The following is a 56,573-nucleotide window of genomic DNA, read 5'->3' as shown; positions in this document are numbered from 1 at the left end:
CAGCCGACCAGCGCGGGCATGCAGCCCGCGGCGCCGCCCCAGACCACGTTCTGCGAGGTGCGGCGCTTGAGCCCGAGGGTGTAGACGAAGACGTAGAACAGGATCGTCGCCACCACCAGCGCGCCGCTGAGCAGGTTGGCCTGCCACCAGAGCCAGGCGAACGAGCCGATGCCGAGCAGCACGCCGAAGACGAAGGCGTTCCTGGTCGGGACCGCGTCCCTGGCCAGCGGGCGCTTGGCGGTGCGCTTCATGACCTTGTCGATGTCGGCGTCGGCCACGCAGTTCAGCGTGTTGGCGCTGGCCGCGCCCATCCAGCCGCCGAACAGCGTGACCAGGATGAGCCGGATGTCGACGGTGCCGCGGTCGGCGAGCAGCATGGTCGGGATGGTCGCGACCAGCAGCAGCTCGATCACCCGCGGCTTGGTCAGCGCGATGTAGGCGAGCACCCGGCGCATCGCGCGCGAGGGGAGCCCCGCGCCGGAGAAGCGGTCGATCAGGGTGGTGCCGGAGGAGCCGTGCGCACCAAGGTCGTCCTGTCGTGGATCGATCGGCACTGTTTCTCCTCGCACGCTGTGCATCGCCTCCGGTCGGCTACTACTACAGAGGATGGTAGACCCCCGACACCCCAGGGTTAACGGGGGCGGTGGCCCGGGGCACCTCTAGGGTGGAGAGCACACCCCGCCGTCGACGCAACCATTACAGGAGAACCTCCGTCGTGTCAGTGACAGACGACATCCGCGCGCTCACTCAGCCGAACCACCCGGACGACTGGACGGACCTGGACACCAAGGCCGTCGACACCGTCCGCGTCCTCGCCGCCGACGCGGTGCAGAACGCGGGCAACGGCCACCCGGGCACCGCCATGAGCCTGGCGCCGCTCGCGTACACCCTCTTCCAGCGCACCATGCGGCACGACCCGTCCGACCCGGAGTGGGTCGGGCGCGACCGCTTCGTGCTGTCCTGCGGGCACTCCAGCCTGACCCTCTACATCCAGCTCTACCTGGCCGGCTTCGGCCTGGAGCTGGACGACCTGAAGAACCTGCGCAAGTGGGGCTCGCTCACCCCCGGCCACCCGGAGTACCGGCACACCAAGGGCGTCGAGATCACCACCGGCCCGCTGGGCCAGGGGCTGGCCTCCGCCGTCGGCATGGCCATGGCCGCCCGCCGCGAGCGCGGCCTGCTCGACCCCGACGCCCCGGTCGGCGAGAGCCCGTTCGACCACCACATCTACGTGGTCGCCTCGGACGGCGACATGGAGGAGGGCGTCACCGCGGAGGCGTCGTCGCTCGCGGGCACCCAGCAGCTGGGCAACCTGACGCTGATCTACGACGACAACAAGATCTCCATCGAGGACGACACCACCATCGCCTTCACCGAGGACGTGGCGAAGCGCTACGAGGCGTACGGCTGGCACGTGCAGGAGGTGAACGGCGGCGAGGACGTCGTCGCCATCGAGGCCGCGCTGGCGGCGGCGAAGGCGGAGACCGCCCGCCCGTCGATCATCGTGCTGCGCACCATCATCGGCTTCCCGGCGCCGAACAAGATGAACACCGGCTCCTCGCACGGCGCCGCGCTGGGCGCGGACGAGGTGGCCGCCACCAAGCGCGCGCTCGGCTTCGACCCGGAGCAGACCTTCGAGGTCGCCCCCGAGGTCATCGCGCACACCCGCAAGGCCGCCGAGCGCGGCGCGCGGGCGCACGCCGACTGGACCGTCGAGTTCGACGCGTGGGCGCAGCGCCTGCCCGAGGGCAAGAAGCTCTTCGACCGGCTCTTCAACGGCGAGCTGCCGGAGGGCTGGGCCGCCGGGCTGCCCACTTGGGAGCCGGACGCCAAGGGGCTCGCCACCCGCAAGGCCTCGGCCAAGGTGCTCGCCGCGCTCGGCCCGGAGCTGCCGGAGCTGTGGGGCGGCTCGGCCGACCTCGCGGAGTCCAACAACACCACCATCCCGGACTCGGCCAGCTTCGGCCCCGAGGAGATCAGCACCGGGATGTGGAAGGCCAACCCGTACGGCCGCACGCTGCACTTCGGCGTCCGCGAGCACGCCATGGGCGCGATCCTGAACGGCATCGTGCTGCACGGCCCCACCCGCCCGTACGGCGGCACCTTCCTGGTGTTCAGCGACTACATGCGCCCCGCGGTGCGGCTGGCCGCCATCATGCGGGCGCCGACCACCTACGTGTGGACGCACGACTCCATCGGCCTCGGCGAGGACGGCCCGACGCACCAGCCGATCGAGCACCTCGCGGTGCTGCGCGCCATCCCCGGGCTGAACGTGGTGCGCCCCGGCGACGCCAACGAGACCGCCCACGCCTGGCGCTCGGTCATCGAGAAGCACAGCGGCAAGCACAACTCGCCGTTCGTCTCGCACGAGCGAGCCGGGCTCGGCGGCCCCGCCGCGCTCGCGCTGACCAGGCAGGACCTGCCGGTGCTCGAGGGCACCAGCTACGAGGGCGTGAGCAAGGGCGGGTACATCCTGGCCGAGGCCTCCGGCGGCACCCCGCGGGTGATCCTGATCGCCACCGGCTCCGAGCTCCAGCTCGCCGTCGCCGCCCGCACTACCCTGGAGGAGCAGGGCATCGCGACCCGGGTGGTCTCGATGCCGTGCGTGGAGTGGTTCGACGCGCAGGACAAGGCCTACCGGGACGAGGTGCTGCCCCCCGGCGCCACCGCCAGGGTGATCGTCGAGGCCGGGATCGCCATGCCGTGGCACCGGTTCGCGGGCGACGCGGGCGAGATCGTGTCGATCGAGCACTTCGGCGCCTCCGCCGATTACAAGACCCTGTTCCGCGAGTTCGGTTTCACGGCGGAGGCCGTCGTCGACGCCGCACACCGCACGCTCGAGAACGTGAAGGGATAGCGCACATGGCACAGAACCCGAACCTCACCGCGCTGAGCGAGGCAGGCGTCTCGGTCTGGCTCGACGACCTCTCGCGGGACCGCATCCGCTCCGGCAACCTGGCCGAGCTGATCGAGACCCGCAGCGTGGTCGGGGTGACCACCAACCCGACCATCTTCCAGCAGGCGCTCAGCAAGGGCGACGCCTACAACGACCAGGTGCGCGAGCTCACCGAGCAGCGCGCCGACGCGGACGCCGCCATCCGCACCATCACCACCGACGACGTGCGCGCCGCGTGCGACGTCTTCGCCCCGGTCTTCGAGGCCTCCGGCGGGGTGGACGGCCGGGTCTCCATCGAGGTCGACCCGCGGCTCGCCTTCGACGCGGACAAGACCGCCGCGCAGGCCGTCGAGCTGTGGAAGATCGTGGACCGGCCCAACCTGTTCATCAAGATCCCGGCCACCGAGGCGGGGCTGCCCGCCATCACCGCGGTGATCGGCGAGGGCATCAGCGTCAACGTGACGCTGATCTTCTCGGTCGAGCGGTACCGCGCCGTCATGGGCGCGTACCTGGACGGGCTGCGCAAGGCCCGCACCGCCGGGCACGACCTGGCGAAGATCCACTCGGTCGCCTCGTTCTTCGTGTCCAGGGTGGACACCGAGATCGACAAGCGGCTGGAGGCGATCGGCACCGACGCGGCGCTCGCGCTGCGCGGCAAGGCCGCCGTCGCCAATGCCAGGCTCGCCTACGCCGAGTACGAGTCGGTCTTCGCCGGTGGCAGCCACGGCTCCACCTACGACCAGCTCGCCTCGGCGGGCGCGAACCGGCAGCGCCCGCTCTGGGCCTCCACCGGGGTCAAGAACACGGACTACCCGGACACCCTCTACGTCACCGAGCTGGTGGCGCCGAACACCGTGAACACGCTGCCCGAGGCCACCCTGCAGGCGGTCGCGGACCACGGCGAGATCCGCGGTGACACGGTGACCGGCACGGCGACGCAGGCGGCCGAGGTCTTCGAGCAGCTCGCCGCCGCCGGGATCGACCTGGACGACGTCTTCGCGGCGCTGGAGCGCGAGGGCGTGGACAAGTTCGAGAAGTCGTGGGAGGAGCTGCTCTCCGCGACCGCCGCCGAGCTCGGCGCGGCGGAGCACGGGGACCGCTGACCCGATGGCAGGCACAGTGCACGAGTGGACGAACCCGCTGCGTGACGAGCGGGACAAGCGCGTACCCAGGATCGCCGGGCCGTGCAGCATGGTGATCTTCGGCGTGACCGGCGATCTCTCCCGGAAGAAGCTGATGCCTGCCATCTACGACCTGGCGAACCGGGGGCTGCTTCCCCCCGGCTTCGCCCTGGTCGGGTTCGCCAGGCGCGACTACGCCGACGAGGACTTCGCCCAGGTGGTGCTGGAGGCGGTCAGGGCGCACGCCCGCACGCCGTTCCGGCAGGAGGTCTGGGACCACCTGGCCGATGGCATCCGGTTCGTGCAGGGCACCTTCGAGGACGACGCGGCCTTCGCCCAGCTCGCCGACACCTTGGCCACGCTGGACAAGGACCGCGGCACCGGCGGCAACCACGCCTTCTACCTCTCCATCCCACCGAACATGTTCCCGGTGGTGCTGGACAAGCTCTCCGCGCACGACCTGGCGCAGCCGCAGCAGACCGACGCCGAGGGCCGCAGGCCGTGGCGCCGGGTGGTGATCGAGAAGCCCTTCGGGCACGACCTGGACAGCGCCGTCGAGCTGAACGCCCTGGTGAACCGGGTCTTCCCGGAGGAGACGGTTTTCCGGATCGACCACTACCTCGGCAAGGAGACGGTGCAGAACCTGCTGGCGCTGCGCTTCGCCAACCAGCTCTTCGACCCGATCTGGAACGCCAACTACGTCGACCACGTCCAGATCACCATGGCCGAGGACATCGGGCTCGGCGGCCGGGCCGGGTACTACGACGGCATCGGCGCGGCCCGCGACGTCATCCAGAACCACCTGCTGCAGCTGCTCGCGCTCACCGCCATGGAGGAGCCGATCAGCTTCCAGCCGCGGCAGCTGCAGACCGAGAAGATCAAGGTGCTCTCGGCGACCAAGCTGGTCGAGCCGCTGGACGCCACCACCGCGCGCGGCCAGTACGCCGAGGGGTGGCAGGGCGGCGAGCACGTGGTCGGGCTGCTCGACGAGGAGGGCTTCGACCCCGAATCGCGCACCGAGACCTACGCCGCCATCACGCTGGAGGTGGACACCCGCCGCTGGGCGGGCGTGCCGTTCTACCTGCGCACCGGCAAGCGGCTCGGGCGCCGGGTCACCGAGATCGCGGTGGTCTTCAAGCGCGCCCCGCACCTGCCCTTCGACCAGACCATGACCGAGGAGCTCGGGCAGAACGCGCTGGTCATCCGGGTGCAGCCGGACGAGGGGATCACCATGCGGTTCGGCTCCAAGGTGCCAGGCTCCAGCATGGAGGTGCGCGACGTGAACATGGACTTCAGCTACGGCTCCGCCTTCACCGAGTCCTCGCCGGAGGCCTACGAGCGGCTCATCCTGGATGTGCTGCTCGGCGAGCCCTCGCTCTTCCCGGTGAACGCCGAGGTGGAGCTGTCCTGGCGGATCCTCGACCCGGTGATCGAGCACTGGGCGGCGCAGGGCAGACCGGAACCGTACGAGTCCGGGACGTGGGGCCCGGCGTCGGCGGACGAGATGCTGGCCCGCACCGGCCGGGAATGGCGGCGGCCGTGATCATCGACATGCCGGAGACCACCACCGGCGACGTGACCAAGCGGCTGGTGAAGCTGCGCGAGTCCAACGGCGTCATCACCCAGGGCCGGGTGCTGACGCTGGTGGTCTGCACCCTGGACAGCTCCGAGGCCGAGGACGCCATCGACGCCGCCAACGACGCCAGCCGGGAGCACCCGTGCCGGGTGGTCGTGCTGGCCCGCGGCGACCGCGAGGCGCCGACCAAGCTGGACGCGCAGATCCGGGTCGGCGGCGACGCCGGGGCCGCCGAGGTGATCGTGCTGCGGCTGCAGGGCGACCTGGTGAACCACGAGAGCAGCGTGGTGATCCCGTTCCTGCTGCCGGACACCCCCGTGGTGGCCTGGTGGCCGCGCGGTGCGCCGGAGTTCCCGTCCAAGGACTCGGTCGGGCGGCTCGCGGCCAGGCGGATCACCGACGCCACCTTCGCCCCCGACCCGCTGGAAGCGATCAAGCGCAGGCGCGCCTCCTACGCCAGCGGCGACACCGACCTGGCCTGGAGCCGGATCACCTACTGGCGCGCGCTGCTCGCCGCCGAGATGGACGAGCCGCCGCACGAGCCGGTGCAGTCGGTGGTGGTCTCCGGGCTGCGCGAGGAGCCCGCGCTGGACATGCTGGCGGGCTGGCTCGCCGCCAAGCTGGGCTGCCCGGTGCAGCGGAAGACCGGCGAGCTGCGGGTGGAGATCCGCCGCCCGACCGCGTCGATCGCCATCGCGCGGCCGCAGACCGGGGTCACCGCCACGCTCACCCGCACCGGCGACCCGGAGCAGCGGATCGCGCTGGCCCGCAGGGAGACCAGGGACTGCCTTGCCGAGGAGCTGCGCAGGCTGGACGCGGACGAGATCTACGCCGAGGCGCTGGCCGGAATCGAGAGGGTGAGCTATGACGGATAGCGTCCGGGTGGAGTTGGATGCCGACGCGCTGGTCGCGGCGGCCGCCGACCGCTTCGTGGAGATCGTGGTGGCGGCGCAGCGCGAGCGCGGGTCGGCGTCGGTGGTGCTCACCGGCGGCGGTACCGGGATCGGGCTGTTGAAGCTGGTCCGCGATACGCCCGGCGCCATCGACTGGGCGAAGCTCGACGTGTTCTGGGGTGACGAGCGGTTCGTGCCCGCCGGTGACCCGGAGCGCAACGAGCTGCAGGCGCGGGAGGCGCTGCTGGACCACGTGCCGGTCGATCCCGCGCGGGTGCACCCGGTCGCCACCTCGGACGGCGAGTACCCGGACCCGGTCGAGGCCGCCGCCGAGTACGCCGCCGCGGTGCGCGCGCACCTCGCCGAGCACGGCGCCTTCGACCTGCACCTGCTCGGCATGGGCGGGGAGGGGCACATCAACTCGCTCTTCCCGCACACCGACGCCGTGCGCGAGCAGCACGACCTGGTCGTCGCCGTCACGGCGTCGCCCAAGCCACCGCCGGTCCGCGTCACCCTCACGTTGCCCGCCATCCGCCGGGCCAGGAACGTGGTGCTCGTGGTCGGGGGCGCCGCCAAGGCCGATGCCGTCGCCGCCGCGCTCGCCGGTGCCGAGCCGGAGGAGATCCCCGCCGCCGGTGCCATCGGCGCCGAGTCCACCCTCTGGCTCCTCGACCGGGACGCGGCCGCGAAACTCGGCTGAGGATTTCCGGTGCCCACCCTCGCCGCCCAGCTCCGCAGTGAACTCACCAGGGTGGTGGGGGAAGTGGGTGCTGCGCACCCACACCCGCAGGCGCAGGTCCGCGGCGATCCCGCGCCCCCGGGATCGGATGTCGCGCCGCCGCGAACCGGTACGGCGTCCGCCGGGGGTGAGCGGACGGCGACGGCCGAGTGCCGGGCCGGGGATCCGTCGCTGCCGCGACGAGTCGAGGCGGCCGCTTGCGGCCCCGACACGGGCGACGTGCTGTCGGCGCTGTTCGAATCACAGCTCACGAGTAGGCATCTCGATTTCGCGGCGCGCGCGCTCGGGGTGGAGAAGCGGGGGTTCTACAGCATCGGCTCGGCGGGGCACGAGGGCAATGCGGTGCTGGCGGAGGCGACGAGGACGACCGATCCGGCTCTGCTGCACTACCGTTCGGGCGCGTTCTTCGTGCACCGCTGCCGGAGGGTGCCGGGGCTGGACCCGATCCGGGACGTCCTGCTCGGCGTGGTCGCGGCCGCGGCGGAGCCGATGGCGGGCGGCAGGCACAAGGTGTTCGGCCGGGCGGAGGCCGCGATCATCCCGCAGACCTCCACCATCGCCTCGCACCTGCCGCGCGCGGTGGGGCTGGCCTTCGCCCTGAACCGCCCCGGCGCGCAACCCGAGTGGCCCACCGATTCGGTGGTCCTCTGCACCTTCGGCGACGCCTCCGCCAACCACTCCACCGCGACGGGCGCGATCAGCACCGCCGTCCACACGGCGTACCAGGGCATTCCGCTGCCGATCCTCTTCGTCTGCGAGGACAACGGCATCGGCCTCAGCGTCCCCACCCCGCCGGGCTGGATCGCCGCCGCCTACGGCACCCGCCCCGGCCTGCGCTGGTTCGAGGCGGACGGCACCGACCTGCCCGCCGCGCTGGACACCGCGCGCACCGCCGTCGACTGGGTCCGCGACCACCGCAGCCCGGCCTTCCTCCGGCTCCGCACCGTGCGGCTCCTCGGCCACGCGGGCTCCGACGTGGAGTCCGCCTACCGCTCCCCCGCCGAGCTCGCCGCCGACGCCGCCCGCGACCCGCTCCTCGCCACCGCCCGGCTGCTCGCCGCCCGCGGGATCGACGTGCTCGCCGCGCACGACCGCGTGCACGCCGCGGTGACGAAGGCGGCGGGTTCCGTGCGCGCCGAACCCGGCCTGAGCGCGGCGGCCGAGATCGTCGCTCCGCTCGCCCCCGCCCATCCGGACGAGGTGCGCGCCGCCGTCGAGCGGGCACACCGCCGCCCGGACGCGACGCACCGCCCGCCGGGTGCGGCGCTGCGCCCGCCGGGCGAGCCCTCGGCTCCGGCCGGGCAACCGCTCACCCTCGCCGGGGCGATCAACCACGTCCTCGCCGAGGCACTCGCCGCCGACCCCACCGTCCTGGTCTTCGGCGAGGACGTCGCCCGCAAGGGCGGCGTCTACGGCGTCACCAAGAACCTGCGCACCCGCTTCGGCCCGCGCCGCGTCTTCGATACCCTGCTGGACGAGCAGAGCGTCCTCGGCACCGCGCTCGGCGCGGCGCTCGCGGGCCTCCTCCCGGTGCCGGAGATCCAGTACCTCGCCTACCTGCACAACGCCGCCGACCAGCTGCGCGGCGAGGCCGCGACGCTTCCGTTCTTCTCGCGGGGCCGCTACCGCAACGGCATGGTCGTGCGCATCGCGGGCTACGGCTACCAGCGCGGCTTCGGCGGCCACTTCCACAACGACAATGCGGTGGCGGCGCTGCGCGACATCCCGGGGCTGGTCCTCGCCTCCCCCGCCCGCGCCGACGACGCCGCCGCGCTCCTGCGCACCTGCCTGGCGGCGGCCCGCGTGGACGGCCGCGTCTGCCTCTTCCTCGAGCCCATCGCGCTCTACCACACCCGCGACCTGCACGAGCCCGGTGACGAGGGCTGGCTCGGCGCGCCCGGCGGGGAGCACGTGCCGATCGGCAGCGCCCGCGCGTACGGCGACGGCGCCGACCTGACCCTGGTCTGCTTCGCGAACACCGTCCCGATGTGCCTGCGGGTGGCCCGCCGCCTGGCCGCCGACGGCATCGACGCCGGGGTGCTCGACCTGCGCTGGCTCGCCCCGCTCCCGGTGACCGACCTGCTGCGCGCCGCCCGCGCCACCGGCCGGGTGCTGGTCGCCGACGAGACCAGGCGCAGCGGCGGCGTCTCCGAATCGGTGCTCACCGCGCTGATCGACGGCGGCTTCACCGGCCGGATGGCTCGGGTCACCAGCGCGGACAGCTTCGTCCCGCTCGGCCCCGCCGCCGCGCACGTCCTGCTGAACGAGGCGGCCATCGAGGCCGCGGCGCGCGCCCTGCTGCGGCGGTAGGCGCACCGCCGCACCCGACGCGGCGTGATCGACAACCCGGAATGCGATTCGGCGGCGACCACCCGGCAATACAGTTGGGGGAACTCCGGCAACCGAAAGGGATCGACCATGGCAACCGCACCGGCAGACACCGCGAACTCGGTACTCGGCGAGGTCCGGCCCGAGCACGGCGTCCCCGAGCGCGACCTGGTGGAGCTGCACTACCAGCGGTCCTTCGCGCAGCCGGTGCTCGCCGTGTGGGCGGCCATCACCGAGCCGCAGCGGGTGGCGGCCTGGCTCGGCAGCATCGAAGACGGGCAGCTGACGCCGTTCGACGGCCCGGTCGACGGCCCGATCGCGGTCCGGGTCGAGCACCGCGAGGCGCCGACCGCGCTCACCGTGCTGCTCGACGGCTCCGCGCTGGAGGTCAGGCTGCGGCACGTCGGCGTGGTCACCACCGTCGAGCTGAGCCGCAGGCGGGTGGGGCACGAGGAGGCGCGCGAGCTCGGCCCGCGCTGGCAGTTCCTGCTGGACCGGCTCTGCGCGCACCTCGAGGAGCGCGAGCTGCCCCGCTGGGAGCAGTACGCCACGCTCGCCGACGAATACCGCTAGAGCTCGGCCAGGTAGCGCAGCAACAGCGCGTTCACCTCCTCGGTGCGCTCCAGCTGCACCAGGTGCCCGGCGCCGGTGACCTCGTCCATCCGGCGCAGCCCCGGCACGTGTTTCCGCATGGTGCCGAAGGGGTCGCGCCCGCTGAACCCCTCGATGTCGGGATCCTTGTCCCCGTACAGGAAGTAGGTCGGCACGGTGATCGGCTTCCCGGCGAAATCCGCGGTGAGTTCCCAGTTCCGGTCGAGCGCGCGGTACCAGCCGAGTCCGCCGGTGAAGCCGGTGCGGGTGAACTCGGCAGCCATGGCATCCAGCTCCGCGGTCGAGAGCCAGCGCCACGGCAGCGGCGGCGCCGCAGGCAGCACGTCCAGGTAGCCGGTGTTCTCCGGCGGGAAGCGCCAGGTGTCGAAGTAGTGGTAGTCGGCGCTGAGCGCGAAGTACACCCGGGCCAGGAAGTCGCGGGGCGCGCTGTTCAGCTCGGCGTCGGCGGGGCCCTCGCGCTGGAAGTAGTCCAGGTGCAGGAAGTGCTTGCGGGCCGCGGCCGCCCACAGCTCGCTCGGCGGCTTCGGCGGCCGGGGCTGGAAGACGTTGTTCAGCACGATCAGCCCGCTGACCCGCTCCGGCGCCCGCCAGGCCAGCTCCCAGACCAGCGCGGCGCCGAAATCCAGCCCGGCGAAGACCGCGCGCTCCGCGCCGATGTCGTCGAGCAGCGCCAGTAGGTCGCCGATCACCTCGCGGTTCGCGCAGCCGGAGGGCGGGCAGGCGGTGCCGCCCGCGCCCCGCAGGTCGGGGGCGAGCGCGTGGTACCCGGCGTCCGCCAGCGCGCTCAGCTGCCGGTGCCAGATGTAGCCGGTGTGCGGGAAGCCGTGGCAGAAGACCACCGGCGGGCCGGAGCCCGCCTCGGTGACCCGCATGGTGACCTCGCCGGTCGTGAACTCCCGTCGGGTGAGCGTCAACGCCCACTCCCCTCTACTAGAACGTGTTCTCGTTCGACGGTAGTGTGCTGCAACCATGAGCGGAACACCCGACTTCACAGCAGTGGTCACCGGCGCGAGCCGGGGCATCGGCAAGGGCGTGGCCCTGGAGCTGGGCGCGGCGGGCGCGACCGTCTACCTGACCGGGCGCGGCGGCGGGAAGGGCCGGTTGCCCGGCACCCTGGAGGAGACCGCCGCGGAGGTCGACGCACTGGGCGGCACCGGGGTGCCGGTGGTCTGCGACCACCGCGACGACGCGGCGGTGGCCGCGCTCTTCGAGCGGGTCCGCGCCGCGCACGGCAGGCTCGACGTGCTGGTCAACAATGTCTACAACTCCCCCGCCGCGGCCAGGCACCTGGGCAGGCCGTTCTGGGAGGTGCCGCCCGCGGCCTGGGACGAGACCTTCGACGTCGGCGTCCGCTCGCACTACGCGGCCGCCCACTACGCCGCCGACCTGCTGCGCGCGGCCGGCGGGCTGATCGCGCAGATCTCCTCGCCGGGCTCGATCCGGTACATGCACAACGCCGTCTACGGGGTCGGCAAAACGGCGGTGGACCGGCTCACCGCGGACCTGGCGCACGACCTGACCGGCACCGGGGTGACAGTGGTGTCGCTGTGGCCAGGCATCGTCGACACCGAACTGCTGCAGCTGGTTCCGGCCGACGAGTCGGGGCGGCGGCTGGTGACGCTGCCCGGCGAGGCGACGGTGGACCTGGCCGAGGCGGAGACGCCGCGGTTCGCGGGCCGCGCGGTGGTGGCGCTGACGCGGGATCCGGCGCGCGCCGAGCTCACCGGGAAGGCGTGGCGGGTGGCCGATCTGGCCGAGCGCTACGGCTTCACCGACGTGGACGGGCGGATACCGCGCACCGGGTGAGCGCGGTCAGGAGAACTTGATCTCCAGGCCGATGCCGAGAATGGCGATGAGCCAGATGATGCCGGTGAAGATGGTGATGCGGTCGAGGTTCTTCTCCGCGACGGTCGAGCCGGAGAGGCTGGACTGCATACCGCCGCCGAACAGGCTGGACAGGCCTCCGCCCTTGGCGCGGTGCAGCAGCACCAGCAGCACCAGCAGCACGCTGGTGACGATCAGGAGGATATCCAGGAACATCCGCATGCCGGTCAGTCTATGGGAGCGCGCGCCGTGCTCCGAACCGGGTCAGCGCGGCTGCACCGCGACCAGGTGGGTGATCTCCTCCGCGCCGGTGGCGAAGCGCCGCACCTCCTGCTCGCGCAGCCGGTCCTGCGCGGTGAGCCGCACCTGGTGCTGGTGCATGTGCTCGGCCCACGACCGCACCACGAACGCCTCCACGTAGCGGTCCAGCACCCCGACGTCGCGGTAGAGCCGCCACTCCATGGCGCCGGTGCGCTGCCGGGAGCGGCCGACGAAGGCCATGGCGGCGAGGAAGTTCTCGCGCTCGGCGGGGTCGACGTCGTAGCTGGACAGCACCAGGACCGGGCCGTCCTCGGGGTCCGGCTCGACCACCAGCTGCGGCTCCGGCCAGAAGGCGGCCGGGGTGAGGTCGAGCGCCTCCGGATCGTGCCTGATGGGCAGCCACAGCGTGCTGAGGGCGCAGAGCCCGAGCAGCGCCGCCACCGCGACCAGGGTGGCGACCACGCCGACGGCGCCCGCCACCAGGCCCCACACCAGCGAGCCGACGGCCTGCCCGCCCATGAACACCAGCATGTAGACGGCGAGCCCGCGGGCCCGCACCCAGGCGGGCAGCAGCAGCTGCATGGTGGCGTTCAGCGTGGACATGGCGAGCAGCCAGGCCAGGCCGCCGAAGACCAGCAGCACCAGCACCGGCCAGAGCACCGGCAGCAGCGCCGTGCCGAGCGTGGCGGCGCCGAAGAGCACGGCGGCGACCGCCAGCCGGGCGGTGGGGTCGAGCCACCGGCGCAGCCTGCCGAGCCCGATCGCGCCTGCGACCGCGCCGAGGCCGAGCGCGCCGAGCATGAGGCCGTAGCCGGAGGAGGAGAGGCCGAGCTGGTCGGCCGCCACCACCGGGAGCAGCGCCCAGAGCGCGCTGGCCGGGGCCACGAAGAGCAGCGAGCGCATCAGCACCCGGCGGATGGCCGGGGCGGCGCGGATGAAGCGGGTGCCCGCCTGCAGCGCGGCCAGTGGGCGCTCGCTGGGCAGCTGCCGGTCGGTGCGCGGGCGGCGCCAGAGAAAGAGCACCGCGACGATGCCGACGAACGAGGCGGCGTTCAGCGCGAACACCAGGGTCGGGCCGGAGGCGGCGACCAGCACGCCCGCCACCGCGGGGCCGACCGCGCGGCCGATGTTCACGCTCATGCTGCCCAGCGCGGCGGCGGACGGGATCTGCGCGCGCGGCACCAGCTCCGGCTGAATGGCCTGCCAGGCCGGGGCGGTCATGGCCTGGCCGCAGCCCAGCAGGAAGAGCAGGGTGAGCAGGACGCCCGGGCTGGTGTGCCCGGTCGCGGTGGCGACGGTCAGCACCGCGGCCAGCAGCGCCATCGCCGACTGCGCGGCCAGCAGCAGGTTGCGGCGGTCCAGCAGGTCGGCAAGGACGCCGGAGGGGATGGAGAGCAGCATCACCGGCAGCGTGATCGCGGTCTGCACCAGCGAGACCAGGGTCGCCGCGTTCGGCTCGGCGACCAGCAGCCACTGGGCGCCGACCGTCTGCATCCAGGTCCCCAGATTCGACACCAGCTGCGCGATCCACAGCGCCCGGTACAGCGGTGAGCGCAATGGCGCCCAGGTGGACACCGGAGCGGTAGCGTCAGCAGTAGTCACAGTGTTGAATTGTCGCGCCTTCGGCGCGACGGGGTTCGCGCCCCCTGTGGCTCGCAGTCCGGCGGCCGCGACTCGCGCCTCCGGCGCATGCGCTGCGGCCACCGGACAGCGAGCCGGGCGCGAACCCGCGGTGGTGCGGAAACGTCGATCGATCATCCCCATGCGAGAATCACCCGCATGCCGGCCAACTTGCTGCGTTTCGGCGCGGTTGTGCTGTTCGCCCTGTGCTCGGCCGTCGCCTGTGCCGACGACGGCGGCTCCGACTCCCCCGCCCCCGGTGACACACCGATGGGCCGCACCTTCCTGTCCACGACCGTCGACGGCGCCCCCATTCCCGGCGGCGGCCCGCTGACGCTGCGCTTCGCCGACGGCCGGGTCTCGGCGAATGCAGGCTGCAACACCACCACGGGTCCGGTGAGCTTCGACGGCGGCGTACTGCGGGTGGGCGAGCTGGCGAGCACGCTCATGGGCTGCCCCGGCGAGCGCGCCGACGCCGACCAGTGGGTCGCGACGCTGCTGAACGCCACCCCGACCTGGCAGCTAGTTGACGGCACCCTGACCCTGCGCGCGGAGAACCAGACCGTCGAGCTGCTGGACAAGAAGATCGCGCAGCCGGACAGACCGGTCGAGGGCACCACGTGGACGGTGACCGAGCTGCTCACCCCGGAGTCCAGGATCCGCTCCGAGGCGATCGACGAGGCCGCCCCGACCCTGCTGATCGCCGAGGACGGCGCGGTCACCGGCTCGGCGGGCTGCAACCAGCTCACCGGCACCGCCGAGGTGGCCGACGGCTCGGCCACCTTCCGGGTGGCGACCACCCGCATGCTCTGCCCGCCCGCGGTGATGGAGATCGAGCAGTCGGTGCTGCGCGCCCTGGACGGCCGCGCCACCCTCACCGTCGACGCCGACCTGCTCACGCTGCGCAACGACAACGGCAGCGGGCTCACCCTGCGCGCGGGCTGAAAACGCGGAACGGCCCGGTCCGCCGAGCGAACCGGGCCGTGGTGCTTCCGCTCAGGGCAGCGGACCGCCCGCGGCGATCGCCGAGAGCTGGGCGAACTCGTCGCCCTTGAGCGACGCCCCGCCGACCAGCGCGCCGTCGACGTCGGGCTGGGCCACCAGCTCGCCGACGTTCTTGGCGTTCACCGAGCCGCCGTACAGGATGCGCACCTGCCCGGCGACCTCCGGCGAGGCCAGGGTGGTGAGCTCGGCGCGGATGGCGCCGCACACCTCCTGCGCGTCGGCCGGGGTGGCGACCTTGCCGGTGCCGATGGCCCACACCGGCTCGTAGGCGATCACCACCTTCGCGATCTCCTCGGCGGTCAGCCCCTTCAGCGAGCCCCGCAGCTGCTCCAGGTTGTACTCGACGTGGGTCTGCGCTTCGCGCACGCCGAGCCCCTCGCCGATGCACACGATCGGGGTGATCCCGTGCTTCAGCGCCTGCTTGGCCTTGGCGAGCACGGTGGCGTCGTCCTCGCTGTGGTACTGCCGCCGCTCCGAGTGCCCGACCACCGCCCAGGTGCAGCCCAGCTTGGCGAGCATCGCCCCGCTGATCTCCCCGGTGTAGGCGCCCGCGTCGTGCGTCGACACGTCCTGGGCGCCGTAGGTGAGCAGCAGCTTGTCGCCCTCGACCAGGTTCTGCACGCTGCGGATGTCGGTGAACGGCGGGACGACCGCCACGTCCACCCGGTCGAAGTACTTCTCCGGCAGGGCGAAGGCGATCTTCTGCACCAGGGTGATGGCCTCGAGGTGGTTGAGGTTCATCTTCCAGTTGCCCGCGATCAGCGGTTTGCGCGCCATCTCACGCCCCCTCGTCCAGCACGGCGATCCCGGGGAGCTCGTTGCCCTCCAGGTACTCCAGCGAGGCCCCGCCACCGGTGGAGATGTGCGAGAAGCCGTCCTCGGGCAGCCCGAGCGCGCGCACCGCCGCGGCCGAGTCGCCACCGCCGACGACGGTGAAGGCGCCCTTGCCGGTGGCGGTGCTGATCGCCTCGGCGACGCCGCGGGTGCCCGCCGCGAACGCCTCGAACTCGAAGACGCCCATCGGGCCGTTCCAGAAGACGGTCCGCGCCTCGGTGAGCAGCGCGGCGAAGCGCCGCGCCGACTCGGGGCCGATGTCGAGGCCGCTCCAGCCGTCCGGGATCTGCTCCGCCGGAACGACCTTCGTCTCGGCGTCGGCCGCGAAGCGGTCCGCCACCACGATGTCGCGCGGCAGGTGGATCACGTCGGCGTACCGGTCGAGCAGCTCCTTGCAGGTCTCGATCATCTCCTGCTGCAGCAGCGAGGAGCCGACCGGGAAACCCTGCGCGGCGAGGAAGGTGAAGCACATGCCGCCGCCGATGACCAGGGTGTCCACCTTGGGGGCGAGCGCCTCGATCACGGCCAGCTTGTCCGAGACCTTGGAGCCGCCGAGCACCACCGCGTACGGGCGGTCGGCGCCGTCCGCGGAGTCCTCGCCGGTGAGCCTGCGCAGCACCTCGACCTCGGCGGCCACCAGGGTGCCCGCGTAGTGCGGCAGCAGCTTCGCCACGTCGTAGACCGAGGCCTGCTCGCGGTGCACGACCCCGAAGCCGTCGGAGACGAACGCGCCGTCCTCGCCGACCAGCTCCACCAGCGCGGCGGCCAGCCTGCCGCGCTCGGCGGCGTCCTTGCTGGTCTCCCGCTTGTCGAAGCGGATGTTCTCCAGCAGCAGCACGTCGCCGTCGGTGAGCCCCTCGGAGCGGGCCAGCGCGTCCTGGCCGACCACGTCGCCGGCGAGCTGGACATTGCGGCCCAGCTCCTCGGCGAGCTTCGCGGCGACCGGCGCCAGCGAGAGCTTCGGGTCGGGCTCGCCCTTCGGCCTGCCGAGGTGCGCGGTGACGACCACCTTGGCGCCCGCCTCGACCAGCGCCTTCAGCGTCGGCACCGAGGCGGTGATCCGGCCGGGGTCGGTGATCTGCCCGTCGTCGCCGAGCGGGACGTTGAGGTCGGAGCGCACCAGCACGCCCCTGCCCTCGACGCCGTCGGCCAGGAGGTCCTGCAGTGTCCTGACAGCCATGCGGGTCAGAGCGACTTGCCGACGAGGCCGATGAGGTCGGCGAGGCGGTTGGAGTAGCCCCACTCGTTGTCGTACCAGGAGACGACCTTGACCTGGTCGTCGATCGCCTTGGTGAGCGGCGCGTCGAAGATCGACGAGTGCGGGTCGGTGACGATGTCGCTGGAGACGATCGGGTCGGTGTTGTACTTCAGGATGCCCTTCAGCCTGCCCTCCGCGGCCTCCTTCAGCGCGGCGTTGACCTCGTCCACCGAGGCGGGCTTGGCCAGCTGCGCGGTCAGGTCGGTGACCGAGCCGGTCGGGACCGGGACGCGCAGCGCGTAGCCGTCCAGCTTGCCCTGCAGCTCGGGCAGCACCAGGCCGATGGCCTTGGCGGCGCCGGTGCCGGTGGGCACGATGTTCAGCGCGGCGGCGCGGGCACGGCGCAGGTCGGCGTGCGGGGCGTCCTGCAGGTTCTGGTCCTGGGTGTAGGCGTGGATGGTGGTCATCAGCCCCTTGACGATGCCGAACTCGTCGTGCAGCACCTTGGCCAGCGGGCCGAGGCAGTTGGTGGTGCAGGAGGCGTTCGAGATGATGTTCTGGCTGCCGTCGTACTTGTCGTCGTTGACGCCGAGCACGATGGTGATGTCCTCGCCCTTGGCCGGCGCGGAGATGATGACCTTCTTGGCGCCGGCGGCCAGGTGGCCCTTGGCCTTGGTGGCGTCGGTGAAGATGCCGGTGGACTCGACGACGACGTCGACGCCGAGGTCGCCCCACGGCAGCGCCGCCGGGCCCTCCTTGATCGCGAGCGCCTTGATCCGCTGGTCACCGACGACGATGTCCTCGCCGTCGACCGACACGTCCTTCGGCAGCCTGCCGAGGATCGAGTCGTACTTCAGCAGCGTGGCCAGGGTCGCGTTGTCGGTGAGGTCGTTGACCGCGACGATCTCGATGTCGGTGGTGCCCAGCGCCTTCTGCGCCTCCACCGCACGGAAGAAGTTACGTCCGATACGACCGAAGCCGTTGATGCCTACCCGGACAGTCACGTTATCGCTCCTCAGCTTTCAGGCGGATACTCCGATGCCCTACTCACCCTAGTAGCAGGCCGTGACCTCACCGACATGCACCTGCCGCCGGTCAGGCGTCGTCCAGCAGTTCGGCGGTCACCGCCGACTCGGTGTCCGGGATGCCCAGCTCCTTGGCCCTGCGGTCCGCCATGGAGAGCAGCCGCCGGATCCGGCCCGCCACCGCGTCCTTGGTCATCGGCGGCTCGGCGAGCTGGCCGAGCTCCTCCAGCGAGGCCTGCCGGTGCTGCACCCGCAGCCTGCCCGCGGCGGCGAGGTGGTCCGGCACCTCGTCGGCGAGGATCTCCAGCGCCCGCTCCACCCTGGCCGCCGCGGCCACCGCGGCGCGCGCCGAGCGGCGCAGGTTGGCGTCGTCGAAGTTGGCCAGCCGGTTGGCGGTCGCCCGCACCTCGCGCCGCATCCGGCGCTCCTCCCAGGTGAGCCTGGTGTCCTGCGCGCCCATCCTGGTGAGCAGCGCGCCGATCGCCTCGCCGTCGCGCACCACCACCCGGTCGGTGCCGCGCACCTCGCGCGCCTTGGCCGCGATCCCGAGCCGCCGCGCCGCGCCGACCAGCGCCAGCGCCGCCTCCGGCCCGGGGCAGCTGACCTCGAGCGCCGACGAGCGCCCCGGCTCGGTGAGCGAGCCGTGCGCCAGGAAGGCGCCGCGCCACGCCGCCTCCGCGTCGCCGACGCTGCCGCCGACCACCTGCGCGGGCAGCCCGCGCACCGGCCTGCCGCGCACGTCGAGCAGCCCGGTCTGCCTGGCCAGCGCCTCGCCCTCCTTGGAGACCCGGACCACGTAGCGGCTGGTCTTGCGCAGCCCGCCCGCGCCGAGCACGTGCACGTCGGAGCCGTAGCCGTAGAGCTCGAAGATCTCCCGGCGCAGCCTGCGCGCGATCGACCCCATGTCGACCTCGGCCTCGACGATCACCCGGCCGCCGACGATGTGCAGCCCGCCCGCGAACCGGAGCAGCGCCGAGAGCTCCGCCTTCCTGGCGCTCACCTGCGCCACGCTGAGCCGGCTCAGCTCGTCCTTCACCTCGGCTGTCATCGCCACGAGACGCGCTCCTTTCCACCCAACCCGGACCGCACATCCGCGCCCGTGTGCCGTCCATCGACTCGAAGCTCTGCCAATTGCGGCCGAGGATTCCGGATCAGCTGATCCAGTGCGGCGGCGAGCTTTCCGGGGTGATGCCGGTCGGTCCCCGCCTCGGCGACATCGGAGAAGGTTACCCGGGCGCGCAACTGCCCCGCGGCCCTGGCCAGGTGTTCGCGCTCGCGCCCCTCCGGAACCGAGCCGGAGTCGACGAGGATGTCGTCCACCCCGAATCCCGGTGCGTGCTGCGACAATACGTGCAGGTGCCGCTCGGCGGAGAAGCCCGCCGTCTCGCCCGGCTCGGCGGCCAGGTTGAGCACGAGCACCTTCCGCGCCCTGGTCCGCGTCAGCGCGTCGTGCAGCTGCGGGACCAGCACGTGCGGGATGACGCTGGTGAACCAGGAGCCGGGGCCGAGCACCACCACGTCGGCATGCTCGATCGCGTCGACGGCGGCGGGCGCCGCGGGCGGGTCGGAGGGGATCAGCCGCACCCGGCGCACCGTGCCGGGGGTGGTGGCGACCGCCACCTGGCCGCGGATGCAGCGGCTCACCCGCGGGTCGGCCTCCAGCCCGGAGACGTCGGCCTCGATGTCGAGCGCGATCGGCGACATGGGCAGCACCCGGCCGACGACGCCGAGCAGCCGGGCCACCTCGTCCAGCGCGGCCACCGGGTCGCCGAGCACCTCGGTGAGCCCGGCCAGGATCAGGTTGCCGACCGAGTGCCCGGCCAGCGCGCCGGTGCCGCCGAAGCGGTGCTGCACCGCCCTGGTGAGCGTGCCGTCCGCGTCGGCGGCCAGCGCGGCCAGCGCCATCCGCAGGTCACCGGGGGGCAGCATGCCGAGCTCGGCGCGCAGCCTGCCGGACGAGCCGCCGTCGTCGGCGACGGTGACCACCGCGGTCACCCGGTCGGTCAGCCTGCGCACCGCGGAGAGCGTGGCGAACAGGCCGTGCCCGCCGCCGAGCGCCGCGACCGCGAGCTCGGCCGCGCCGTCGCCGCCCGCCGTCACTCGCGCCCCAGATCCCGGTGCACGATCCGCACCGTGTCGACGGCGCCGGACTCCTCGGCGCTGCCCGCGAGCGCGGCCAGCGCCTCCGCGATCGCCACGCTGCGGTGCCTGCCGCCGGTACAGCCGACTGCCACCGTCATGTATCGCTTCCCCTCCTGGCGGTAGCCGTTCGCGGTCAGGTTCACCAGGTGGTGACAGGTGCGCAGGTAGTCGTCGGCGCCGGGGCGCCCGAGCACGTAGTCGCTCACCATCCGCTCCTGGCCGGTGTGCTCGCGCAGCTCCGGGATCCAGTGCGGGTTCGGCAGAAAGCGCACGTCGAGCACCATGTCGGCGTCGAGCGGGACCCCGTGCTTGAAGCCGAAGGACTGCACGGTGAGCTGCAGCGCCGCGGCGGTGCCGCCGCCGTAGGCCTCCTCCAGCTTCCGGTGCAGCTGGTGGATGGAGAGCTCGGTGGTGTCGATCACCAGGTCGGCGGCGGCGCGCACGCCTGCCAGCCGGACCCGCTCGGCGGCGATGCCCGCCGAGAGCGTGCCGTCGACGCTCTCGCTCTGCAGCGGGTGCCTGCGCCTGGCGAAGCCGAACCGGCGGATCAGCACGTCGTCCGAGGCCTCCAGGAAGAGCACGCCGGTGGGCACGCCGAGCGCGTGCAGCGGCTCGGTGACGACGCCGAGGTCACCGGTGAAGAACCGGCTGCGCACATCCATCACCAGCGCGAGCTTGCGGATCGGCGGCTCGGCCGAGGCACCGAGCTCGACCATCCGGCCGATCAGCTCGGGCGGCAGGTTGTCGGTGACGTACCAGCCCAGGTCCTCCAGGACCTTCGCGGCGGTGCCGCGGCCCGCGCCGGAGAGCCCGGTCACGACCACGACCTCGACCTGCGGACGGGAGCCGCCGGAGCCGCGCTCCGGCGCCGGGTTCTCGGCATTGGGGTTGTCGACGCGTGTCATGTCCTACCGGTTCGTGTCCGTCCCGACCTCCGCGAGGTCGGGTTCGCTTGGCCTCTCCGATCCGCCCGGGCCGATTCCGGCCAGGGACACAGGGACAACGTACGCGAAAGCGGGCACGCATTCCCGGCACGGCGCAGCGCCGTCACCGCGCGTCCTGCTCGTTGAGCACCGCGAGCACCGCCTTCGCGGTGGCGACGCCGATGCCGGGCACCTCGGTGATCTGCTCCACCGTTGCCTCCCTGAGCTTGGCCACCGAGCCGAAGTGGGTGACCAGCGCGGTGCGCCTGGCGTCGCCGAGGCCGCGCACCGAGTCCAGCGCCGAGGCCGTCATCCGCCGGGAGCGCTTGCTCCGGTGGAAGGTGATGGCGAAGCGGTGCGCCTCGTCGCGCACCCGCTGCAGCAGGTACAGCGCCTCGCTGTTGCGCGGCAGGATCACCGGGTCCGGCTCGCCCGGCACCCAGACCTCCTCCAGCCGCTTGGCCAGCCCGATCACCGCGACGTCGGTGATGCCCATGTCGTCGAGGACCTCGGCGGCGGCCGCCACCTGCGGGGCGCCGCCGTCGACGACGTACAGGTTGGGCGGGTAGGCGAAGCGGCGCGGCCTGCCGGTGTTCGGGTCGATCCCCGGCCGCGAGGTCGGCGTCTCGTCGGCGGGCAGGCCGTTCCGGTCGAAGGCCGCCGCGCCGGGGTCGGCGTCCGGCGCGTCGGCGTCCGGCACCGGCTCGCCGTCGAACTCGCGCGCCTCCTCCCGGTCCCTGCGGAGCCGGTGGAAGCGGCGGCGGGTGACCTCGGCGATACTGCCGACGTCGTCGGAGCGCCCCTCCCCCGCCGCCTCCTTGATGGCGAAGTGCCGGTACTCGGACTTGCGCGCCAGCCCGTCCTCGAACACCACCAGCGAGGCGACCACGTCGGTGCCCTGCACGTGGCTGATGTCGACGCACTCGATGCGCAGCGGCGCGGAGTCCAGCTCCAGCGCGTCCTGGATGTCCTGCAGCGCCGCCGAGCGGGAGGTCAGGTCACCGGCGCGCTTGAGCTTGTGCTGGGCCAGCGCCTCGGCGGCGTTCCGCTGCACCGTCTCGGCCAGCGCCTTCTTGTCGCCGCGCTGCGGCACCCTGACCCGCACCGCGGCGCCGCGCAGCTTCCCGAGCCACTCCTGCACCTCCTCGACGTCGGTGGGCAGCTCGGGGACGAGCACCTCGCGCGGCACCGCCGAGCCGGACTGCTCGCCCGGCTCCTGCCCGGCGACGGCGGCCTCCTCGCCGTAGAACTGCGTGAGGAACTGCTCGACCAGGGCGGCCAGCTCGCCGCCCGCGCCCGCGGCGACGTCCACCGCGTCGCCGGACTTGTCCACCACCCAGCCGCGCTGCCCGCGCACCCGGCCGTCGCGCACGTGGAAGATCTGCACCGCGACCTCGAGTTCGTCGGTGGCGAAGGCGATCACGTCCGCGTCGGTGCCGGAGCCGAGCACCACCGCCTGCTTCTCCATGGCCCGGCGCAGCGCCCGCACGTCGTCGCGGAGCCGCGCGGCCAGCTCGAAGTCCAGGTCGTCGGAGGCGTCGTGCATGCGGCGCTCCAGCTGCTTGACCATCTTGTCGGTGCGGCCCGCCAGGAAGTCGCAGAAGTCGTCGACGATGTCGCGGTGCTGCCCCGCCGTGACCCGGCCGACGCACGGCGCCGAGCACTTGTCGATGTAGCCGAGCAGGCACGGGCGGCCGATCTGGCTGTGCCGCTTGAATACCCCGTTCGAGCAGGTGCGCGCCGGGAAGACCCGGAGCAGCAGGTCGAGCGTCTCCCGGATGGCCCAGGCGTGCGCGTACGGGCCGAAGTAGCGGACGCCCCTGCGCCGCGCGCCGCGGTAGACGAAGAGCCGCGGGAACTCCTCGTTCAGCGTGACCGCGAGCACCGGGTAGGACTTGTCGTCCCGGTACCTGACATTGAAGCGCGGGTCGAACTCCTTGATCCAGTTGTACTCCAGCTGCAGCGCCTCCACCTCGGTGGAGACGACGGTCCACTCCACGCTCGCGGCGGTGGTGACCATCTGCCTGGTGCGCGGGTGCAGCGAGGCGATGTCGGCGAAGTACGAGTTCAGCCGGGAGCGCAGGCTCTTGGCCTTGCCGACGTAGACCACCCGGCGGTGCGCGTCACGGAATTTGTAGACGCCGGGTTCCACCGGGATGGTGCCCGGCGCGGGCCGGTACGTCGCGGGATCTGCCACCGGACCAGCCTATCGACGGCGTCCGACAGGGAGCGCCGCGCGGGCGCCGAGCGCGGCGCGGTCACGCCCTCAGCGCGGTGCGGTGATGCCGTGCGCGGCCAGCGCGGCGAGCAGCGCCGCGGGCCGCTCGACGGTGGGCACCGGCTCGACCTCGGCGAAGGCGCAGCCCAGCGCGGTGGCGCCGCCGTCGGCGGCGGCGCTGTCGCCGATCATGAGGGTGCGCTCGGGCGCCGCGCCGAGCGCTGCCAGCGCGGCCTCGAAGATGCCCGCCGCCGGCTTCACCGCGCCGACCTCGTAGGAGAGCGTGAAGGCGCGCACCAGCCGGTCCCAGCCCCGCGTGGCGAAGGCCGGGCGCAGGTCGAAGGCGATATTGCTGACCACCGCGACTGGGATGTCGCGCGCGGCGAGCAGTTCCAGGGCGGCGCCGGTGTCCGGGTACGGCTCCCACTCGGCCGGGTCGATCAGCCGCTCGTAGAGCCGGGTGGCCTGCTCGGTGTCGGGCACGCCGCTGGCGAGCAGCACCTTCAGGTACGCCTCGCGGTGCAGCGCCGGGTCCAGGTCGCGGTGCGCCCAGGCGTGCTTCCCCGCCTCGTCCAGGTCGACGGTGCGGCCCACCGGCGCCGTCATCCTGCGCATGATCTCCGCCGTCTCGTGCACGTCGAACCGCGCGCCGTCCGGGCGCACCAGATCCGCGTACCAGGACTCGTCCTCCTCCAGCCGGAACAGCGTGCCGGAGAAGTCGATCATCACCGCCTCGATCGCCACCCGGCCAGGCTACCGAGGCGGGGCCGCCGCGGCTCTCCGGCCCGGCGTCGCCCCTCCCGCCCGTGGGCGGATCCCCGCCGGAACACCCGCCGCGGCGTTAGAGTCTTGCGGATGAGGCGCGAGTGGGGAACCTGGTCCGGCGCCGCGGCGGCGCTGCTGCTGACGGCGGGGCTGGTCGCCGGGTGCTCGTCCGGGGAGGACGCCGCGGGCGGCACCTGCGTGGCGGCTGCGAACGGCACACCGGTGACGGCGGCCGGGCCGACCGGCGGCGGCGACATCGCGACCAACCCGGAGATCGCGAGCGGCTACCGCTCGGACATGTCGATGGTGCGGACCGCGACCTACGCCGTCTCCACCGCCAACCCGGTCGCGACCGAGGCCGCCTGTGCCGTGCTGCGCGACGGCGGCACCGCGGCGGACGCCCTGGTCGCGGCGCAGGCGGTGCTCGGCCTGGTGGAGCCGCAGGCCTCCGGGATCGGCGGCGGCGCGTTCCTGCTCTATTACGACAGGGCGAGCAACACCCTGCGCGCCTACGACGGCCGGGAGACGGCGCCCGCCGCGGCGACCGAGAACTACCTGCGCTGGGTCAGCGACACCGAGCGCACCGAGCCCGCGCCGGACGCCAGGGCCAGCGGCCGCTCGATCGGCGTGCCCGGTGTGCTGCGCATGCTGGACCAGGTGCACGGCGCGCACGGCAGCACCGGCTGGCGCGAGCTCTTCGACCCGGCGATCGCGCTGGCCGACAGCGGTTTCCCGATCAGCGCCCGGCTGGCCGGGCAGATCGCCGAGTCGGCGCCGCAGCTGGCGCGGGACGAGAATGCCCGCGGCTACTTCCTGCAGCCGGACGGCGCGCCCAAGCCGGAGGGGACGGTCCTCACCAACCCCGCCTACAGCAAGACGCTGAGCAGCATCGCCACCGACGGCGCCGACGCCTTCTACACCGGCCCGCTGGCGCGGAACCTGGTCGACGCGGCGCGCGCGGGCTCCGGCGGCCGCACCCCGAGCCTGATCAGCACCGAGGACCTGGCGAACTACCGGGCGCTCGAGCGCGACCCGCTCTGCACCGACTACCGCGGCAACCGGATCTGCGGGATGCCCGCGCCCTCCTCCGGCGGCATCGCGGTCGCCGCCACGCTCGGCATCCTGGCCAATTTCGACCTCGCGGCGCTCGGGCCGGAGAACGTCGACGCCAACGGCGGCAGGCCGCGTGCCGAGGCGGTGCACCTGATCGCGGAGGCCGAGCGGCTCGCCTACGCCGACCGCAACAAGTACGTGGCCGACACCGACTTCGTTCCGCTGCCGGGCAATTCGGCGCAGACGCTGCTGAACCCGGAGTACCTGGAGCAGCGGGCCGGGCTGATCGACCAGGGCCGCAGCATGGGCACCGCGCAGCCCGGCGACTTCGGCCCGGTCCCGGCGGGCATCGGGCCGCAGCCGCGCGAGCACGGCACCAGCCACATCTCGGTGGTGGACCGGGACGGCAACGCCGCCGCCATGACCACGACGGTGGAGTCGGCCTTCGGCTCGTTCCACATGGTCGACGGGTATCTGCTGAACAACCAGCTCACCGACTTCTCCGCCGACCCGCTCGGCACCGACGGCGTGCCGGTGGCGAACCGGCTGGAGCCGGGCAAGCGGCCGCGCAGCTCCATGAGCCCGACCCTGGTGTTCGAGCCGGGCACCGGCGCCGCGCTCGGCGACCTGCGGCTGGTCACCGGCTCGCCCGGCGGCTCGGTGATCATCCAGTTCGTGGTGAAGACCCTGGTCGGGCTGCTGGACTGGGGGCTCGACCCGCAGCAGGCGATCTCCGCGGTCTCGTTCGGGGCCGGCAACACCCCGAGCACCGGGGTCGGCGGCGAGCACCCGGCGATCGACGCCGCCGACGACGGCAACCGCGACCCGCTGGTGCGCAGGCTGCGCGAGCTCGGGCACCAGGTGTCGGTGGCGCCGCAGACCAGCGGGCTCAGCGCGATCACGGTGGACGGCGACGGCCTCGCGGGCGGCGCCGACCCGCGCCGCGAGGGCGTGGTCCTCGGCGACCCCCGCTGATCAGGCGGCGTACTTCGCGCCGAGTTCGCGGATCCGGTCGAGTGCGGCGACGGCGTGCTGCCGGTCGTTGGCGCGCACCGCGAGCATGGGGGCGTACTCGTCGAGCGCGAGCTCCAGCCGGGCCCAGGCCTTGCGGTCCGGGAAGGAGACGCCGCGCACCTGGTCCCAGCCGAAGAGCCGGTCGCCCAGGATGTTCCGCACCGCGACCCCGCTCGGCCCGACCCGCACCCGGGGCCGGGTGAAGAGCAGCGCGGTGAGCGCGGCGAGCACGCCGATGGCGTACATGGCGAGCTGGTCGCCGAGCCGCAGGTTCACCCCGGTGTAGTCGCTGCGCATGCCGAACCCGGCCGTCACGAACGCGACCAGCAGCACCACCGCGATGATCCTGGCGTTGCGCACCGCCTTGCGCGGCCGCACCTCGAAGTCCCACTCCGGCCCCGGCACCGCCGCGGCCCTGCGGCGGATGCGCACCACCGGCACGGCTACGCCGACCCGCGCAGGGTACGCAGGGTGAGCGCGGCGTCCAGCGCGGCGGCCGCCGCCTGCTCGCCCTTGTTCTCCGCGGAGCCGGGCAGCCCGGCCCGGTCCAGCGCCTGCTCCTCGGTGTTCGTGGTGAGCACGCCGTTGGCCACCGGGGTGCCCGCGTCCAGCGAGACCCGGGTGAGCCCGGCGGTCACCGCGTCGCAGACGTACTCGAAGTGCGGGGTGCCGCCGCGGATGACGACGCCGAGCGCGACCACCGCGTCGTGCGTGCGCGCCAGCTCCTGCGCGACCACCGGCAGCTCCATCGCGCCCGCGCAGCGGACCACGGTCACCTGCCGCACCCCGGCCTCCTTCGCCACCCGCTCGGCATTCGCCACCAGGGTGTCGCAGATGGTCGTGTGCCAGCGCGAGGCCACGATGCCGAGCCTGAGGTCGGCGGAGTCGGCCAGCTCGAAGCTCGGAACGCCGGTGCCACTCATGTTCGGGTGTCCTTTCCTACTGCGCGGTCTCGCCGAGATCCAGGTCGTCCAGCCCGACCAGGTCGTGGCCCATGCGGTCGCGCTTGGTGCGCAGGTACCGCAGGTTCTCGGCGTTCGGCCGCACCGGCATCGGCACCCGCTCGCTCACGGTCAGGCCGTAGCCGTCCAGCCCGACCCGCTTGGCCGGGTTGTTGGTGAGCAGCCGCATCGAGCGGACCCCGAGGTCGACCAGGATCTGCGCGCCGATGCCGTAGTCGCGCGCGTCCGCGGGCAGCCCCAGCTCGATATTGGCGTCCACCGTGTCGCGGCCGGAGTCCTGCAGCTGGTAGGCCTGCAGCTTGTGCATCAGCCCGATGCCGCGGCCCTCGTGGCCGCGCATGTAGAGCACGACGCCGCGGCCCTCGGCGGCGACGATCTCCAGCGCGGCGTCCAGCTGCGGGCCGCAGTCGCAGCGCAGCGAGCCGAAGACGTCGCCGGTGAGGCACTCCGAGTGCACCCGGACCAGCACGTCGTTGCCGTCGCCGACCTCGCCGCGGACCAGCGCGACATGCTCGACCTCGTCGTAGATGCTCTGGTAGCCGACGGCCTGGAACGGGCCGTGCGCGGTCGGGATGCGGGCCTCGGCGACCCGGACGACCTGCTGCTCGTGGCGGCGCCGCCAGGCGATCATCTCGGCGATGGAGATCAGCGCGAGGTCGTGGTCGTCGGCGAAGACCCGCAGCTCCTCGGTGCGGGCCATGTGGCCCTCGTCCTTCTGGCTGACGATCTCGCAGATCACGCCGGCGGGGCGCAGCCCGGCCATCCTGGCCAGGTCGACCGCGGCCTCGGTGTGCCCGGGGCGGCGCAGCACGCCGCCCTCCTTGGCGCGCAGCGGGACCACGTGGCCGGGCCTGGTCAGGTCGTCGGCCTTGGCGTTCGGGTCGGCGAGCAGCCGGATGGTGGTGGCGCGGTCGGCGCCGGAGATGCCGGTGGTGATGCCCTCGCGCGCGTCCACCGAGACGGTGTACGCGGTGCCGTGCTTGTCCTGGTTCATCGCGTACATCGGCGGCAGCCCGAGTCGGTCGCAGTCCTCGCCGGTGAGCGGGACGCAGATGTAGCCGGAGGTGTAGCGGATCATGAACGCGACCAGTTCGGGCGTCGCCTTCTCCGCGGCGAAGATGAGGTCGCCCTCGTTCTCGCGATCCTCGTCGTCGACCACGACGACGGCCTTGCCCGCCGCCATGTCGGCGACGGCGCGCTCGATAGTGTCGAACCTGGTCACGTCTTTGCGCTCCATCGTGTTCGCCCCTGGGGGCTCGTTGCCTCACCACAGTACGGCCTGCGCGGGGAGGCGCTCCGCGCCGCCCGCTCAGCCGCGCTGCTGCAGCCGCTCCACGTACTTGGCGATGACGTCGACCTCGAGGTTCACCGTGGTGCCCGCGGGCGCGGAGCCGAGCGTGGTGAGCGCGAGCGTGGTCGGGATGAGCGAGACCTCGAACCAGTCGCCGTCGGCGGCCGAGCCGCCCAGCCCGGAGACGGTGAGCGAGGTGCCGTCCACGGTGATCGACCCCTTCTCGACCACGTACTTGGCGATCTCGGCGGGCAGCGAGACCCGCACGACCTCCCAGTTCTCCGACGGGGTGCGGGAGAGCACGGTGCCGGTGCCGTCCACGTGGCCCTGCACCAGGTGCCCGCCGAGCCTGCTGTTCAGCGCGGCCGCGCGCTCCAGGTTCACCCGGGAGCCGATGTCCAGCGCGCCGATGCTGGAGCGGTTCAGCGTCTCGGCCATCACGTCGACGGTGAAGGAGTCGCCGACCACCACGTCGTCGACGACGGTCAGGCAGACGCCGTTCACCGCGATCGAATCGCCGTGCGCGGCGTCCGAGGTCACCAGCTTGCCGCGGATCGTCAGCCGCGCCGCGTCGCTGAGCCGCTCGACCGCGACGATCTCGCCGAGCTCCTCCACGATCCCTGTGAACATGCGCTCCCCTTACTCCGGATTCATCCGGTGCGAACATCCCGCACCGGGTCGGGCATTCCCGCGGCTCAGCCCGCGGTGGCCGCGGCGGCCTCGGCCGCGCGGGCGCGCAGCGCGGCGACGGTGGCCGCCGGGTCCGCGGTGCCGTAGACAGCGGAGCCCGCGACGAAGCAGTCCACCCCCGCCTCGGCGGCCGCTTCGATGGTGTCGGCGTTGATGCCGCCGTCGATCTCCACCAGCAGCCGCAGCTCGCCGGAGTCGACCAGCCTGCGCACCGCCTTCGCCTTGGCCAGCACCTCGGGGATGAACGACTGGCCGCCGAAGCCCGGCTCCACGCTCATCACCAGCAGCGTGTCGAAGTCGCGCAGGATCTCCAGGTAGGGCTCGATCGGGGTGCCCGGCTTGACCGAGAGCCCGGCCTTGGCGCCCGCCGCGCGGATGTCCCTGGCGACGGCGACCGGGTCGTCGGTGGCCTCGGCGTGGAAGGTCACGTTGTGCGCGCCCGCCTCCGCGTACGGCGGCGCCCAGCGGCCGGGGTCCTCGATCATCAGGTGGCAGTCGAGCGGGATGTCGGTGGCCTTGAGCAGGCTCTGCACGATCGGCAGGCCGAGCGTCAGGTTCGGCACGAAGTGCGCGTCCATCACGTCCACGTGCAGCCAGTCCGCGCCTGCCACCGCCCTGGTCTCGGCGGCCAGGTTGGCGAAGTCGGCGGAGAGGATGGAGGGGGCGATCATCGGCCGGTCGGGGCGGGCGAAGGTGGGAGTGGACACAGCGCGGAGTGTATCGGCCGTGCCCAGGGGCGGTCCGCGCGGTTGTGCCGCGCCGCGGGTGGGTAACCTCTGGGCGTGATCAACATTTCGGCGGAGAAGGGGATCTACAGCACCCCGGTGGAGATCAGGGTGGCGGCCGCGGTCTCGCAGCTGCCCATCGTGCGCGGCCTCGCCGAAACCCTGGTGCTGCTCAGCGAATTCACGCTGGACGAGGTGGCCGACGTGCGGCTCGCGGTGGACGAGGTGTGCTCGAACCTGATCGAGGTGGCGGCGCCGGACAGCTACCTCAGCTGCCGCTTCGTGGTCGGCGAGACCGACCTGCTCGTGCACGTGAGCGGGCTCGCGGCCACCGAGGGGCTACCCGACCAGCGCAGCTTCGGCTGGCACGTGCTGCGCACCCTCGCCGATTCCGTGGAAGCACACCAGGGTCCGTTCGACGCGACCGCCTCCGGATACCCGACGTGGGTCGAATTCCGTCGGGTCCGGGGCAAGGCGTGACGGACGCACGGCCCGAGGTCGATCCGCAGCCCGGCCCGGAGGGCGCCGGGCCGGACCAGGGCGCGCCGGAGCCGCGGGCCGCGGCCGCCGCCGACGCGGTGGACGACCCCGATGAGGACGATCTCGGCGGCGAGGACGACGCGGTCGAGGAGTACGGCGCGAAGGGCGCCGTCCCCGGTTACGACGACGTCGCCGCGCTCTTCGGCGAGCTCGGCCGCGCCGAGCCGGGCAGCGCGCAGCACGCGGCGCTGCGCGCGGAGCTGATCAACCGCTGCATCCCGCTCGCCGACCACATCGCGCGCAAGTTCAGCGGGCGCGGCGAGCCCTTCGACGACCTCACCCAGGTGGCCAGGGTCGGGCTGGTGCACGCGGTGGATCGCTTCGACGTCGGCCGCGGCTCCAACTTCCTCTCCTTCGCGGTGCCGACCATCATGGGCGAGGTCCGCCGCTACTTCCGGGACAACACCTGGGCCATGCGGGTGCCGCGCCGGGTCAAGGAAACGCACCTGCGGATCGGCGCCGCGATCGATTCGCTCTCGCAGACGCTCGGCCGCTCCCCCACCGCCAAGGAGATCGCCGCCGAGCTCGGCGTCGACCCGGACGAGGTCACCCAGGCGGTGATCGCGGGCAATGCCTACCAGCCCAGCTCCATCGACGCCGCCTCGCTGGGCCGCGACACCGAGGCCTCGCTGCTGGACACGCTCGGCGAGGAGGAATCGCAGTTCGACCGGGTCGAGGAGTACGTGGCGATCCGGCCGCTGCTCGCCGGGCTGCCCGAGCGCGAGCGGCGCATCCTCACCATGCGGTTCTTCGAGTCCATGACGCAGACCCAGATCGCGCAGCGGATGGGGATCTCGCAGATGCACGTCTCCCGGATCCTGGCCAAGACGCTGGCCCGGCTGCGCGAGCAGACCGCGCGCGAGTAGTCAGCCCTCCCGCTGCTTGCGCAGCTTCGCCGGGGCCGCCTGCCACCACGCGCCGTCGACCAGCTCGGCGAGCTGGGCCTGGTCGACCCGGTCCAGGTCGACCAGGATGCTCGCGTAGCCGTCGTAGTGCGGGGTGGTGAAGAAGGCCGGGTCGCCCGCGGCGAGCAGCGCCTCCTTCTCCGCCATCGGGCAGCGCAGCATGACCGCGCCCTCCGCCTCGGTGCGCAGCCGCGCGAAGCCCTTGCCGCCCGCCTTCAGCGCCGGGGTGCGGTACCAGGTGCTCTCCTCGACGCCGGGCAGCTCGCGGGCGAGCGCGACGACGTCCTCCCAGGTGCAGGTCATGCGCTTCAGTCTGCGCGATCCCGCGCGTCTCGGATTGGACGAATGGAACGCGGGTCAGGCGGGTCTGCGCAGGGCGGCGAGGAACATGGCGTCGGTGCCGTGCCGGTGCGGCCAGAGCTGCGCGGCCGGGCCGTCGCCGACGTCGGTGACGCCGGGGAGCAGCGCGGGGGTGTCCAGCTCGAGCGCGCCGGTGCGGCGCACCACGTCGCCGACGACCGCCGCGGTCTCGGCCAGGTGCGGTGAGCAGGTGGAGTAGAGCACGACGCCGCCGGGGCGCAACAGCTCGTACGCGGCGGTGAGCAGCTCGCGCTGCAGCGCGGTGAGCTCGGCGAGGTCGTCCGGGCGGCGGCGCCAGCGCGCCTCGGGGCGGCGGCGCAGCGCACCGAGGCCGGTGCACGGGGCGTCGACCAGGACGCGGTCGTAGCCGGGTTCGAGGCCGCTGTCCCTGCCGTCCGCGACGTGCACCCGGACCGGGAGGTCGTGGGTGGCGCGGCGGACCAGCTCGGCGCGGTGCTCGGAGCGCTCCACCGCGTCCACGGTGTAGCCGTCGATGGCGGCGAGCGAGCCGAGCAGGTTCGCCTTGCCGCCCGGGCCTGCGCAGAGGTCGAGCCAGCGGCCGGTGTCGGCGCCGTCGAGCTCGGCGCGGGTGAGCGCGAGCGCCACCAGCTGGCTGCCCTCGTCCTGCACCGCGGCCATGCCCGCCCGGATCGGCTCCAGGTCGCCGGGGTCACCGCCCTCGTCCAGGTAGACGGCGTACGGGGACCAGCGGCCCTCGGTGCCGCCGGTGACGAGGGCCAGCTCCTCGGCGGTGATGTCGCCGGGGCGGGCCACCAGGTGCACCGCGGGGCGGGCGTCGTCCGCCGCCAGCGCCGCGCCGAGCTCGCCCGCGCGGGCGCCGAGCGCGTCGGCGAAGGACTGGGCGATCCAGAGCGGGTGCGCGTGCTCGAAGGCGAGGTGGGCGACCGGGTCGGCCGGGGCCAGCTCCGCGATCCACTCCGCCAGGGTGCGGTTCGCGGCCTTGCGCAGGACCGCGTTCACGAAGCCCGCCTTGCCCGCGCCGTGCTCGGCGCGGACCAGGGCGACCGAGGTGTCCACCGCGGCGTGCGCGCCGATCCTGGTGCGCAGCAGCTGGTAGGTGCCGAGGCGGAGGACGTCGAGCAGGTCGCCGTCGATCTGCTCGATCGGGCGGGCGGCGGCCGTCTCGATCACCGCGTCGAGCTGGCCGCGGGCGCGGCTGGTGCCGTAGGCGAGTTCGGTGGCGAGGGCGGCGTCCCGGCCGGACAGGCGGTAGCGGCGCAGGAGCGCCGGGAGGGCGAGGTTCGCGTAGGCGTCGCGTTCGCGGACGTCGCGCAGGAGGTCCCTGGCCGCGAGGCGCGCAGCGTCTTCCGGTGCGCCGGAACGCTTCCCGCCCGCCCGGCGCCCGTCGTCCCGGGCCCTGCCTGGTTGCCGGTCACCGCCTCGCCGGTTGTCGGCACCCCGGTCACCGGTCCGCCCCCGGCGACGTTCGTCGCCGGAATCCGCGGCTGCGCCGCGGAAGCCACCCGAGCGGCGCTCGCCGCCCTGGCCGCCGGAATTCGGGCGACGTACATCGCCCGCGCGGTCCCGCTCGCCGACGCGCCGACCACTGCCGTCGCCGGAGTTCGTGCGGCGTCCACCGCCGGGACGGTTGGCGTTGCCGCGACCTTCGGCGCTCATTCGACCACCGTTCCGGTGCCCAACCGCGCTCCGCGGGCCCAGTCGAGCGCGGGCATCATGCGCTTGCCCTGCGGCTGGACCTGCCCGAGGCGGACGGCGGTGGTGGCGGTGCCGACGTAGACCCCGTCCCTGCGCACCTCGACGGCCCCGCCGGGCAGTTCGTCCTCGACGAGCTCGACCGGGCCGAGCTTCAGCCGGGCGCCGTCGACGAGCGTCCACGCCCCGGGGGCGGGGGTGACGGCGCGGATCCGGCGCCCGACGTTGAGCGCGGGCTGATCCCAGCGCACCCGCCCCGCCTCCGGGGCGAGCTTCGGCGCGTAGGAGACCCCGTCCGAACTCTGCGGCACGGCGTGCAGCGTCCCGTCCTCGACCCCGTCAAGCGTGGTGGCGAGCAGGTGCGCCCCGCTCACCGCGAGCTTCGCCAGCAGCGTCCCCGCGGTATCGGTGACCTCGATCTTCTCGGTGATCACGCCGAACACCGGCCCGGTGTCGAGCCCGGCCTCGATACGGAAGGTGGAGGCGCCGGTGATCTCGTCCCCGGCGTCGACCGCGGCCTGCACCGGCGCCGCCCCGCGCCAGGCGGGCAGCAGCGAGAAGTGCAGGTTGATCCAGCCGTGCCGCGGGATGCCGAGGATCCGCTCCGGCAGCAGCGCCCCGTAGGCGACCACCGGGCAGCAGTCCGGCGCCAGCTCGGTGAGCTGCTCGACGAACTCCGGCTCCCCCGGCTTGCGCGGGGTGAAGACCGGGATGCCGTGCTCGTCGGCGAGCAGCGCCACCGGCGACCTGCTCACCTTGCGCCCGCGCCCGGCGACCGCGTCCGGCCTGGTCAGCACCCCGATCACGTCGTGCCGCGGGGACTCGAGCAGTGCGCGCAGCGCCGGAACGGCGGGCTCCGGGGTCCCGGCGAAGAGCACCCGCATCAGCGACCGCCCCCCGCGCCGAGCCCGCGCGATTCCCGGACCGTGATGCCCGCGCCGAACCAGTCCGACTCGCGGATGGTGCGCATGGCCTCCTTGCGCGCGGCCGGGTCCAGCCGGTCCAGGAAGAGCACCCCGTCCAGGTGGTCGGTCTCGTGCTGCACGCAGCGGGCGAGCAGCCCGTCGGCCTCGAAGGAGACCGGCGCGCCGGTGACGTCCACGCCGGTGGCGCGCAGCCGCAGCGCGCGGCGCACGTCGTAGCGCACGCCGGGGATCGAGAGGCAGCCCTCCGGCCCGACCTGCTCCTCCTCGCCGAGTACCTCGTAGCTCGGGTTCACCAGGTGCCCGGCCGCGTCCCCGGTGTCGTAGACGAAGACCCGCAGCCCGACCCCGATCTGCGGCGCCGCCATCCCGACCCCGCCGTCGTCGTGCATGGTGTCGGTGAGATCGTCCACCAGCCTGCGCAATTCGGCGTCGAAGGCCGCCACCTCGGCGGCCCGCGAGCGCAGGATCGGGTCGCCGAAGAGGCGAACGGGCTGGACGGTCACGGCGGGCTCCCGGGAAGACGAGACAACGGTCGTCCCATTCTAGAGAGCCCGCCGCGGCGGTCAGGAGTTGCCCGCGATCACCACCTGCGGAATGCCGGTGCCGAGCGGCACCGGCAGGCACACCGGCGCCGGCGCGTGCTCCGGATCGAGCACCTCGATCAGCAGGTCCTGCACGAACGGGTCGTAGACCATGTGGAAGTGCCCGGTCAGGTCGGCGGCGCAGAGGTCCTGCAGCGCGATATTGCGCGCGTTCGGGCCGTGCAGCGCGATATTGGCGAAGGGCTGGATCATCTCGTCCACCCGGCTGCCGATGGTGATGTACTCCGGCCCTGGCACGGTGTCGCCGCCCGCGTTCAGCTCGAGCATCACCGGCGAGCCCTGCGCCTGCTGCACCGCCGCCAGCGAGGTCACCCGCTCGAAGACCTGCAGCACGCCCGGGATCGCCTGCGCGATCGGCACCAGCCCGTACATGACCCCGCCGTAGCTGGGCGAGGCCAGCCCGACCCAGCGGCCGACCTTCGGCGCCCCGCCGAGCTTGTTCGTGTAGTACCTGGTCACGTTGGCGCCCTGCGAGAAGCCGACCAGGTCGACCTGCGCGGCGCCGGTGGCGGCGAGCACCTGGTCGACGAAGGCCGCGAGCTGCCACCCGCTGGCCCGCAGATCCTCGGTGCCGTAGCTCAGCGCGCCCGGCGCGCCGCCGTAGTTCAGCGCGAAGACGCAGAACCCCGCGGCGGCCAGCCGGGGCGCGATGGCCGAGTAGTCCGAGTAGGCGGACGAATCGGTGCCGTGCGCCAGGATCACCGGCCGCGGCCGCTCGGCATCGGGCACGCAACCGAAGTCGTTGGTCCCGGCGGGCACGACGCGCGGATGCTGCTTCTGGTAGAAAGCGGCGGCCAGGTGGTCCGGCTGCGGCGGCCCCTGCTCGGTCGGTACCTCGGCTGCCCGGAAATCGCTCGGCTGCGCGGTAGCCGTTCCCCCCGCTGCCCCCACCGCGGTGCCGAGCACCGCGCCCGCGACCACCGCGAGTACCGCGGCCCGGCGCCGCAATTGTGAAAATCCCCTACCCCACACCCATGACGGTTGTTCCATACAACAATTCTTGCGCCCCCCAGCGCTTTTCGCGGCGCGAGCGGGGTGCTTTCACACCTTCGTTACCGCGCGGTCGCCGCACCGTTGCGGAGCGCGGGGGACGCCGCTCGGAGCCGGTTTGTCATGCCCCGAATTCCGGTGCCGGAGGCGGGATCGGACACCGCGGTTACCCGGGCGTGTCCGACCCCGCGCGCGAGGTCACCGTTCGCTCTCGGCCGCTCCGGGCTCGTCGTCGTCGGCGAGGATGCGGTACAGCGCGCGGCGGGCCTCGGTGAGCACCTCGGCCGCCTTCGCCGCCTGCGCGGGGGTGCCCGCGGCGGCGACCTGCCCGACGGCGCCCATCAGCGACCCGACCAACTCGCGCAGATCCCGCGCGTGCGGCCCGACGTCGCCGGTGACATCGGCCCAGGGGTCGCCGAGCTCGGCGCGCTGCTCCTCGACGTAGCGCACGCCCTCCTCGGAGAGCTTCGCGGTCTTGCGGCCCGCGACCTTCTCGATGACGATCAGCCCCTCGTCCTCGAGCTGCGCCAGCGCCGGGTAGATCGAGCCGGGGCTCGGCCGCCAGACGTCCTCGCTGCGCTCGCGGATCCGCTGGATCAGCTCGTAGCCGTGCATGGGCCGCTCGGTAAGCAGCAGCAGCACCGCGGCGCGCACGTCACCGCGCCTGCCCCGCCCGCCGCGCCCGCGGCCGCGACCGAAGCCGGGGCCGAAACCGCCGGGGCCGCCGGGGCCGCCGGGGCCGAAGCCGGGGCCGAACTCCGGCCCGGGGCCGAAGCCGTGCCTGCCGCCGCGGCGGAAGTGTCCGCGGCCCCGCTCGAACGGGGGACGCGGACCGAATTCACCGTGTCGTGGGTGTTCCATGATTGCCTCCTCGGGCTCTCGTGTTCGTTTCGCAGTATCGACGATATATCGACAATAGATCGAACGCAAGGAAGCCGCGTTTGTTCCCGGCGGGTGCACGGCGCGTGGGCGGCGGGTCAGCCGATGTCGACGGGGTCGATCTGCACGCGGAGCGGGGCGTCGGAGCGATGGGTGCTGCGCACCGCCTGGGCGGCGGTGAGCGCTCGGGCGAGCTCGGCGCCGCCCGCGCGCGGGACGCGGAGCAGGATCCGCTCGATCGGCTCGGCGCTCCCCGCCGCCGACGGCGGTCGGGCGCCCTCCGGCAGCGGGACCGGGCCGAGCACCTGCACACCGTCGGGAAGCGCTGTGGCGGCGAGCAATTCGGCGACCGACCCGGTGGTGCCGTCGACCGCGGCGAGCCGGACGGCGGGCGGGAAGCCGACCTCGGCGCGCGCCGCGAGCTCGGCGCGGGCGTGCCCGACCGGGTCCCAGCGCACCAGCGCCTGCACCGTCGGCACCGCGGGGTCGGCCATCACGATCACCCGGCCGTGCGGGCGGACCAGCGCCGCCGCGGCGGTCCAGCGGCGCAGCGTGTCCTCGGTGGCGCGCAGGTCGGCGCGGGTGAGCAGGGCCCAGCCGTCGAGCAGCAGCCCGACGCCGTAGCCGCCGCGCACCCGCGGCTCGGCGCCGACCGTGGCGACCACGACCTGCGGCCCCGGCTCGACGGTGTCGAGCACCGCGCCGCCGCCGGAGCCGCGGATCGGCACCTTCGGAAAGGCGCGGCCCAGCTCCTCGGCGGTGCGCGCGGCGCCGATCACCACGGCGCGCAGCGCGCGGGCGGCGCAGGCCGGGCAGCGGAACGCCGCCTCGGTCGTGCCGCACCAGCGGCAGGCCGGGCTGTGCGCGCCGTCGCCCGCGTGCTCGGGGAGCGCGAGCGGGCCGTTGCAGCGGCGGCAGCGGGCCGGGGCGCGGCAGCGGGCACAGGCCAGCGCCGGGACGTAGCCGCGGCGCGGAACCTGCACCAGCACCGGCGCGCCCTCCTTCAGGGCGGCGCGGGCCGCGGCGAAGGCGACGCCGGGGATGCGAACGGCCCTGGCGACCGGGTCGCGCTCCAGGGCGATGTCGCTGTCGCCGGGGGCGCTGATGTGCGGGGTGTGCTCGCGGACGACGGCGCGGTCGGCGAGCAGGTCGTGGGCCCAGCCGGAGTCGACGGCGGCCTGGATCTCCGCGGTGCGGGCGAAGCCCGCGGCGACGAAGGCGGCGCCGGTCTCGTGCGCCCGCAGCATGGCGACCTCGCGGGCGTGCGGGTACGGGGCGCGGGGTTCGGCGAAGCTGTCGTCGCCGTCGTCCCAGAGGGCGATCAGCCCCAGGTCGCGGACCGGGGCGAAGACTGCGCTGCGGGTACCGACCACGACTGTCGCGGTGCCGCGCAGCGCCGCGAGCCAGCGGCGGTACCGGGCGGACGGGCCGAGCCCGGCGGCCAGGCCGACCACCCGGTCGCCGAGCAGGGTGGTGCATTCGGCCAGGACGCGGTCGAGGTCGCGCTGGTCGGGGACGAGGAGGAGCGTCCCGCGGCCCGCGGCGTCGGTGAGCGCCGCCAGTTCGGCGAGGCGGCGGGGCCAGTCCTCGCCAGGGAGGGCCTGCCAGGCGGCGCGCGGGTTGCGCGGGGCGCGCAGCGCGGTCAGGAACGCGGGGCCGTGGGTGTAGCGGGACCACGCCGTTTCGTCGACCGACGGTTCCGCGGCGGCCACCCCGGTGGGAGCGCGGTCCACCTCGCCCGGTGCCCGCTCGGCTGATTGCGCGGTCAGTGCCGAATCCTGCGGGTGCGCAGTCGAATCGATGGGATTCGCCGGCGGCGCGGCCGATTCGCCCGCTTTCGCGGATGCCGGTTTGCCCTCCGCGCGGGCGTGCCTGGGCGGGATGGCGAGGCGGAGGACATCCGCGCGGGTGCCCGCGTAGCGCGCGGCGACGGCGCGGACCAAACGTTCGATTTCGGGGGTGAGCACCCGCTCGGGGGAGACGACGCGCTCCAGCGGGCGCAGGGTCCCCTCGTGCTCGCTGCGGTCGAGGCGGGCCAGCAGGTAACCGTCGACGAGCCTGCCCGCGAAGCGGACGCGCACCCGGACGCCGGGCTGCGCCACGGCGTCGTACTCCGGCGGAATCAGGTAATCGAAGTCGCGGTCGAGGTGCGCGGGGGTGAGCAGGGGCAGCACCCGCGCGACCGCGGGGGGACCGGAGTGGTCCGGCCGCGGACCGTCCGCCGTGCCGGCGGCACGGTCCGCGTCGGGTTCGTCCACTCCGGCTCGGCGGGCTACAGCCCGGCGGCGGCGCGCAGCTTGTCCGCGCGGTCGGTGTGCTCCCAGGGCAGGTCGATGTCGGTGCGGCCGAAGTGGCCGTACGCGGCGGTCTGCGCGTAGATCGGGCGCAGCAGGTCCAGGTCGCGGATGATGGCGCCGGGACGCAGGTCGAAGGTCTCGGTGATGGCCGCGGCGATCTTCGCCGGGTCGGTCTTCTCGGTGCCGAAGGTCTCCACGAAGAGCCCGACCGGCGCCGCCTTGCCGATGGCGTACGCCACCTGCACCTCGACCTTGTCGGCGAGCCCCGCCGCGACCACGTTCTTGGCCACCCAGCGCATGGCGTACGCGGCCGAGCGGTCCACCTTCGACGGGTCCTTGCCGGAGAAGGCGCCGCCGCCGTGCCTGGCGAAGCCGCCGTAGGTGTCGACGATGATCTTGCGGCCGGTCAGCCCGGCGTCGCCCATGGGGCCGCCGAGCACGAAGCGGCCGGTGGGGTTGACCAGCAGCCGGACGTTCGAGATGTCCAGGGTGGGCAGCGCCAGGTCGGCGAGCACGGTGTCGACGACCTTCTCCCTGATGTCCGGCGCGAGCAGGTTGTCCAGGTCGATGTCGGCGGCGTGCTGGGTGGAGACCACCACGGTGTCCAGCCGGACCGCGCGGTCGCCCTCGTACTCGATGGTGACCTGGGTCTTGCCGTCCGGGCGCAGGTAGGGCAGCACGCCGGTCTTGCGGACCTCGGTGAGCCTGCGGGAGAGCCGGTGCGCCAGCGCGATCGGCAGCGGGAGCAGCTCGGGGGTGTCGGTGTTGGCGTAGCCGAACATCAGCCCCTGGTCGCCCGCGCCCTGCCTGGCGATCTCGTCCTCGGTGGTCTCGCCGCCGCCGGTGCGCACCTCGTGCGAGGTGTCGACGCCCTGCGCGATCTCCGGCGACTGCGCGCCGATGGCGATGTTCACGCCGCACGAGTTGCCGTCGAAACCCTTTGCGGAGGAGTCGTACCCGATCTCCAGGACCTTCTCCCGGACGATCTTCGGGATGTCCGCGTACGCGGAGGTGGTGACCTCACCGGCCACGTGCACCTGGCCGGTGGTGACCAGGGTCTCCACCGCGACCCGGCTGCGCGGATCCTCGGTCAGCAGCGCGTCGAGGATGGAATCGCTGATGGCGTCACAGATCTTGTCCGGATGACCCTCGGTGACGGACTCACTGGTGAACAGGCGGCTGCCAGACGTCGGCACAGTTGTTCCCTTCCCCTCACGGGTTGCTCGGTCGGTCTGCGACAGTAGCGGTGTCCCGCGCCCGCGCAAGCCTTCTACTCAGACTATTCCAAAGGGGTGACACCGCGAGGACGCCAGGGCCCGCTCCGGCACCCCTCCGCCGAGGGCGGGCGCGGCCCGGAAAGTTACCCGGAATTCCGTCGCCGCACCCGCGGTCGTTCCGGCGCGGGGTTCAGCGCAGCAGCGGGCCGAGCGCGTCCAGCACCCGGCTGGCCAGCAGCGCCTTGGAGCCGTGGTCCAGCGACTGCTCGGTACCGTCGGCGCCGAGCAGCCAGCCGTCGTTGGTGTCGACCTCGAAGGCCTTACCCTCGCCGACGGCGTTCACAACAAGAAGATCGCAGCCCTTGCGCGCGAGCTTGGCGCGGGCGTGGGTGAGGACGTCGCCGTGCTCGTCGCCGGTCTCGGCGGCGAAGCCGACGATCACGGTGCCGGGCAGCTGGCCGTCGCGGCGGGACTGCACCAGCCCGGCCAGGATGTCCTCGTTCTTGGTCAGCGGGATGACGTCCGGCTCGCCCGCGCCCTTCTTGATCTTCGCGGTGGCGACGCTGGTGGGCCGGAAGTCGGCGACCGCGGCGGCCATGACCACCGCGTCGGCGCCGACCGAGTGCTTCTCCACGGCGGTCTTCAGCTGGTCGGCGGTGGTGATGTGCACCAGCTCGACGGCGGCGGGCGGGGCCATCTCGATGGTGTTGCCCGCGATCAGCGTGACCTGCGCGCCGCGCTGCGCGGCGACCCTGGCCAGCGCGTAGCCCTGCTTGCCCGAGCTGCGGTTGCCGAGGAAGCGGACCGGGTCCAGCGGCTCCCTGGTGCCGCCCGCCGTGATCACCAGGCGGCGGCCCTCCAGGTCGCGCGGGACGGCGTCGGTGCGCTCCAGCAGCAGCGTGGCGAGGCCGAAGATCTCCTCCGGCTCGGGCAGCCTGCCCGGGCCGGTGTCGGTGCCGGTGAGCCGACCGGCGGCGGGCTCCATCACGACGGCGCCGCGGCTGCGCAGCGTCTCCACGTTCGCGACGGTGGCCGGGTGCTGCCACATCTCGGTGTGCATGGCCGGGGCGAACAGCACCGGACATCGGGCGGTGAGCAGGGTCGCGGTGAGTAGGTCGTCGGCGCGGCCCGAGGCGGTGCGCGCCATCAGGTCGGCGGTGGCGGGAGCGATCACCACCAGCTCGGCCTCCTGGCCGAGCCGCACGTGCGGCACCTCGGGCACGTCGGCGAAGACCCCGGTGTGCACCGGGTTCCCGGACAGCGCCTCGAAGGTGGCCTTCCCGACGAACTGCAGCGCCGACTCGGTGGGGATGACCCGCACCGAGTGGCCGGTCTCGGTGAACCGCCGGACGAGGGCGCAGGCCTTGTAGGCCGCGATTCCCCCGCCGACGCCGACGACGATCCGCATGGTTACTCCGCTCCCGCCGGGTTCACTCGCCTTCGGAGTGCTCGAGCAGGTCCGAGTGGATCTCGCGCATGGCCACGGAGAGCGGCTTCTCCTGCAGGCCGGGCTCGACCAGCGGGCCGACGTACTCCAGGATGCCGTCGCCGAGCTGGTTGTAGTAGTCGTTGATCTGACGCGCGCGCTTCGCCGCGTAGATGACCAGCGCGTACTTCGACGAGGTGCGCTCGAGCAGCTCGTCGATGGGCGGGTTGGTCAGCCCGACGGGGGTGTCGTAGGCGGGCGCGGCGATGGTGTCGGTCACTGGCGGAGACTCCTGCGTTCTCGGTGGGCGGCGGCGTCCTGCTCGCGAGAGCCGGACGGGGTGAGCGGCGGGTCGGCGGGCCACCGGGGTTCTCGCGCCGTACGGCGCGAGAACCGGGTCACCGACCGGCTCGGGTCACGAGCTGGAATTCGTGCTGACGAACAACGATACCAACTGCTCACAGGCGCTGGTCAGGTCGTCGTTGACGATCACGATGTCGAACTCGTCACAAGCGGCGAGTTCGATCCGCGCGGTCTCGAGCCTGCGCTCGATCACCTCGGGGGATTCCGTTCCGCGCGACCGCAGCCGGGAGACGAGTACGTCCCAGCTCGGCGGGGCGAGGAAGACCAGCAGTGCGTCCGGAATGGCCCGGCGCACCGAGCGGGCGCCCGCCAGGTCGACCTCGACCAGGACCGGGTGGCCTGCGGCCAGTGCGTCCCGCACCGGTCCGGCCGGGGTGCCCGAACGTTGGAGCCCGCCGTGGATGTCCGCCCACTCCAGGAGGTCGCCCGCCGCGATCATCGCGTCGAACTGCTCCCTGGCGACGAACCGGTAGTCGCGTCCGTCGACCTCGCCGGGCCGGGGGGCCCGGGTCGTCGCCGAGACGCTGAACACCAGCTCCGGCAGCTGCTCCCGCACGCACCGTACGACCGTCGACTTCCCGACGGCCGAGGGGCCGACCAGTACTACCAGTCGACCCTTCCGCGTGTGTTCGACCACCCTCGTCGTCAGGCGTCGAAGTCGAAGCGAGCGAGCAGCGCCTTGCGCTGCCGGTCGCCGAGACCCCGGAGCCTGCGGGTGGGGGCGATCTCCAGCTCGCTCATGATCTCCGCCGCCTTGACCTTGCCCACCTTGGGCAGGGCCTCCAGCAGCGCCGACACCTTCATCTTGCCGAGAATCTCGTCGTTCTCGGCGTCCGCGAGGACCTTCTTCAGGTCGGTCCCACCACGCTTCAGGCGCTCCTTGAGCTCGGCCCGAGCCTTGCGAGCGGCAGCCGCCTTCTCCAGAGCAGCGGCGCGCTGCTCATCGGTCAGCTGGGGAAGGGCCACGGTTCCTCCGTCTCATCGTTCATTGCAACAACGACTGCCGGTAACCCGACAGTCCCAGCGACCGTACCCACGACGCCCGCCGATTGCGAACCCGCCCCCCAGGTCAGCGCATGATTCCGCGGCTCCGCAAATGAACGCGGGAGAGTTCCGCGCGCTGCTCACCGAGGGTACGCCGCCACCGCCGTGACCTCGCCGAACCCGCGCCGACCTGGGGTTTTGATGCGCTGTCCGGAATTTGCGTGGAAGTAGCGACGCCTGGGGCGCGAGTGGTGTCGGCGGGCACCCGCGCGACCTGCAATTTTCTCGAAAATTTCGGCGTGTCCAGCAAAGACCCTCGGCGTGTCGCGGGAATTTTCGCGCGCCGGAACGCGCGTCCGGCTCCGGAAAAGGCGCTGCCCGAGCGCGGAGAGATCCACGCTCGGGCAGCGAGAGGAGGGGTACCGAACCGGGTCAGCCGAGGAAGGCGAAGGCCTCCTGCAACTCGCCCAGGCGGGTGCGCAGCGCCTGCGGCGACGGCCCCGCGCGCAGCAGCTCGCGGGAGACCGCGGGGACCACCGCGGGCAGCACGGCGGCGGGCAGCAGCGCCCGCACCGACTCCGGGCCGCCGCCCTGCGCGCCGATGCCCGGCATCAGGATCGGGCCGTTCAGCGCGGTCAGGTCGGGCGCCCGGTCCAGCGTGGCGCCGACCACGACGCCGACCGACCCCGCCGCGGCGCCCGCATTGCGCGCCGCCGCCTCGTCCACCACGAGCTGCGCGACCGCCCGCTCCCCCGCCACCGCCTGCTGCACCTGCGGCCCCTCCGGGTTGGAGGTGGCGGCCAGCACGAAGACCCCGCGGCCGTGCTTCGCCGCCAGGTCGAGCGCGGGCTCCAGCGAGCCGAAGCCGAGGTAGGGCGAGACGGTCACCGCGTCGCTGCCGAGCGGGCCGTCGGCCAGCCAGGCGTGCGCGTAGGCGTCCATGGTGGAGCCGATGTCGCCGCGCTTGGCGTCGGCGAGCACCAGCGTGCCCGCGGCGCCGAGCTCGGCGATCGCCCGCTCCAGCACCGCCAGCCCGGCCGAGCCGTAGGTCTCGAAGAAGGCGACCTGCGGCTTCACCAGCGCGACGGCGCCGCGGTACGCCTCCACGCAGATCTCGGTGAAGGCGGCGAGCCCGGCCGGGTCCGGGGTCAGCCCCCACTCCCGGAGCAGCCCGGGGTGCGGGTCGATGCCCGCGCAGACCGAGCCGTGCGCGCGCGTGGCCTGCCGGAGCCGTTCGCCGAACGGCGTCATCCGCGCAGCACCGAGTGCAGCTCCTGCAGCGAGCGCACCCCGATGCCGCCGTTGATGGCGGCCTCGATGCCCTGCACCGCGGCGGCGGCGCCCTGCACGGTGGTGATGCACGGGATGTTCACCCCGACCGCCGCGCTGCGGATCTCGTAGCCGTCCACGCGCGGCCCCGAGTTGCCGTACGGGGTGTTGAACACCATGTCGACCTCCCCCGCCCGGATCAGGTCGACGATCGACGGCCCGTCCGCCTCGGTGGCCTCCTCCGAGTGCTTGCGCACCTGGTCGCAGGGGATCCCGTTGCGGCGCAGCATCTCCGCGGTGCCCTCGGTGGCCAGGATGCGGAAGTTCAGGTCGTGCAGCCGCTTGACCGGGAAGACCATGGCCCGCTTGTCCCGGTTGGCGATGGAGACGAAGACCGTGCCCGCGGTGGGCAGCGAGCCGTAGGCGGCGGCCTGGCTCTTGGCGAAGGCGGTGCCGAAGTCGGCGTCGATCCCCATCACCTCGCCGGTGGACTTCATCTCCGGCGAGAGCAGGGAGTCCACCCCGGTGCCGTCGGCGCGGCGGAACCGGTTGAAGGGCAGCACCGCCTCCTTGACCGCGACCGGCGCGTCCAGCGGGACGTGCCCGCCGTCGCCATCGGGGGGCAGCATGCCCTCCTTGCGCAGCCCGGCGATGGTGGCGCCCATGGTGATCCTGGCCGCCGCCTTGGCCAGCGGCACCGCGGTGGCCTTGGAGACGAACGGCACCGTGCGGCTGGCGCGCGGGTTGGCCTCCAGCACGTAGAGCACGTCGTCCTTGAGCGCGTACTGCACGTTCAGCAGGCCGCGCACGCCGATGCCCTTGGCCAGCGCGATCGTCGAGCGCCGCACCGCCTCGATGTCGCTGCGGCCCAGCGTGATCGGGGGCAGCGCGCAGGCAGAGTCGCCGGAGTGGATACCGGCCTCCTCGATGTGCTCCATGACGCCGCCGAGGTAGACCTCCTCGCCGTCGCAGAGCGCGTCCACGTCGATCTCGATGGCGTCCTCGAGGAAGCGGTCCACCAGCACCGGGTGGTCCGGGTTCAGCTCGGTGGCGCGGGAGATGTACCCCTCCAGCGACTGCTCGTCGTAGACGATCTCCATGCCGCGCCCGCCGAGCACGTAGGAGGGGCGGACCAGCACCGGGTAGCCGATCCCGGCGGCGATCCGCTTGGCCTGCTCGACGGTGGTGGCGGTGCCGTACTTCGGCGCGGGCAGCCCGGCCGCGACCAGCACGTCGCCGAACTCGCCGCGGTCCTCGGCCAGGTCGATGGCGGCGGCGCTGGTGCCGACCACCGGCACGCCCGCGTCGGTGAGGCGCTGCGCCAGCCCGAGCGGGGTCTGCCCGCCGAGCTGCACGATCACCCCGGCCACGGTGCCGGACTCGGACTCGGAGGCGTACACCTCGAGCACGTCCTCGAAGGTGAGCGGCTCGAAGTAGAGCCGGTCGGCGGTGTCGTAGTCGGTGGAGACGGTCTCCGGGTTGCAGTTGACCATCACCGTCTCGTACCCGGCGGCCGAGAGCGTCTGCGCGGCGTGCACGCAGGAGTAGTCGAACTCGATGCCCTGGCCGATCCGGTTCGGGCCGGAGCCGAGGATGATGACCTTCTCCCGCTCGCGCTGCGGCGCCACCTCGGACTCCGCGGCGGGGTCGAGCTCGTAGGCGGAGTAGTGGTACGGCGTCTTCGCCTCGAACTCGGCGGCGCAGGTGTCGACGGTCTTGAAGACCGGGCGCACCCCGAGCCGGTGCCGCAGCACCCTGACCCCGGTCTCGCCCGCCAACTCGGGGCGGAGCGCGGCGAGCTGCCGGTCGGAGAGGCCGTGGTGCTTGGCCCGGCGCAGCAGCGGCTCGTCCAGGACGGGAGCCGCGAGCAGCTCGGCGCGCAGCTCGACCAGCCCGGCGACCTCGGCGACGAACCACGGGTCGATCCCGGAGGCCGCGGCCACCTCCTCGATGCTCGCGCCGTACCGCAGCGCCCGCTCGACCTGGTAGATCCGGCCCTCGGTCGGCACCCGGAGGTCGGCCAGGATCTCCTCGATCGCCGCCCGCGCGTCGTCGCCGGTGGGGGCCCAGCGGCCGTCCTCGGTGGTCCAGAAGCCGGCGGCCTTGGTCTCCAGCGAGCGCAGCACCTTGCCGAGCGCCTCGGTGAAATTGCGGCCGAGCGACATGGCCTCGCCCACCGACTTCATGGTGGTGGTGAGCGTGGCGTCGGCGCCGGGGAACTTCTCGAAGGCGAAGCGCGGCGCCTTGACCACCACGTAGTCCAGGGTCGGCTCGAAGCAGGCGGGGGTCTCGCCGGTGATGTCGTTGACGATCTCGTCCAGCGTGTAGCCGATGGCCAGCTTGGCGGCGATCTTGGCGATCGGGAAGCCGGTGGCCTTGGAGGCCAGAGCCGAGGAGCGCGAGACCCGCGGGTTCATCTCGATCACGATGAGCCTGCCGTCGGCCGGGTTCACCGCGAACTGGATATTGCAGCCGCCGGTGTCGACGCCGACCTCGCGCAGGATGGCGATGCCGAGGTCGCGCAGCTTCTGGTACTCGCGGTCGGTGAGCGTCATGGCCGGGGCGACGGTCATGGAGTCGCCGGTGTGCACGCCCATCGGGTCGACGTTCTCGATCGAGCAGACCACCACGACGTTGTCGCGGCCGTCGCGCATGAGCTCGAGCTCGTACTCCTTCCAGCCGAGGATCGACTCCTCGATCAGGACGTTCGCGGTCGGCGATGCGGCGAGCCCGCCACCGGCGATGCGATCCAGGTCGGTGTGGTCGTAGGCCATGCCGGAGCCGAGCCCGCCCATGGTGAACGACGGCCGCACCACGACCGGGAAGCCCAGCTCGGCGACGGTGTCGCGGACCTCGTCCATGGTGAAGCAGACCCGGGAGCGGGCGCTCTCGCCGCCCACCTTCGCGACGATGTCCTTGAACTTCTGCCGGTCCTCACCGCGCTGGATGGCGTCGAAGTCGGCGCCGATCAGCTCGACGTCGTACTTCTCCAGCACCCCGCGCTCGTGCAGCGCGACCGCGGTGTTCAGCGCGGTCTGCCCGCCCAGGGTGGCCAGGATGGCGTCCGGGCGCTCCTTGGCGATGACCTTCTCGACGAACTCGGGGGTGATCGGCTCCACGTAGGTGGAGTCGGCGAACTCGGGGTCGGTCATGATGGTCGCCGGGTTGGAGTTCACCAGCGACACGCGCAGCCCCTCGGCGCGCAGCACCCGGCAGGCCTGGGTGCCGGAGTAGTCGAACTCGCAGGCCTGGCCGATGACGATCGGGCCGGAGCCGATGACCAGGATGTGGCGCAGATCCTCGCGACGAGGCATCTCAGGCTCCTTCCAGGAGACCGCTGAAGCGATCGAAGAGGTACGCGGCGTCGTGCGGGCCCGCGGCGGCCTCGGGGTGGTACTGCACCGAGAAGGCGCGGCCGTCGAGCAGCCGCACGCCCTCGACGGTCTCGTCGTTGGCGCACACGTGGCTGATCTGCGCCCGGCCGAAGGGGGTGTCGAACACCTCGCCGCGCTCGCCCTCCAGCGCGAACCCGTGGTTCTGCGCGGTGATCGAGATGCGGCCGGTCTCGTGCTCGACCACCGGGATGTTGATGCCGCGGTGTCCGAACTTCATCTTGTAGGTGCCGCGGCCGAGCGCCCGGCCCAGGATCTGGTTGCCGAAGCAGATGCCGAAGAGCGGCAGCCCGCGCTCCAGCACACCACGGGTAAGCGCGACCGCGCCGTCCTGGGTGGCCGGGTCGCCGGGGCCGTTGGAGAGGAAGACCCCGTCCGGGCTCAGCTCCAGGATGCGCTCCAGCGAGGTGGTCGCCGGGACCACGTGCACCCGGATGCCGCGCTCGGCGAACATCCGCGGGGTGTTGGTCTTGATGCCGAGGTCGACCGCGACCACGGTGTGCTTGTGCCCGCCCGCGGGCTCGATGGTGTAGACGGCGTCGGTGCTCACCTCGTCGGCCAGGTCGGCGCCGAGCATCGAGCCCTGGCCGGTGACCCTGGCCACCAGCTCGTCGGCCGCCGCCAGGGCGGGGCCGGAGAAGATCCCCGCCTTCATCGAGCCGCGGGTGCGCAGGTGCCTGACCAGCGCGCGGGTGTCGATGCCCGCGATGCCGACCACGCCCTGCTCGTTCAGCGCGTCCGGGAGCGTGGTGGTGGCGCGCCAGTTGGAGGCGCGGCGCGCGGGGTCGCGCACGGCGTAGCCCGCGACCCAGATCTTGCCGGACTCGTCGTCCTCGTCGTTCCAGCCGGTGTTGCCGATCTGCGGCGCGGTCGCCACCACGATCTGGCGGTGGTAGCTGGGGTCGGTGAGGGTCTCCTGGTACCCGGTCATGGCGGTGCAGAAGACCGCCTCGCCGAGCGTCTGGCCGACGGCGCCGTAGGCGGTGCCGCGGAAGATGCGGCCGTCCTCCAGCACCAGCGCCGCTTGCTGTCCTGTCATCCCTCGTCGTCTCCTGTCGTCGGCCGGGACGGGGCTGCCGTCCAGGCCGGATACACGGTCTTGTCGTCGCCGCGGAACCCGGTGTCGATCTCGGTGCCGGTCGGCAGCGTCCAGCGCACGACCAGCACCCCGCCCTCGGTCATCACCTTGCCCGCGTGGCCGCGCTCGGTGCGCACCACGCTGATCGATTCCTGCGGCATCCAGATGGCGGGCGCGCCCGCGCGCTCGAGCAGGATGCCGTGCTCGAAGCGGGTGAGCTCCGCAGTGGCCCGGAAGCCGAGATCGCCGACGGCGATCCGGTCCTGCCAGCTGGGCGCGATGGTGCTGCCCAGGTAGAGCCCGGTGGTCGGCTCCAGCAGCTGGGCGCCGAGCTCGGCCGGGACCGGGGGCAGCTCGCCGATCCGCTCGGCCTGCCGCTTCGCCCGGTTCTGCCAGCCGCGGTACATCAGGTACAGCCCGAGCAGGAAGCAGAGCAGCAGCCCGACGACCCAGAGTATGCGTTCCATCAGAAGCCTCCCGCGCGCACCGCGACCGCGCCGTCGCGGGCGGTGATCCGGCCGCGCAGCACGGTGGCGGTCACCCGCGCGCGGAACGTCATGTTCTCGAACGGGGTGTTGTGCGCGATGCTGGCGAGCTCGTCCCCGCGCACGGTCCACTCGGCGTCCGGGTCGACCAGCGTCAGGTTGGCCGGCTCGCCGACGGCGATCGGGCGGCCCTGGTCGTCCAGCCCGACGATCTTCGCCGGGTTCTCGCTCAGCACCCGCGCCACCCCGCGCCAGTCCAGCAGCCCGGGGGCCACCATGGTCTGCGCGACGATGGCGAGCGCGGTCTCCAGCCCCAGCATGCCGGGGCGGGCGGCCGCGAACTCGCAGCACTTGTCCTGCTCCGCGTGCGGCGCGTGGTCGGTGGCGACGCAGTCCAGCACGCCGTCGGCGAGCGCCTGCCGCAGCGCGGCGGCGTCCGACGCCTCGCGCAGCGGCGGGTTCACCTTGTTCACCGCGTCGTAGGTCGCCAGCCGGGAGTCGTCGAGCAGCAGGTGGTGCGGGGTGACCTCGGCGGTGATCGCGATCCCTTGCGCCTTGGCCCATTTCAACAGCTCGACGGTGCCCGCGGTGGAGGCGTGGCAGATGTGCACGCGGGCGCCGGCGTCCCTGGCGAGCAGGGCGTCGCGGGCCACGATCGACTCCTCGGCGGCGCGCGGCCAGCCGGCCAGGCCGAGCCGGGCCGCGTTCGGGCCCTCGTGCGCGACCGCGCCGACGGTGAGCCGCGGCTCCTCCGCGTGCTGCGCGATGAGCACGCCGAGCGAGTTGGCGTACTCCAGCGCGCGGCGCATGAGCAGCGGGTCGGCGACGCAGTGGCCATCGTCGGAGAAGACCCTGACCCCGGCCTCGCCCGCCGCCATGGTGCCCATCTCGGCGAGCCGCTCGCCCTTCAGCCCCACGGTGACCGCGCCGACCGGGTGCACGTCGACCAGCCCGACCTCACGGCCGCGCCGGAAGACGTGGTCGGTGACGACCACCGAGTCGGCCACCGGGTCGGTGTTGGCCATGGCGAAGACCGCCGTGTAGCCGCCGAGCGCCGCCGCGGCGGAGCCGGTCTCGATGGTCTCGGTGTCCTCGCGGCCGGGTTCGCGCAGGTGCGTGTGCAGGTCGACGAAGCCGGGGAGCAGCACCTGGCCGTGTGCGGCCAGGATCTCGGCGTCGCCCGCCTCCAGGTCGACGCCGATCTCCCGGATCTCGCCGTCCACGATCAGCACATCGACCGGCTCGCCCTCGCCGTACAGCAGCGCCCCGTGAATCAGCAGCCCGCTCATACTGTGCACATCCGGCGCGAGCGCGGGCCCTCCGTGGCTACGCTCCGCTCCCGCCTCCGGGCCTGACGCGCTCACGCCGAGACCGCCTCGTGGGTGCCGACCAGCAGCCGGAACAACACCGCCATCCGCATGTGCACTCCGTTCGTCACCTGTTGCAGAATCGCGGCCTGATTCGAGTCGGCCACCGGGGAGGCGATCTCCATGCCGCGCAGCATGGGCCCCGGGTGCAGCACCACCGCGGCCTCGTCGAGCAGCGCCAGCCTGCGCTCGGAGAGGCCGTACCGGACCGCGTACTCGCGCGCCGACGGGAAGAACCCGCCGTTCATCCGCTCCGCCTGCACCCGCAGCATGAGCACCGCGTCGGCGCCGGGCAGCTCGGCGTCGAGCGCGTGCGAGACCCGCGCGGGCCAGGACTCCACCCCGACCGGGAGCAGCGTGCGCGGCGCCACCAGCACCACCTCGGCGCCGAGCGTGTGCAGCAGCAGCACGTTCGAGCGGGCCACCCGGCTGTGCAGGATGTCGCCGACGATCAGCACCCGCCTGCCCTCGATGTCGCCGAGCCGCTGCCGCAGGGTGAGCGCGTCCAGCAGCGCCTGGGTCGGGTGCTGGTGGGTGCCGTCACCGGCGTTCACCACCGCCGGGCCGCCCGGCCTGCCCTCGGCCACCGCCCAGGCGTCCAGCCAGCGCGCGATCTGGTGCGCGGCGCCGGAGGCCGGGTGCCGGACGACCAGCGCGTCCGCGCCCGCCGCGTGCAGGGTGAGCGCGGTGTCGCGCAGCGACTCGCCCTTGGCGACCGAGGAGCTGCTCGCGCTGACATTGATCACGTCGGCGCTCATCCACTTGCCCGCGACCTCGAAGGAGACCCTGGTGCGGGTGGAGTTCTCGTAGAACACCGTCATCACGGTGCGGCCGCGCAGCGTCGGCAGCTTGCGCACCTCCCGGCCGAGCAGCGCCTGCTCGAACCGCTCGGCCTCGTCGAGCAGCTCGGTCGCGGCCGCCCGGTCCAGGTCGGCGACCGTCAGCAGGTGTCGCATCAGGCCTCCTCCTCGTGGTGCAGGTAGACGCCGTCGCGGGCGTCGTGTTCGGTGAGCAGCACCGAGATGTCCTCCGCGCGGTTGGTCGGGACGTTCTTGCCCACGTAGTCGGCGCGGATCGGCAGCTCCCGGTGGCCGCGGTCGATCAGCACCGCGAGCTGCACGGCGCGCGGGCGGCCGAGGTCGCGCAGCCCGTCCAGCGCGGAGCGCACGGTGCGGCCGGAGAACAGCACGTCGTCGACGAGCACGACCAGGGTGTCGTCGATGCCGCCGTCCGGCACCGAGGTGCGCTCCAGCGGCCGGTGCGGCCGGGAGCGCAGGTCGTCCCGGTAGAGCGTGATGTCGAGCGAGCCGAGCGCGGGGCGGACGCCGGTGAACTCCTCGATCCGATCGGTGAGCCGGGCCGCGAGCGTGGTGCCGCGGGTCGGGATGCCGATCAGGACCACGCGCGGGGCATCCGGCTCGCCGGAGTCCAGCGCGGTCTTCTCGATGATCTGGTGCGCCATGCGGGCGACGGTGCGCCCCACATCGGCGGCCGAGAGCAGCTCGCGAGCGCCTGCGAGCCAGTCGGCGGAGTGCCGCTCGGACGTCTCCCCGCGCGTGTCGTCGGGCACGGCCATGCCGACCTCCTTCCCCGCCTCGCCGGACGGTCCGTTAAAGGATGTCTTACCGGGAAAGCAGCCTAGCAGCGCCGCGAAGGTGCCCTTCACCAGCGGTATCGCGATGTGAGGTCGGCCACGCCGCGCGCCGTCCTAGCACAGGTGTTCGAATAGCTGTAGAGTCGCCCGCATGCACGCCTGGCAGGGTTCGCTCTTCGACCAGTCGCCCGCCGCCGGGCTCGGTGAGCTGACCGCGCTGCACCGCACCGAGCTGGGGCAGGGCGCCTGGGTCGACCTGCTCCCGGGGTGGCTCTCCGGCGGCGCGGCGCTGTTCGACCGGCTGGCGGCCGAGGTGCCGTGGCAGGCCGAGCGCCGCCCGATGTACGACCGGGTGGTGGATGTGCCGCGGCTGCTCTGTTTCTACGGCGAGCGGGATCCGCTCCCCGACCCGATCCTGGCCGCCGCCCGGTCCGCGCTGTCGGCGCACTACGGCCCCGAGCTCGGTGAGCCGTTCCGCACCGCCGGGCTCTGCTGGTACCGCGACGGCCGGGACAGCGTGGCCTGGCACGGCGACACCATCGGGCGCGGCGCCACGCACGACACCATGGTCGCCATCGTCTCGCTCGGCGCGCCGCGCGCCCTGCTGCTGCGCCCGCGCGGCGGCGGCGCGAGCCTCCGCTACCAGGTCGGCCACGGCGACCTGCTGGTGATGGGCGGCTCCTGCCAGCGCACCTGGGAGCACGCGGTGCCGAAGACCAGGCGCCCGGCCGGGCCGCGGATCAGCGTGCAGTTCCGGCCGCGCGGGGTGCGCTGACCGGCGCTCGCTCGGCCGCACCCTGCCCGCCGGGATAGATTGCTCGCATGGGCACACCGGAGGCGGGGGTACTCGCCGTGATGCCGCTGCACACGATCAGCGATGTCTACGGCGAGGCGGGGCTCCGCGAGCGGCTGCTCGGCGAGGTGGCGGAGCTACCGGGGCGGGAGCGCGTGCTGGCCGCGCTCGACCTCGCCGCCGAGCTGCACCGCGACGACCGGTACGGCCGCGAGCCGTACCTGAGCCACCTGCTGCGGGTCGCGATCCGGATCGTCAGCCACTACGAGGTGCGCGACGCCACCCCGGTGATCGCCGGGCTGCTGCACGACTCGGTCGAGGATCACGCGCCGGAACTGGCCGCGCTGCACGGGGATGCGAGCCAGGAGCCGCGCGCCGCCGCGCTCGCGCTGCTCACCGAGCGGTTCGGCGCGGGGGTGGCGGAGATCGTCGCCGCGGTCACCAACCCCGAGCGCGACCCCGCGGACCGGCCCGATGTCGCCGAGCGGCACCGCCGCTACCGCGAGCACATCGCGGCGGGCCTGGACCGCTCGCCCTGGGGCCGGGTGATCAAGCTCTCCGACTTCACCGACAACGGCGTCGGCATCCTCTACGCCACCGGCCCGGCCATGCCCAAGCTGGCCCGCAAGTACGCCCCGCTCACCGATGTCTACCGCGAGCTGGTGCGGCGCGCGGACACCCCGCTCGCCGCGCACGTCAAGGAGCACATCCTGGGCCAGCTCGACCTCGCCGACGAGCGGTTCGCGGCCATCCTCGCCGACGAGCCGAGCTGACCCCTCCGCTCAGCGCCGCAGCACGAAGAAGTACGGCTCCGCCATGTCGCGCATGTCCATGATGCCGAGCAGGGTGTGCTCGTCGACCCGCCGGAAGTGGTCGATGATCGGCAGGTGGTCGTAGACCATGGCGACGCTGACCGCGCCGCGGTACTCGATGTCGCGCAGCCGCGCGGTGTACTTGCGGGTGCGCAGCGCGATCCCGAGCACCGGCAGTGCCCGGTTGATCAGCCGGACCCCGGAGAGCGGCACCTTGTCGGTGAGGGTCAGCGGCACCCGGCGCGGGTCCACCGGGAAGACGGCGCCGGTGGAGTCGGCGAAGAGCAGCGGGTGCACCTGCTCCGGGCCGTCGAACTGCTTGCCGTACCAGCCGGAGGCGACCAGGACACCGGCGAACGGGTGCCCGGTGTCGAGCTCCTCGCCCTGCCAGCGGCCGACCGTGACCTCGTCGGTGCGGGCGGCGGGCAGGCTGTCGAAGAGCGCCCATGCCTGCTCGGGGGTGGCGCCGGACTGCTGCAGCAGCGCCAGCTCGGCCGCCGCGGTGGCAGCGCTGTCGATCGCGACCATGTGGGTGTTCTCTCCTCGTGTCGGGGGCCGTGCAACGATCAGAGTATCTGTCTCTCAGGGTATCGGTCAGAACGGCTCGTCCGGAGCCAGCCTGCGGATCTCCGGCAGCTGCGCGTCCAGCTCGCCGGTCTCGAACCGGGCGGTGCCGACGACGTGCCAGAACTGCCCCGCGGTGTCGCCTGCGATCTTGTACCTGCCGTCCGGCGCCAGCGCCGCCCAGCCCTCGGGCAGGCCGAGCAGCGCCGCCCTGATCCGCGGCGCCGCGGGGTCGGCGAGATCCCAGAGCAGCACCGTCCCGTCGTCACCGCCGCCCGCGAGCAGCTTCCCGGCCGGGTCGAAGGTCACCGACCAGACCCGGCGGCGGTGCCCCTCCAGGGTGTGCAGGTGCCTGCCGGTGGCGATGTCCCAGAGCCGGACCACCAGGTCGTCGCCCGCGGTGGCGAGGATGCCGGTGACCGTGTCCGCGGCGGCGGTCCAGAGCCGGTCGCTGTGCCTGGCCAGCTCGTGCCGGAGCGCGCCGGTGCCGAGGTCCCAGATCCGCGCGGTGGTGTCCCAGGAGGCGCTGATCACCGACTCGCCGTGGAAGGCGACGGCGTACACCCGGTCGGTGTGGCCGCGCAGGGTGCGCAGCAGCTCGCCGGTGTGCACGTCCCACACCCGGACCGCGGAGTCGTCGCAGCCGGTGGCCATGAGCGTCCCGGCGGGGTCGAAGGCGATCGAGCGCACCCGGCCCCGGTGCTCCCGGCAGACCAGGTACTGGGCGCCGGTGGTGCGCCGCCAGAGCACGACGGTGTCGTCGTCGTTGGCGGTGGCCAGCAGCGCGCCGGTCGGGTCGAAGGCGCTGGCCCAGATCGGTGCGGCGTCGACGCCGAGGTGCCGCTCGTAGAGCCCGGTGCCGAGGTCGAGCATGCTCAGCCTGCCGTCGTTGCCGACGGTGGCCAGCGTCTGCGGCCTGCCGGGGACGAACGCGGCGGACTCGTAGGTGACCAGCCGGTCCTCGCTGCCGACCAGCCTGCGCCCGGCACCGCCGGTGACCGGATCCCAGAGCCGGACGCTGCCGTCGTTGGCGCAGGCGGCGAGCATGCTGCTGTCGGCGTTGAAGGCGACGGTGCGGATGCTGCGGCCGTGGCCCGCCAGGGTGTGCCTGCAGTGGCCGGTGGCCGGGTCCCACAGCCGGGTGGTGAACTGGTCGTCGGTGACGGCCAACTGGCCGCCGCCCGGCCGGAAGGCGAAGGGCCACACCGACCCGGTGTGCGCGGTGAGCCGGTGCCTGGTGACCGCGGTGTCGGCGTCGCGGACGCAGACCACGCCCGCGCTGTCGGCGGAGGCGAGCAGGTCACCGGCGTGGTCGAAGCCGACCCAGTACAGCGCCGCGGCGTGGTCGGACGCGGTGTGCGCGAGCTCGCCGGTCGCGGTGGACCAGAGCCGGATCGCGCCGTCGGTGTCACCGGAGGCGAGCAGCGGCCGGGTCGGGTGGAAGGCCAGCGTGTAGACGGCGCCGGTGTGCCCGGCCAGCTCGTGCAGCCCGGTCGCCGGATTCCACAGCGCCAGCGCGCCGTCGGCGCCGCCGATGGCGAGCACGGTGCCGGTCGGGTCGAAGGCGAGGCGGTACACGGCACCGTTCGCCGCGGCGAAGCGGTGCAGCTCGGCGCCGGTTCCCGCGTCCCGGACCCGGACCGAGCCGTCCCGGTACCCGGCGGCCAGCCGGTCGCCGTGCACGGCGAGCGTGTAGATCAGCTCACCCGCTCCGGCGGGCTCGCTCTCGTGCCGGAGCTCGCCGTCCGGCAGCGACCAGACCCGCAGCACGCCGTCGGCGTCGCCGGTGGCGAGCAGCCCGTCGCCCGCCACCACCGGCCAGGCCCACTCGCGGTGGCCGCGCAGGATGTTCCTGCTCTCCCCGGTCCCCGGGTCCCAGAGCCCGACATTGCCGTCGCCGGAGCCGCTGATCAGCAGCGACCCGGCGTAGAGCACGGCGAAGGTGCGGGCCCGGTGCCCCTGCAGGGTGCGCAGCGGGCGGCCGGTGTCGGCGTCGTAGAGGTGTACGCCGCCGTCGTCGCTGCCGATGGCGATCGTGCCGCCGTCGGGGCTGTACGCGATCGGCTGCGGCAGCCTGCCGTGCCTGGCATGGAAGCCGTGCCTGACCCCGAGCGCCGCGGGCGCGAACTCCGTCATGGCCCGGCCGCCCGGCACCACCGCAGCGCCGAGCCGGTCCAGCCCGGCCGGGGCGCCGGTCACCGCGAGCAGCGCGGTGCGCAGCCAGCGCGCGCCGTCGGTGCGCGCACCGGTCAGGTCGGTGCGGGTGAGCCGGGCCCGGCTCAGGTCGGCGCCGCCGAGGTCGGCGCCCGCCAGGTCGGCCTCGTCCAGCCGCACCCCGACC

At 73.3% G+C, this 56,573-nt stretch carries 52 protein-coding genes (2 of these 52 cut by a window edge); 14 read left to right on the top strand and 38 right to left on the bottom strand.

Translation table 11 applies throughout. The features are described 5' to 3' along the window. On the bottom strand, nt 1–455 hold the 5' portion of the coding sequence (locus ACFUUZ_RS06250; protein ID WP_378693149.1) for a heme o synthase. The gene continues 433 nt to the left of window position 1, outside the view; the window shows 455 of its 888 coding nt (coding positions 1–455); its start codon is at nt 453–455; the stop codon falls past the left edge of the window. A gap of 260 nt (nt 456–715) precedes the next feature. Between ACFUUZ_RS06250 and tkt the strand changes: the two genes are divergently transcribed. The 7 genes from tkt to ACFUUZ_RS06215 all read left to right on the top strand — a co-directional run bounded on the left by tkt (nt 716) and on the right by ACFUUZ_RS06215 (nt 10,126). Further along, nucleotides 716–2,857 (top strand): transketolase, encoded by a 2,142-nt coding sequence (tkt, locus tag ACFUUZ_RS06245; RefSeq protein ID WP_378693085.1) that lies wholly within the window; start codon nt 716–718, stop codon nt 2,855–2,857. Nucleotides 2,858–2,862: 5 nt separating this feature from the next. Then, nucleotides 2,863–3,999 (top strand): transaldolase, encoded by a 1,137-nt coding sequence (gene tal / locus ACFUUZ_RS06240; protein ID WP_378693083.1) that lies wholly within the window; start codon nt 2,863–2,865, stop codon nt 3,997–3,999. Between the two features lie 4 nt (nt 4,000–4,003). Then, nucleotides 4,004–5,560 carry a glucose-6-phosphate dehydrogenase gene (gene zwf, locus ACFUUZ_RS06235; RefSeq protein ID WP_378693081.1) on the top strand — a complete coding sequence of 519 codons (1,557 nt, stop codon included), beginning with the start codon at nt 4,004–4,006 and terminating at the stop codon, nt 5,558–5,560. Continuing rightward, a complete protein-coding gene (gene opcA / locus ACFUUZ_RS06230; protein ID WP_378693147.1) occupies nt 5,557–6,468 on the top strand; it encodes a glucose-6-phosphate dehydrogenase assembly protein OpcA in 912 nt (303 codons plus the stop codon). Before zwf ends, opcA begins: the two co-directional genes overlap by 4 nt. Then, nucleotides 6,458–7,186, top strand: a complete 729-nt coding sequence (gene pgl / locus ACFUUZ_RS06225) for a 6-phosphogluconolactonase (RefSeq protein ID WP_378693079.1) — start codon at nt 6,458–6,460, stop codon at nt 7,184–7,186. Before opcA ends, pgl begins: the two co-directional genes overlap by 11 nt. 258 nt (nt 7,187–7,444) lie before the next feature. After that, the gene (locus tag ACFUUZ_RS06220) at nt 7,445–9,535 is read left to right on the top strand and encodes a thiamine pyrophosphate-dependent enzyme (protein WP_378693077.1); all 2,091 of its coding nucleotides are present in this window, start codon (nt 7,445–7,447) and stop codon (nt 9,533–9,535) included. Nucleotides 9,536–9,643: 108 nt separating this feature from the next. Continuing rightward, the gene (locus tag ACFUUZ_RS06215; protein ID WP_378693075.1) at nt 9,644–10,126 is read left to right on the top strand and encodes a hypothetical protein; all 483 of its coding nucleotides are present in this window, start codon (nt 9,644–9,646) and stop codon (nt 10,124–10,126) included. Here the strand turns inward: ACFUUZ_RS06215 and ACFUUZ_RS06210 are convergent. Then, nucleotides 10,123–11,079 carry an alpha/beta fold hydrolase gene (locus ACFUUZ_RS06210; RefSeq protein WP_378693073.1) on the bottom strand — a complete coding sequence of 319 codons (957 nt, stop codon included), beginning with the start codon at nt 11,077–11,079 and terminating at the stop codon, nt 10,123–10,125. The two genes, ACFUUZ_RS06215 and ACFUUZ_RS06210, sit on opposite strands and share 4 nt — an antisense overlap. 55 nt (nt 11,080–11,134) lie before the next feature. Between ACFUUZ_RS06210 and ACFUUZ_RS06205 the strand changes: the two genes are divergently transcribed. Beyond that, nucleotides 11,135–11,971 (top strand): SDR family NAD(P)-dependent oxidoreductase, encoded by an 837-nt coding sequence (locus ACFUUZ_RS06205; RefSeq protein ID WP_378693071.1) that lies wholly within the window; start codon nt 11,135–11,137, stop codon nt 11,969–11,971. Nucleotides 11,972–11,977: 6 nt separating this feature from the next. Here the strand turns inward: ACFUUZ_RS06205 and secG are convergent, their stop codons facing one another. Both secG and ACFUUZ_RS06195 read right to left on the bottom strand, forming a co-directional pair. Continuing rightward, complete coding sequence (gene secG / locus ACFUUZ_RS06200; RefSeq protein WP_067657074.1) at nt 11,978–12,211, bottom strand: preprotein translocase subunit SecG; 234 nt, start codon at nt 12,209–12,211, stop codon at nt 11,978–11,980. 42 nt (nt 12,212–12,253) lie between these two features. Continuing rightward, nucleotides 12,254–13,852 carry an MFS transporter gene (locus ACFUUZ_RS06195; protein WP_378693069.1) on the bottom strand — a complete coding sequence of 533 codons (1,599 nt, stop codon included), beginning with the start codon at nt 13,850–13,852 and terminating at the stop codon, nt 12,254–12,256. Nucleotides 13,853–14,029: 177 nt separating this feature from the next. Between ACFUUZ_RS06195 and ACFUUZ_RS06190 the strand changes: the two genes are divergently transcribed. Beyond that, a complete protein-coding gene (locus tag ACFUUZ_RS06190) occupies nt 14,030–14,815 on the top strand; it encodes an META domain-containing protein (RefSeq protein ID WP_378693067.1) in 786 nt (261 codons plus the stop codon). 51 nt (nt 14,816–14,866) lie between these two features. Here ACFUUZ_RS06190 and tpiA read toward each other — a convergent pair whose 3' ends face one another. From tpiA to ACFUUZ_RS06150, 8 genes are all read right to left on the bottom strand, one after another. Beyond that, nucleotides 14,867–15,652: a triose-phosphate isomerase gene (gene tpiA, locus ACFUUZ_RS06185; protein WP_378693066.1), complete on the bottom strand. Its 786-nt coding sequence runs from the start codon at nt 15,650–15,652 to the stop codon at nt 14,867–14,869. Between the two features lies 1 nt (nt 15,653). Further along, on the bottom strand, nt 15,654–16,889 hold the full coding sequence (locus tag ACFUUZ_RS06180; RefSeq protein ID WP_378693064.1) for a phosphoglycerate kinase: 1,236 nt from the start codon (nt 16,887–16,889) through the stop codon (nt 15,654–15,656). Nucleotides 16,890–16,894: 5 nt separating this feature from the next. Beyond that, on the bottom strand, nt 16,895–17,911 hold the full coding sequence (gene gap / locus ACFUUZ_RS06175; RefSeq protein WP_378693062.1) for a type I glyceraldehyde-3-phosphate dehydrogenase: 1,017 nt from the start codon (nt 17,909–17,911) through the stop codon (nt 16,895–16,897). Nucleotides 17,912–18,002: 91 nt separating this feature from the next. Beyond that, nucleotides 18,003–18,986: a DNA-binding protein WhiA gene (gene whiA / locus ACFUUZ_RS06170; RefSeq protein WP_378693060.1), complete on the bottom strand. Its 984-nt coding sequence runs from the start codon at nt 18,984–18,986 to the stop codon at nt 18,003–18,005. Further along, the gene (gene yvcK / locus ACFUUZ_RS06165; protein WP_378693058.1) at nt 18,977–20,032 is read right to left on the bottom strand and encodes a uridine diphosphate-N-acetylglucosamine-binding protein YvcK; all 1,056 of its coding nucleotides are present in this window, start codon (nt 20,030–20,032) and stop codon (nt 18,977–18,979) included. The genes whiA and yvcK overlap by 10 nt, the downstream gene beginning before the upstream one ends. Then, on the bottom strand, nt 20,029–20,979 hold the full coding sequence (gene rapZ / locus ACFUUZ_RS06160; protein ID WP_378693056.1) for an RNase adapter RapZ: 951 nt from the start codon (nt 20,977–20,979) through the stop codon (nt 20,029–20,031). The genes yvcK and rapZ overlap by 4 nt, the downstream gene beginning before the upstream one ends. A gap of 142 nt (nt 20,980–21,121) precedes the next feature. Continuing rightward, entirely contained in the window at nt 21,122–23,194 is a 2,073-nt protein-coding gene (uvrC, locus tag ACFUUZ_RS06155) for an excinuclease ABC subunit UvrC (RefSeq protein WP_378693054.1), read from the bottom strand. A gap of 69 nt (nt 23,195–23,263) precedes the next feature. Continuing rightward, nucleotides 23,264–23,941, bottom strand: a complete 678-nt coding sequence (locus ACFUUZ_RS06150; protein ID WP_378693145.1) for an HAD family hydrolase — start codon at nt 23,939–23,941, stop codon at nt 23,264–23,266. Nucleotides 23,942–24,070: 129 nt separating this feature from the next. Here ACFUUZ_RS06150 and ggt point away from each other — a divergent pair, with 129 nt between their 5' ends. After that, a complete protein-coding gene (ggt, locus tag ACFUUZ_RS06145) occupies nt 24,071–26,008 on the top strand; it encodes a gamma-glutamyltransferase (protein WP_378693052.1) in 1,938 nt (645 codons plus the stop codon). Here ggt and ACFUUZ_RS06140 read toward each other — a convergent pair whose 3' ends face one another. The 5 genes from ACFUUZ_RS06140 to rpe form a co-directional block, all read right to left on the bottom strand. Beyond that, entirely contained in the window at nt 26,009–26,488 is a 480-nt protein-coding gene (locus ACFUUZ_RS06140; RefSeq protein WP_378693050.1) for a PH domain-containing protein, read from the bottom strand. A gap of 2 nt (nt 26,489–26,490) precedes the next feature. After that, nucleotides 26,491–26,970, bottom strand: coding sequence for a 6,7-dimethyl-8-ribityllumazine synthase (gene ribH, locus ACFUUZ_RS06135; RefSeq protein ID WP_378693048.1), 480 nt, complete (start codon nt 26,968–26,970; stop codon nt 26,491–26,493). 16 nt (nt 26,971–26,986) lie between these two features. Then, entirely contained in the window at nt 26,987–28,231 is a 1,245-nt protein-coding gene (locus tag ACFUUZ_RS06130; protein ID WP_378693046.1) for a bifunctional 3,4-dihydroxy-2-butanone-4-phosphate synthase/GTP cyclohydrolase II, read from the bottom strand. A gap of 87 nt (nt 28,232–28,318) precedes the next feature. After that, nucleotides 28,319–28,930: a riboflavin synthase gene (locus tag ACFUUZ_RS06125; RefSeq protein ID WP_378693044.1), complete on the bottom strand. Its 612-nt coding sequence runs from the start codon at nt 28,928–28,930 to the stop codon at nt 28,319–28,321. A 65-nt stretch (nt 28,931–28,995) separates the two neighbouring features. Continuing rightward, on the bottom strand, nt 28,996–29,661 hold the full coding sequence (gene rpe / locus ACFUUZ_RS06120; RefSeq protein WP_378693143.1) for a ribulose-phosphate 3-epimerase: 666 nt from the start codon (nt 29,659–29,661) through the stop codon (nt 28,996–28,998). A gap of 111 nt (nt 29,662–29,772) precedes the next feature. Between rpe and ACFUUZ_RS06115 the strand changes: the two genes are divergently transcribed. Next, nucleotides 29,773–30,195, top strand: coding sequence for an ATP-binding protein (locus ACFUUZ_RS06115; protein ID WP_378693042.1), 423 nt, complete (start codon nt 29,773–29,775; stop codon nt 30,193–30,195). Further along, nucleotides 30,192–31,121, top strand: a complete 930-nt coding sequence (locus ACFUUZ_RS06110) for an RNA polymerase sigma factor SigF (protein ID WP_378693040.1) — start codon at nt 30,192–30,194, stop codon at nt 31,119–31,121. The genes ACFUUZ_RS06115 and ACFUUZ_RS06110 overlap by 4 nt, the downstream gene beginning before the upstream one ends. On the opposite strand, the gene ACFUUZ_RS06105 is transcribed toward ACFUUZ_RS06110, so the two are convergent. The 19 genes from ACFUUZ_RS06105 to pyrR form a co-directional block, all read right to left on the bottom strand. Continuing rightward, nucleotides 31,122–31,463 (bottom strand): MmcQ/YjbR family DNA-binding protein, encoded by a 342-nt coding sequence (locus ACFUUZ_RS06105; protein WP_378693038.1) that lies wholly within the window; start codon nt 31,461–31,463, stop codon nt 31,122–31,124. A 54-nt stretch (nt 31,464–31,517) separates the two neighbouring features. Further along, a complete protein-coding gene (locus ACFUUZ_RS06100; protein ID WP_378693037.1) occupies nt 31,518–33,158 on the bottom strand; it encodes a transcription antitermination factor NusB in 1,641 nt (546 codons plus the stop codon). Continuing rightward, entirely contained in the window at nt 33,155–34,078 is a 924-nt protein-coding gene (gene fmt / locus ACFUUZ_RS06095) for a methionyl-tRNA formyltransferase (RefSeq protein WP_378693035.1), read from the bottom strand. The genes ACFUUZ_RS06100 and fmt overlap by 4 nt, the downstream gene beginning before the upstream one ends. Next, nucleotides 34,078–34,623 (bottom strand): peptide deformylase, encoded by a 546-nt coding sequence (def, locus tag ACFUUZ_RS06090; RefSeq protein WP_378693033.1) that lies wholly within the window; start codon nt 34,621–34,623, stop codon nt 34,078–34,080. The genes fmt and def overlap by 1 nt, the downstream gene beginning before the upstream one ends. A 60-nt stretch (nt 34,624–34,683) precedes the next feature. Further along, nucleotides 34,684–35,670: an esterase/lipase family protein gene (locus ACFUUZ_RS06085; protein WP_378693031.1), complete on the bottom strand. Its 987-nt coding sequence runs from the start codon at nt 35,668–35,670 to the stop codon at nt 34,684–34,686. 240 nt (nt 35,671–35,910) lie between these two features. After that, nucleotides 35,911–36,573, bottom strand: a complete 663-nt coding sequence (locus tag ACFUUZ_RS06080) for a PadR family transcriptional regulator (RefSeq protein ID WP_378693029.1) — start codon at nt 36,571–36,573, stop codon at nt 35,911–35,913. Between the two features lie 116 nt (nt 36,574–36,689). Continuing rightward, nucleotides 36,690–38,765, bottom strand: coding sequence for a primosomal protein N' (locus ACFUUZ_RS06075; RefSeq protein ID WP_378693141.1), 2,076 nt, complete (start codon nt 38,763–38,765; stop codon nt 36,690–36,692). A gap of 98 nt (nt 38,766–38,863) precedes the next feature. After that, complete coding sequence (gene metK / locus ACFUUZ_RS06070; protein ID WP_378693027.1) at nt 38,864–40,084, bottom strand: methionine adenosyltransferase; 1,221 nt, start codon at nt 40,082–40,084, stop codon at nt 38,864–38,866. A 211-nt stretch (nt 40,085–40,295) separates the two neighbouring features. Continuing rightward, on the bottom strand, nt 40,296–41,513 hold the full coding sequence (gene coaBC / locus ACFUUZ_RS06065) for a bifunctional phosphopantothenoylcysteine decarboxylase/phosphopantothenate--cysteine ligase CoaBC (protein ID WP_378693026.1): 1,218 nt from the start codon (nt 41,511–41,513) through the stop codon (nt 40,296–40,298). A 22-nt stretch (nt 41,514–41,535) separates the two neighbouring features. After that, a complete protein-coding gene (rpoZ, locus tag ACFUUZ_RS06060) occupies nt 41,536–41,811 on the bottom strand; it encodes a DNA-directed RNA polymerase subunit omega (RefSeq protein ID WP_378693024.1) in 276 nt (91 codons plus the stop codon). A gap of 135 nt (nt 41,812–41,946) precedes the next feature. Beyond that, nucleotides 41,947–42,531, bottom strand: a complete 585-nt coding sequence (gmk, locus tag ACFUUZ_RS06055) for a guanylate kinase (protein WP_378693022.1) — start codon at nt 42,529–42,531, stop codon at nt 41,947–41,949. A gap of 8 nt (nt 42,532–42,539) precedes the next feature. Next, entirely contained in the window at nt 42,540–42,860 is a 321-nt protein-coding gene (mihF, locus tag ACFUUZ_RS06050; protein ID WP_378693020.1) for an integration host factor, actinobacterial type, read from the bottom strand. A 450-nt stretch (nt 42,861–43,310) separates the two neighbouring features. Beyond that, nucleotides 43,311–44,129 (bottom strand): orotidine-5'-phosphate decarboxylase, encoded by an 819-nt coding sequence (gene pyrF / locus ACFUUZ_RS06045; protein WP_378693018.1) that lies wholly within the window; start codon nt 44,127–44,129, stop codon nt 43,311–43,313. After that, on the bottom strand, nt 44,126–47,461 hold the full coding sequence (carB, locus tag ACFUUZ_RS06040) for a carbamoyl-phosphate synthase large subunit (RefSeq protein WP_378693016.1): 3,336 nt from the start codon (nt 47,459–47,461) through the stop codon (nt 44,126–44,128). The genes pyrF and carB overlap by 4 nt, the downstream gene beginning before the upstream one ends. 1 nt (nt 47,462) lies before the next feature. Beyond that, nucleotides 47,463–48,578 carry a glutamine-hydrolyzing carbamoyl-phosphate synthase small subunit gene (carA, locus tag ACFUUZ_RS06035; RefSeq protein ID WP_378693014.1) on the bottom strand — a complete coding sequence of 372 codons (1,116 nt, stop codon included), beginning with the start codon at nt 48,576–48,578 and terminating at the stop codon, nt 47,463–47,465. Beyond that, the gene (locus tag ACFUUZ_RS06030; RefSeq protein ID WP_378693013.1) at nt 48,575–49,084 is read right to left on the bottom strand and encodes a transporter; all 510 of its coding nucleotides are present in this window, start codon (nt 49,082–49,084) and stop codon (nt 48,575–48,577) included. The genes carA and ACFUUZ_RS06030 overlap by 4 nt, the downstream gene beginning before the upstream one ends. After that, on the bottom strand, nt 49,084–50,391 hold the full coding sequence (locus tag ACFUUZ_RS06025) for a dihydroorotase (protein ID WP_378693012.1): 1,308 nt from the start codon (nt 50,389–50,391) through the stop codon (nt 49,084–49,086). Before ACFUUZ_RS06025 ends, ACFUUZ_RS06030 begins: the two co-directional genes overlap by 1 nt. 71 nt (nt 50,392–50,462) lie before the next feature. Beyond that, on the bottom strand, nt 50,463–51,425 hold the full coding sequence (locus ACFUUZ_RS06020) for an aspartate carbamoyltransferase catalytic subunit (protein ID WP_378693010.1): 963 nt from the start codon (nt 51,423–51,425) through the stop codon (nt 50,463–50,465). Next, a complete protein-coding gene (gene pyrR / locus ACFUUZ_RS06015) occupies nt 51,425–52,045 on the bottom strand; it encodes a bifunctional pyr operon transcriptional regulator/uracil phosphoribosyltransferase PyrR (RefSeq protein ID WP_378693008.1) in 621 nt (206 codons plus the stop codon). Before pyrR ends, ACFUUZ_RS06020 begins: the two co-directional genes overlap by 1 nt. A 169-nt stretch (nt 52,046–52,214) precedes the next feature. Between pyrR and ACFUUZ_RS06010 the strand changes: the two genes are divergently transcribed. Both ACFUUZ_RS06010 and ACFUUZ_RS06005 read left to right on the top strand, forming a co-directional pair. After that, nucleotides 52,215–52,838, top strand: coding sequence for an alpha-ketoglutarate-dependent dioxygenase AlkB (locus ACFUUZ_RS06010; protein ID WP_378693006.1), 624 nt, complete (start codon nt 52,215–52,217; stop codon nt 52,836–52,838). Nucleotides 52,839–52,885: 47 nt separating this feature from the next. Then, complete coding sequence (locus ACFUUZ_RS06005) at nt 52,886–53,629, top strand: HD domain-containing protein (RefSeq protein WP_378693004.1); 744 nt, start codon at nt 52,886–52,888, stop codon at nt 53,627–53,629. 9 nt (nt 53,630–53,638) lie between these two features. Here the strand turns inward: ACFUUZ_RS06005 and ACFUUZ_RS06000 are convergent, their stop codons facing one another. Then, complete coding sequence (locus tag ACFUUZ_RS06000) at nt 53,639–54,196, bottom strand: DUF4334 domain-containing protein (protein ID WP_378693002.1); 558 nt, start codon at nt 54,194–54,196, stop codon at nt 53,639–53,641. A gap of 66 nt (nt 54,197–54,262) precedes the next feature. Then, nucleotides 54,263–56,573, bottom strand: the end of a protein-coding gene (locus ACFUUZ_RS05995; protein WP_378693000.1) for a TIR domain-containing protein. It continues 3,368 nt past the right edge of the window; only the last 2,311 of its 5,679 coding nucleotides appear in the window; its start codon lies off the right edge, out of view; its stop codon occupies nt 54,263–54,265.

The organism is Nocardia sp. NPDC057353, from assembly GCF_042667085.1.
Lineage (GTDB): Bacteria > Actinomycetota > Actinomycetes > Mycobacteriales > Mycobacteriaceae > Nocardia.
Note: the sequence above shows the minus strand (reverse complement) of the source record. Positions and strands in the feature narration are given on the sequence as shown.

What these genes read in the sequence shown, in the direction of transcription:
- tal (WP_378693083.1), top strand. Translation starts at nt 2,863, where the DNA reads ATGGCACAGAACCCGAACCTCACCGCGCTGAGCGAGGCAGGCGTCTCG.
- zwf (WP_378693081.1), top strand. Translation starts at nt 4,004, where the DNA reads ATGGCAGGCACAGTGCACGAGTGGACGAACCCGCTGCGTGACGAGCGG.
- pgl (WP_378693079.1), top strand. Translation starts at nt 6,458, where the DNA reads ATGACGGATAGCGTCCGGGTGGAGTTGGATGCCGACGCGCTGGTCGCG.
- ACFUUZ_RS06215 (WP_378693075.1), top strand. Translation starts at nt 9,644, where the DNA reads ATGGCAACCGCACCGGCAGACACCGCGAACTCGGTACTCGGCGAGGTC.
- ACFUUZ_RS06205 (WP_378693071.1), top strand. Translation starts at nt 11,135, where the DNA reads ATGAGCGGAACACCCGACTTCACAGCAGTGGTCACCGGCGCGAGCCGG.
- secG (WP_067657074.1), bottom strand. Translation starts at nt 12,211, where the DNA reads ATGCGGATGTTCCTGGATATCCTCCTGATCGTCACCAGCGTGCTGCTG.
- ACFUUZ_RS06190 (WP_378693067.1), top strand. Translation starts at nt 14,030, where the DNA reads ATGCCGGCCAACTTGCTGCGTTTCGGCGCGGTTGTGCTGTTCGCCCTG.
- tpiA (WP_378693066.1), bottom strand. Translation starts at nt 15,652, where the DNA reads ATGGCGCGCAAACCGCTGATCGCGGGCAACTGGAAGATGAACCTCAAC.
- ACFUUZ_RS06180 (WP_378693064.1), bottom strand. Translation starts at nt 16,889, where the DNA reads ATGGCTGTCAGGACACTGCAGGACCTCCTGGCCGACGGCGTCGAGGGC.
- rapZ (WP_378693056.1), bottom strand. Translation starts at nt 20,979, where the DNA reads ATGACACGCGTCGACAACCCCAATGCCGAGAACCCGGCGCCGGAGCGC.
- ACFUUZ_RS06150 (WP_378693145.1), bottom strand. Translation starts at nt 23,941, where the DNA reads ATGATCGACTTCTCCGGCACGCTGTTCCGGCTGGAGGAGGACGAGTCC.
- ggt (WP_378693052.1), top strand. Translation starts at nt 24,071, where the DNA reads ATGAGGCGCGAGTGGGGAACCTGGTCCGGCGCCGCGGCGGCGCTGCTG.
- ribH (WP_378693048.1), bottom strand. Translation starts at nt 26,970, where the DNA reads ATGAGTGGCACCGGCGTTCCGAGCTTCGAGCTGGCCGACTCCGCCGAC.
- ACFUUZ_RS06125 (WP_378693044.1), bottom strand. Translation starts at nt 28,930, where the DNA reads ATGTTCACAGGGATCGTGGAGGAGCTCGGCGAGATCGTCGCGGTCGAG.
- rpe (WP_378693143.1), bottom strand. Translation starts at nt 29,661, where the DNA reads ATGATCGCCCCCTCCATCCTCTCCGCCGACTTCGCCAACCTGGCCGCC.
- ACFUUZ_RS06105 (WP_378693038.1), bottom strand. Translation starts at nt 31,463, where the DNA reads ATGACCTGCACCTGGGAGGACGTCGTCGCGCTCGCCCGCGAGCTGCCC.
- ACFUUZ_RS06100 (WP_378693037.1), bottom strand. Translation starts at nt 33,158, where the DNA reads ATGAGCGCCGAAGGTCGCGGCAACGCCAACCGTCCCGGCGGTGGACGC.
- fmt (WP_378693035.1), bottom strand. Translation starts at nt 34,078, where the DNA reads ATGCGGGTGCTCTTCGCCGGGACCCCGGAGCCCGCCGTTCCGGCGCTG.
- ACFUUZ_RS06080 (WP_378693029.1), bottom strand. Translation starts at nt 36,573, where the DNA reads ATGGAACACCCACGACACGGTGAATTCGGTCCGCGTCCCCCGTTCGAG.
- coaBC (WP_378693026.1), bottom strand. Translation starts at nt 41,513, where the DNA reads ATGCGGATCGTCGTCGGCGTCGGCGGGGGAATCGCGGCCTACAAGGCC.
- pyrF (WP_378693018.1), bottom strand. Translation starts at nt 44,129, where the DNA reads ATGACGCCGTTCGGCGAACGGCTCCGGCAGGCCACGCGCGCGCACGGC.
- carB (WP_378693016.1), bottom strand. Translation starts at nt 47,461, where the DNA reads ATGCCTCGTCGCGAGGATCTGCGCCACATCCTGGTCATCGGCTCCGGC.
- carA (WP_378693014.1), bottom strand. Translation starts at nt 48,578, where the DNA reads ATGACAGGACAGCAAGCGGCGCTGGTGCTGGAGGACGGCCGCATCTTC.
- ACFUUZ_RS06030 (WP_378693013.1), bottom strand. Translation starts at nt 49,084, where the DNA reads ATGGAACGCATACTCTGGGTCGTCGGGCTGCTGCTCTGCTTCCTGCTC.
- ACFUUZ_RS06025 (WP_378693012.1), bottom strand. Translation starts at nt 50,391, where the DNA reads ATGAGCGGGCTGCTGATTCACGGGGCGCTGCTGTACGGCGAGGGCGAG.
- ACFUUZ_RS06020 (WP_378693010.1), bottom strand. Translation starts at nt 51,425, where the DNA reads ATGCGACACCTGCTGACGGTCGCCGACCTGGACCGGGCGGCCGCGACC.
- pyrR (WP_378693008.1), bottom strand. Translation starts at nt 52,045, where the DNA reads ATGGCCGTGCCCGACGACACGCGCGGGGAGACGTCCGAGCGGCACTCC.
- ACFUUZ_RS06010 (WP_378693006.1), top strand. Translation starts at nt 52,215, where the DNA reads ATGCACGCCTGGCAGGGTTCGCTCTTCGACCAGTCGCCCGCCGCCGGG.
- ACFUUZ_RS06005 (WP_378693004.1), top strand. Translation starts at nt 52,886, where the DNA reads ATGGGCACACCGGAGGCGGGGGTACTCGCCGTGATGCCGCTGCACACG.
- ACFUUZ_RS06000 (WP_378693002.1), bottom strand. Translation starts at nt 54,196, where the DNA reads ATGGTCGCGATCGACAGCGCTGCCACCGCGGCGGCCGAGCTGGCGCTG.